Origin of the sequence: Corallococcus sp. AB011P (genome assembly GCF_003611605.1) — a bacterium.
In the GTDB taxonomy this organism is placed as follows: domain Bacteria; phylum Myxococcota; class Myxococcia; order Myxococcales; family Myxococcaceae; genus Corallococcus; species Corallococcus coralloides.
In genome coordinates, this window is record NZ_RAVX01000011.1 from 56577 (window position 1) to 113491 (window position 56915).

Consider the following 56915-nt stretch of genomic DNA (forward strand, 5'->3'; position numbering starts at 1 on the left):
TGATGGCCTCCGGACGGGCCTGGGCGATGGCGGCGGCCACGTCCTGCTCGCGCGTGAGGTCCACCTCCACGTAGCCGTGCGTGCCGCCCGTGCGCCGGGGACCGCGCCCCAGGCCCACGACTTCATGTCCGCGCTCGGTCAGCTGCGCGCAGACGCGGCTGCCCACCAGACCGTTGGCCCCCGTGACGAGAAAGCGCATGGTGCTAACCCCGCCCCTGCAGACGGGCCTTGTACTGGGTGTCGAAGTACTGGCGGTAGGCGCCGCTGGTCACCCGCTCCCACCAGGCGCGGTTCTCCACGTACCAGGTCACCGTGTCCGCCAGCCCCTGCTCGAAGGTGTGCTTCGCCTTCCAGCCCAGCTCCGTGCGGATCTTCGTGGGGTCGATGGCGTAGCGGCGGTCATGGCCGGGGCGGTCCGCCACGTACTGGATGAGCGACTCGGGCTTCTTCAGCAGGCCCAGGATGCCCTTGACGATCTCGATGTTGCGCCGCTCGGAGCCGCCGCCGATGTTGTAGACCTCGCCCGCGCGGCCCTTCTCCAGCGCCACCAGCAGGCCCTGGCAGTGGTCCTCCACGTGGAGCCAGTCGCGCACGTTGGCGCCGTCGCCGTAGACGGGCAGCGGCTTGTCGTGCAGCGCGTTCACCACCATCAGCGGGATGAGCTTCTCCGGGAACTGGTAGCGGCCGTAGTTGTTCGAGCAGCGCGTCACCACCACGTCCATCTTGAACGTGTGGTGGTAGGCCAGCGCGACCAGGTCCGAGGACGTCTTGGAGGCGGAGTACGGGCTGGAGGGCTGGAGCGGAGAGGTCTCCGTGAAGGCGCCCGTGGGGCCCAACGAGCCGTAGACCTCATCGGTGGAGACCATCAGGAAGCGCTTCACGCCCCGGGCGCGGCAGGCCTCCAGGAGCTGCTGGGTGCCCAGCACGTTGGTGTTGATGAACACCTCCGGGCCCAGGATGGAGCGGTCCACGTGGCTTTCGGCCGCCAGGTGCATCACCGCGTCGATGCCGTGCTGGACGATGAGGTGCTCCACCAGCTCCCGGTTGCCGATGTCGCCGCGCACGAAGACGTGCCGCGGGTCGCCTTCCAAATCGGCGAGCGTCTCGAGGTTGCCCGCGTACGTGAGCTTGTCGAGGTTGACGATCTTCCAGTCGGGCCGCTCGCGGCGGAGGTACTTCACCAGGTTGGAGCCGATGAAGCCGCAGCCCCCTGTCACCAGGACGTTCATTGACACGCCACCACTCGTACGTCGGGAGAAAGCGCCCTCCGTAGCGGAGGGACGGATCCCCGTCAAGGCAAGCGCGCGCCCACTTGTGGCCGGTGCGGGCCAGGGGTAAATGCCATGACCAACGTGAGCCTCTGGAACAGCAAGCGAGGGACCGCGTCCTCGAGTCCCGGAGCGGTCCACCAGCTCGTGCCGCGGCTGGCCTGGGGCGACGCCGTGGGCAACCAGGTGCGCTACCTGCGCGACCTCCTGCGCGGATGGGGGTACGCGTCGGAGATCTACGCGGAGCAGTGGGACGAGGCGTGCCGCGACGAGGTGCGCCCCGCGCTCGACTACGCGCGCGACGCGGGCCGGGACACGGCGCTGCTCGTCCACCACAGCTTCGAGTCGCGGCTGGTGCCGCTGGTGGCCAAGGCGAAGGGGCGCAAGGCGCTGCTGTACCACAACGTCACCCCCGAGCGGTTCTTCGAGGGCACGGACCGCCACGTCGCCCGCGGCTGCATGCTGGCGCGCGATGAGCTGCTCCAGCTGCGCGAGCACGTGACGCACGCCTGGGCGTACTCGCACTTCAGCGTGGAGGAACTGTCCGCCGCGGGGTACCCGGACGCGAGCGTCCTGCCCTTCGCGGTGGACTGGAACGCCTTCAACGTGCCGCCGGACGCGGCCCTGCGCGAGCAGGTGGAGGATGGGTGCGCCAACGTGCTCTTCGTGGGCCGCACCGTGCCCAGCAAGCGGCTGGAGGACGTGCTGCGCGTCTTCACCGCCTACCAGCGCCTGTACCAGCCCAAGAGCCGGCTGCTGGTGGCGGGGACGCTCTACAGCAGCGCGCCCTATGACGCGTCCGTGCTGGCGCTGCGCGAGCAGCTGGGGCCGGACCGCGTGGTGTTCCTGGGGCGGGTGGACGCCGCCCAGCTGTCCGCGTGCTTCGCCTCCGCCACCGCGTACCTCTCCATGAGCCGCCACGAGGGCTTCGGCGTGCCGCTGCTGGAGGCCATGTACCGGGGCGTGCCGGTGGTGGCCTACGGCGCCGCGGCGGTGCCGGAGACCATGGGCGGCGCGGGCCTCACCACCCTGTCGGACGACCCGTCGCAGGTGGCGGGGCTCCTGGCGGTGCTGGAGCGCGACCCCGCCCTGCGCTCGCGGGTGGTGGAGGCGCAGCGCCAGCGCCTGGCGTCCCTGGACCAGCAGTCCGTGGCCCAGCGCGTGCGCGAAGCGCTCATGCCCTTCCTCCAGGGGGACGCGCCCCCTCCCCGTCCGCCCGTCGGGCCCGCCGTCACCGTCGTGTGCCCGGGCTTCGACGCCGCGCCGGATGCGCCCATGTCCCGGTTGGCGCGCGCGGTGGTGGACCGGCTGCCGGACGCGAGCCTGTGGACGGTGCGCCGGCAGGTGCTGCCCCTGCGGCTGGCCCCGCGCGATGAGCGCGAGGGTGTGACGCGGGTGCGGCGCTTCACGCCGGACGAGCCCTCCTTCGGGTTGGACGGGGTCAGCCCGCCGTCCTCTTCGCTGGAGACGGGCGTGCGGTGCGCCCCGGGGCCGTTGCTGTTCGCGGGCGCCGGTGAGGAGGTGGCCCGGCGCACGGTGTCGCGGCTGCCGGCGGACACGCGCGTCGCGGGCGTCTGGGAGCCCCGCCGCGCGCCGGACGCCGGCGTCCGACAGGCCCTGGGGAAGAGGCTGTGGGAGCTCTCCCCGGGGCGCGACCTGACGTCGCTGGCGGCGGAGCTGGCAAGGGAGCTGGACGTGGGAGGACATCCGCATGCGCGCTGAGGACCTCATCACCCACGACCCCACCGTGGAGGCGGTGCTGGAGTCCCTGGAGCGGCTGCCCACGCCCGAGCCCGAGAAGGTGGAGGCGCTGCGCCGACGCCTCGCCGCCACCCAGGCACAGGCCACCAGCACCGCGTGGCCCACCTTCCTGGAGGGCGCGCGGCTGAAGCGCGACGCGCGCTACGCGGATCCGCCTTCGTCCCACCGGCCCCTGGTGGGGCCCGCGCTGGTGATGGCCAAGCGCGCCTTCCGGCTGGCGTTCCAGCCCTTCATCAACGAGGCGCTCCGGCGGCAGGTGGAGTTCAACGAGGCCATCCTGGACGCGCTCGCGCTCATCCACGAGCACCAGCGCGTCCAGGCGCGCACGCAGTCCCTGTGGCGCCAGGAGGTGGAGCGCCAGTTGGAGCAGCTGACATCGCGCCCGCCTCCAGCCCCTCCGGAGCCCTCGCCGGAGCCCGAGAGGGAGCCGCCGCGCCGTGCGCCCTCGCGGCGACGGGGCCGCTAGCCTAACTGGGAGACTGGCGGACACGTGACGGGGGACGCGCGGAAGCAGTAGGGTGCCGCCCCCATATGTCCACCCCCTCGTGTCCCGCCTGTGATTCACCCTCGCTCCGTCCGTCCTTCCAGGGGCCCCGGCTGGACGTGGAGACCTGCGCTCACTGTGGCCACCGCGTGGCGAGCCACCGCGCGCCGCGCAACACCGCCGACTACCACGCGCAATATGACAGCGGCGGCTTCATGGACTCGCTGCGCGTCACGCGCCAGCGCCAGGCCCGGCGCATCGTCGAGCGCCTGCGCCACCACGTCCCCCAGCCCTCACGGCTCCTGGACTTCGGTGCGGGCCGGGCCTGGTTCCTGGAGGGCTGCCGCGAGGCGGGCGTCCAGGAGCTGTCCGGCGCGGACATCTCCGAGCTGTCCGTCAACCTGATGCGCGACGCGGGCATCCCCGCCATGCGCCTGCCCCTCCCGGAGGGCGGACAGTGGCACCTGCCCCTCCAGGACCTGCCCTTCCGTCCGCGCATCCTCACGCTGCTGGACGTGGTGGAGCACTTCCCGGGTGCGCACCTGACGGACATGGTGCGCCACCTCGTCACCCAGCTGGCGCCCGAGCTGGAGTGGGTGGTGCTGAAGGTGCCGGTGGCCAGCGGCCTGCTCTACCGCGTCTCGCGCGCCATGGCCGGCGTGGCCTCGTCGGGGCTGCTGGAGCAGCTCTACCAGGCGGGCACCTTTCCTCCGCACGAGAGCTACTTCACCCACGACTCCATGAAGGCCTTTCTCCCGCGCGTGGGCCTGGAGCTCGTGGACGCCTTCGGGGACCTGGACTTCGAGGCCGACAGCCTGGCGGACCGGGCACACGCCCTGAAGAGGCTCCCCCGGCCGCTCGTCTCCCTGGCGGGCCAGGGGCTGGGCGCGGTGGCCCGGGGCCTGAATCTGGAGGACGCGGGTATCTTCATCGCTCGGGTGAGTGGGAACCGGGCGTAGCGGGTTGTTCGCGCGTGCCGGGAAACGGTAGAAGGCCCGGAAGACGCAGGAGGGGGCTGAATGAACACCCGACAGGGCCTCATCGTGTTGCTGGCCTTCAACGAAGAGGAGTGCATCGGCTCGACGGTGGCGGAGCTGCGCGAGGCGCTGCCGGAGTTCGACGTGCTCGTCGTGGACGACGGTTCCCGCGACACCACTGCGCAGCGCGCGCGGGACAGCGGGGCGCGGGTGCTCAGCCATCCCTTCAACCTGGGCGTCGCCGCGGGCGAGGCCAGCGGCCTGTTGTTCGCGTCCCGCAACGGGTACGACCACGTCATCCGCATGGACGGCGACGGCCAGCATGATCCGGCGTCCGTGCCCGCGCTGCGCGAGGCGCTCCAGTCGGGCGTGGAGCTGGTCATCGGCAGCCGCTTCGCGGGCGTCACCAGCTTCCGCTCCACGTGGCTGCGCCGCTTCGGCAACCGGTTCCTGGCGAGCCTCCTGTCCTCGCTGAGCCGCCACCGCATCACCGACCCCACCTCCGGCTTCCGGGGCTTCGGTCCGCAGGCGATCCGCTTCTTCGCGCGTGTCCACCCGCACGACTACCCGGAGCCGGAGAGCGTGCTGATGGCGGCGCGGCAGGGCTTCGCCATCTCGGAGGTGCCGGTGCGCATGCGGCCGCGCCTCACCGGCACCAGCTCGCTGACGCCGTGGAAGTCGGCCTTCTACATGGCGAAGGTGTCCTTCGCCCTGCTCATGGAGCGGGTCCGTCCCGTCTGATGCCCATGCTTCGCTCCAGCCTCATTGGCGTGGCCTTCGCGGCCGCCTTCGCCTGCAGCGTCCTGTGGTCAGCCCGGGGCCGGCGCACCAGCGAGCGGCACACCTTCGCGTGGCTGCTGGTGGCGGCGGCCATCGCGGGCCTGTCGCTGTGGCGCCACGGCATCGACGCGCTGGCGACGGCCATGGGCATCTACTACGCCCCGTCCGCCCTCTTCTTCATCGCCCTGACGTGCCTCATGTGGCTGGTGTACCGGCTGAGCCTCCAGGTGGCCGACCAGCGCCAGCAGCTCAAGCGGCTGGCCCAGGAGGTCGCCCTGCTCACGTCCGCGGAGGCCGAGCGCGCCGCGCTTGCGCAGCCCCGTCCTGAAACCGTCTCCCCCACCGTCGCAGCCCGGCGCGACTCGCACGCCGTCTGAGGGCCCACCGGGCCCATCCGTCCTCCATGCCTCCGTCTTCACCGCCCCCGTCCCCGCTGCGTCCGTTCTTCATCGCGCCCGTCGTGGCCTTCCTCGTCGTGGCCGCCGTGCTGGGCGCGGTGCTGAGCTTCCTCACGCCCCCGTTCCAGGTGGCGGACGAGCCGGCGCACTTCTACCGCGCGTACCAGGTCTCCCAGGGGCAGCTGACGGCCACGCGGATTCCTGGAGGTGACGCGGGCGGGCAGCTCCCGCGCAGCATCGTCCGGGTGGCGCAGGACGTGTCCGCGGGCGTGGGCGGCAACCCCGCGGCGCGCCAGGACCGGCAGCGCCTGAGCGAAGCGATGCACGCGGCGCTGGCGCCCCAGGACACCCAGGAGTGGGGCTTCGCCGCGTCCGCCATCTACTTCCCGCTGGTCTACTTCCCGCAGTCGCTGGGCATGGCGCCCGCACGGCTGTTGGAGGCGCCCCCGGTGGTGGTGCTGTGGGCGGGCCGGCTGGGCAACATGCTGGTGGCGCTGGTGCTCACCGCGGTGGCGCTGCGCCTGATGCCCTTCCAGCGGTGGGCCTTCGCGCTGCTGGCGCTCACGCCCATGGTGCTCTTCCAGCGCGCGTCCGTGTCCGCGGACCCCATCACGATGTCGGCGTGCCTGCTGCTGGTGGCGCTGTCGCTGCACTTCACTTTCGCGCACCCGGAGCCGCTGGGCGCGAAGCAGCTGGGCCTGCTGCTGGCGAGCGCGGTGTTCGTGGCGCTGTGCAAGCAGGCCTACCTGCCGCTGACGTTGGTGTTCCTGCTGCTGCCGCTCACCCGGCTGGGGACGCGCGGCCGCTACGCCCTGGCCCTGGCCGCCATCGTCGCCGTGCCCGCGCTGCTCCAGTTCGCGTGGTCCTCCACGGTGCGGGACATCTTCCGCCCCAGCGAGGTGGTGGCGCAGGTGGCCCACGTGCGCGCGCACCCCTTCCAGGTGCTGGGCGTGCTGGTGAGTGACTTCTGGCAGAAGCTGCCGGACTTCCTGCACCAGGGCGGCGGCGTGCTGGGCTGGCTGGACACGCCGGTGCCCCGCTCCGCCCTCCTCGCCCTGGCCGCGCTGCTCTTCGGGGTGATGGCGCTGGACGCCGACAGGGCCGCGCCGAAGGTGGGCTGGCGCGAGCGCGCGGTGGCGTTGGGGGTGGCGGTGGCGGGCGTGCTGGCCATCCAGGCCATGCTGTACCTGGCGTGGACGGCGCCGGGCGCGAACCACGTGGACGGGGTGCAGGGCCGCTACCTGCTGCCCTACGCGCCGCTGCTGGTGGTGGCGCTGGCCCCGCCCGCCTGGGCGCCGCGCGCGCTGACGCGCTTCAAGCCGGTGCTCATCGCCGGCTTCATCCTGCTCACCGCGGCGGTGACGCTCACCACGGTGTACCAGCGCTACTACGGCCCGGCGTAAAGGCCCGGGCCCGGGGCTTCGTCACTTCCAGCAACCACACCACCCCCGCGGTTCAGCGGTGGGTGGCCGCGGCGCTGGCGGTTCCCTGGGACGTGCTTCGCGCGGCGGGTGGGGTCACGAGGCCGGCCAGGAGCGAGTGGAGCTCGCGGGCCTGGGTCACGTAGTCGCGCACGGCGGCGCGATGGGGGTTCTGGTACCGCGCCAGACGCTCCGGGTGGGCCATCAGGTCGCGCAGCACGCGGCGGTAGCCGTCGGCGTCCCCAATGGCCAGGACGTTGCCGTTGACGCCATCCACGATGTCCTCGCTGACGCCGCCCGACGCCGTGGTGACCACCCACACGTTCCGGGCCAGGGCCTCGCGCACCGCCAACCCGAAGCTCTCCTTCCACTGCGAGGGCATCAGCAGCACGTCCACGCCGTCGAAGAAGGCGTCCAGCCCGTCCTGATCGTACGGAGGCACCACCTCCACCTGACCCTTCACCTTCCATTCCTTCGCGTCGATGGCGGCAGGCCCAAGGCGCAGCTGGATGTCGGTCATCTTCAGGACCCAGCTGGACTCCGGCACCGACTCCAGGATGTCCTTGAGCCAGAAGTACCCCTTGTGCACCGCGCGGCCGCCCAGGTAGGCGAAGCGCACGGGGGCATTCGCGGGGCGCGGGGCGCGCTCCCGGCCGGGCATCAGCACGCCGTTCTTGTTCACGACGATGCGCTCCGGCGCGATGCCGTTGGCGAGGTAGAGCTGGCGCTGGAACTCGCTGGGCGTCATCAGCAGGGCCGCGCCGTCCAGCACCTTGCGCAGGGCGAACGTGCGCTTGAAGGTGTAGCGCGAGTCCGGCATGCACTTGGAGCACACGCGCAGGTCGATGGCCTTCTGGTCGCAGTACGAGTTGTCCTCGCGGACCATGAACTGCCGCTCGCACAGCCACCACGCGTCATGGAGGGTGATGGTGTACGGGATGCCCTCCGCGGCGCACGCCGTTGCGAGCGTGGCGCTCAAGAGCTGGATGGAGTGGAAGTGCACCACGTCCGGGCGCACCGTCTTGAGCACCTGGGTGAAGGTCTCCCCCATGCGCGGGTTCTGGTACTCCTGGGCGCGGTCGGTGAGGGACGGCACCTTGGTGGCGATGACGGGCAGGCCCATCGCCTCGTAGCGCACCACCGAATAGTCGGGCAGCGTCGAGCCCACGATGCCGGTGAACACGGTGACGTCGCAGCCCTCCGCCTTCAGCCGGTCCGACACCTGCTCCGCGACGATGGTGGCCCCACCGAAGCTCAAGGGCGCGAAGAGGACGTTGACCGCCAGCACCTTGAGGCGCGGCGGCTGCGCGGGCGGCAGGTGCTGGAGGATGGGCTGGAGCCGCTCCGTGGCCACCACCGCGGGGTGGTAGCGCGCCATCACGCTGCGGTGGGCCTCCTCGCCCATGCGCTTGCGCAGCGACGCGTCCTGCACCAGCGCGGACAGCGCGGACTCCCACTCCTCACGGGTGGTGGCGAGGAAGCCGTTGCGGCCGTGCTCGAGGATCTCCCGGAACGGCCCGGTGCTGGAGCACACCGCGGGCACGCGGAAGACGGACGCCTCGATGAACTTGATGTTGCTCTTGGCTTCGTTGAAGACCGTCGGCTCCAGCGGCGCGATGGAGATCTGCCAGGACGCGAGCGCGCGCAGGTAGTCTTCCGCGTCCAGGAAGGGGATGCGGAAGATGCGGTCGGAGAAGCGCTTGAAGCCCTCCGGCAGCTCCAGGTAGCCGTGGATGGCCAGGCGCACGTTCGCATGGCGCTCCATCACCGCGAGGATGGCGTCGGCGGCGATGGTGAAGTCGGCGTCGTGCGTGCGCGTTCCGCTGCCGTAGCCGATGGTGACCCAGTCCGGCTCCACCGCGGGCGGGCGCGCCTCCATCTCCTTCGCGACCTCCAGGATGACGTCGTCCAGGCAGTTCTCGACGATGTAGACCTTGCCGGAGTTGGCCTTGGCCATCTCCTTCGCGAGGGTGGGCGTGCTGGCGATGGCGTTCGCACTCAGGCTGAGCGCCCTGCGGTATTGCCTCACGCCGTTGATCAGCAGCTCGCGCTCGGCGGCGGGCAGCCGCAGCACGTTGGAGTTCCGCTCGTACTCCTCCACGTCGAAGATGAGGTCGTCGACATCGAAGAAGTGCGGGAGTCCCAGGCGCCGGGTCTCCGCCAGCAACTCCTCCACTGCCGGGTAGGCGGGCACGCGGTAGTAGATGACCAGGCCGTGGAACTGGAGCGCGGCCTTGCACTCCGCGTGGTCGTGCCAGTTCACGACGGTGACGTCGTACCCGAGCCGGTGGAACATGGCGACCTTCTGATCCACGCGGTAGCGCTTGCACTGGGGCAGCGACAGCTCCGCGATGATCAGGATGCGTTGGCCCATGCTGGCCTGGGAGACCTGCGTCAGCGGCACGGTCCACGGAGCCGGGGGCGCGGGCGGCGCGCTCGGGGCCGGGGCGATGACCGCCGTGGAGGGGGCGACGGGGTTGGCCGGCGTGAGGGCCGCCTTGGCGGCGCGCAGCGCCTGGAGCGCGCGCTGCTTCGCGGGCAGCCGGATCAGCTTCGCGCCCACCTTGTGCAGCGTGCCCTTGCTCTGCTGGTAGAAGTGGCCGCGCTTCGTGCCGGGGGGCAGCACGCGCTCGCGCATGGCCCAGTAGCGGTTGATGGCCTTCCAGGCGAGGCTGCCGTTGATGTGCGCCAGCTCCGAGCCCTGGCGTGACACGTGCGCATCCAGTTCGTGGATGCGGGCGTTCTTGCGGCCCAGCTCGTCCTGGAGCATCCGCTGGGCCAGGCCCAGCCGCGCGAGCCGGCCTTCGGTCTCGCGCAGGGTGCTCGCGGTGTCGCGTGCCGCTTCACGGGCGGCGTCCAGCTCCGTCTGGAGCTGCTGCGCCTGGCGCGCGTGGTCCGCGGCCTGCTGTTCCTTCTGTCCGTAGGCGTCGCGCAGGTGCTGCTGGTGCAGCAGGAGCGTCAGGCGCCCGCCCAGCGTGGCGAAGGCCTGCCGCAGGTGTTCGCGCTCCGCGTCGCGGGTGCTCGTCAGGGCCACCATCCCTTCCGGCTGCTCCGGGCCCACGGCGAGCACGCCCAGACCGAAGCCGTGCTCGAACTCGAAGGAGGGATGCAGGCCCCGGATTTCCTCCCACAGCCGCCAGACGCCGAAGTTGCGCTCGCGCACCTGGGTGTCGTGGAAGAGGATGACGCCGCGCGCGCTCATCTTGGGGCGCCAGCGCTCGAAGTCCGCCTTCACTTGCTCGTATTCGTGGCAACCATCGATGTGGAGCAGGTCGACGGAGCCATCCGCGAACTGGCTCAGGGCCTCATCGAAGGTCATCGGGTGCAGCTGGGAGAACCGGCTGTAGAGCGGGTCATGGTGCGCGCGCAGGTCCGCGAGCACCTCCGTCCCGTAGAAGCCCGCGTGCGCGTCACCCTTCCAGGTGTCCACCGCGTGGCAGCGCGTCTCCAGCTTCAGCGCGTCCACCGCCTGGCAGAACGCGGAGTAGGACACGCCGGTGTGCGTGCCCAGCTCCACCAGTGTCGAGGGACGCAGCAGGTCCACCAGGAACATCGCGAACGGGACGTGCTCCACCCAGGCGGAGGAGGCCAGCAGCCGCAGGGGCTGCGTAAGGCAGAGGGGGTGTTCCAGGGGATTGAGCTGTGGATGCATGTTCGTGGCGTCCGGAAGGCCGACCCTCGCCGCAGGCAAGGCACGCCCCCCTCTCCTTGACGGATGTCTTCCATGTCATCCCCCTCCGGGGAGCGTCAAGGCTGGCAGGCCGCCCGGTCCTCATGGAAGGAGGCGCGTTCGCTGTTCTTTTCTACGGTGTCTGGACGAAGTCGAGGCGCGGATGGCCGGAGGCATCGGTCCGTCCCGCGCGGACCCACGCATCACGCAGCCGGTCGGCGTCGTGGAAAGCCGAGGGTGCGCCAACCCGCGAGCGGGTGCGCACGAGTCGCGCGTGGGGTGCGTAGAGGACGCGCAGCCCGGCTTCGCCCGCGCGCAGACACAGGTCCACGCCCCGCGCCTCGTCGGACGTGAAGGCCGCGTCCCAACCTCCGAGCGACTCCAGGACCTCGCGGCGGATCATCGCGCAGGCGCTGGAGACGGCGAGTACGTCGCGCGGCCAATGCGAGCCTCCGAACGCGCCGAGCGTGGGATCGAACAGCCCCGCGAAGGGGCGCAGCACCCGACCCTCGGGGTCGAAGCGCAAGCCGGCCTCCAGCACCTGCCCCGCGGTAGAAACGATGCGCGCGCCCACCACGCCGACACCGGGACGCGAGGCCTGCGACGCGAGCTCCATCAGCCAGCCCGGTCCGGTCGGGAGCGTACCGGCCTCCAGGACGAGGATGAGCTCGCCCCGGGCCTCGCGCAGCAGCCGGTTCGCCACGGCGCCCGGGGTCGCGGCCGCGTCCACCTGGACGTGGATGGTGTCGCCGGTGAAGGAAGCGTCTGGGGACGAAACAGGGACGCGGACCTCCACGTCCAAGCCGTCCGTGAAGGCGAGGAGCGCCGCGAGTTCGGCCTCGGTGGGCGCTTCCGGCAGCAGCACGGACACCCGGGGGCGGCCCACGAGCGGGTGGCGGATCCGGTACAGCCCTGGCGCGACCGTCTCCGCCGAGCCGCCCTCCCCCATGCGCGCCAGGTGCTCCGCCACGGCCCTGCGGCCCGCTTCGGAGGCCGCGGGCTTCGCGCTGGCGTCCGTGGCCGTGGAGCCGGGCAGCGTCCGCCAGTGGTACAGCACGCGGGGGATGTGCTCGAAGCGCCGCGTGCGCTCCATCAGGCGCAGGAGCAGGTCGTGGTCCTGCGCGCCCTCGAAGCCCGGGCGGATGCCGCCCACCTCACGCAGCAGCGATGCACGCACCACGAGGAAGTGGCACACGTAGTTCACCGCGCGCAGCAGCTCCGGGGACAGCGCGGGCTTCAGGTAGGGCGCGAAGCGCAGCCCCCGCGCGTCCACCTTGTCCTCGTCCGAGTAGACGACGTCCGCGTCCGGCGCTTCACCCAGCCGCAGCGCGACCTCGGCCAACGCGTGCGGCGCCAGCAGGTCGTCGTGGTCGAGGAAGCCCACGTACTCCCCGGTGGCCAGGGCCAGCGCGGCGTTGGTCGCGAGGGCGATGCCCTGGTTCGACTCCAGCCGCGCGAAGCGGATCCGCGCGTCGCCGGCCGCGGCCTCTCGCAGCGCGTCCGCCACCGCCGCCGAGCGCGAGCCGTCGTCCACGATGCACAGCTCCCAGTGCGGGTACACCTGCGCGCGCACGGACGCGACGCATGCGCGGAGGACGTCCACCGGCGTCTCCCAGGCGGGCGTGACCAGGCTGAACCGCGGCTGGCGCTCCAGCCGGGCCAGCGCGGCGGTCGCGTCGCGGACCTCGCGGGCCTCCTGCGCCAGGGCTTCGCGCGTGTACGTCTCCGGAGCGGGCAAGAGCACGGCGGGACGGGCCGCGCCCAGGAGGTGCCGCAACAGGCGGACGGTCGCGTGATTGAAGGCGACCTGCCGCCGCCACAGCTCGCGCCACAGGGGCAGGCCCACCGCTCCGGCCTCTTGCGACAGCACGTCGCAGCGGGCCTCCAGCGCATCCAGCGCCTCGGCGGCGCCCTCGGTCCGCAAGGGCCATCCGGATCCAGAGAGCAGGTCCACGACCGCGAGGTTCCAGGCCCGCTGCGCCTCCAGCCCTGGCACGGAAGGAAGCCACCGGCCCACCGCGCCCAGGGGCCGCGGATCCGCGAGGCGTGAGAGGTCCTCGCGCGCCAGCTCCGGCAGCGTCCGCTCCGGCCGCCGGATCAACGCCCTCAGCCGCAGGTCGAAGCGCAGCTGGCGGTCCAGCACCCACCGCTGCAAGGGCGAAAGCCCCCGCGTTCCCCAGCGTTTGGCGGCGGTGATAACCGGGCCCCAGCGCGCGCGGTGCGACCGCGGTACGTCGAAGCCCAGCACCTCGACGAAGACATCGTGCGGCGGATGCGCTCGACCGTCGGGAGATCCTGACGCGGACGCCGCAGCGGACGATGGCTTCCGGTCGGTCGACGCCAACGTCGCGACCTCGGCAGCTGAGGATGGTTTCCGGTCGGCTGGGGTCAACGTCGCGACCTCCGCAGCAGAGGAGGGCTTCCGGTCAGCAGGGCCCGACGTCACACCCTCGACGCGTGGTGTCTCTCGCGGGCCACGAGGGCCGTCACTGCCGGCGGCGCCCATCGTCTCAGCGTCCGTTGCCGGATTTGATCCGGTTCGCCAGGGCCTTGAGCGTGCCGTGGACCCAGGGGATGCCATGCACGCGGGCGTTCAGTGCATCCACCACCCGGTGGCGGAACTCCCGGGCCTGGAGCGTCTCGTCGCGGATCCGCGCCACTGCGTCCACCCAGGCCTCCAGGGGGCGCACCAGCCAGGTCCCCGGAGCCACGGCGACGGCCGGCGGCTCGCGCGGCCCCCGCACCTCGCACGAGGCAATGCCACCCACGAACACCGGAGGAAACAGCGCCCCCATCCGCGCGGGCAGGTCCTCGAGTCCCGACTCCATCGCCACCGGGAAGGGCCCGATGCGACTACGGTCGATGACCATCGCGTGGACGAGCTCCGGGTGGAGCACCAACTGCTCCACCTCCAGCCGCTCGCCCAGAGGGAACGGCACCTTCGCGCGCACATAGGGCGGGGTCCCCTCCCCGGACGCCCACTCGGTGCGGAACGCCCGCGCCAAAGCCCAGGCCTCACGGCCCGTCTGGAGCGCGCGCACCAACTCCACGAAGTGACGCGGGTACACCACGCACCGAGCATCCACGAACGCCAGGTACTGTCCCCGGACCTCGCGCATGGCCTCCGCGTACAGGGCCCCCGAGGGCGCGCGTACGGTGCGCGCCTGGAACGACCCCAGCCTGCCGTAGCGCTCCAGCGCCGCCTCCGCGGCGGACAGGTCCACACCTTCGGGCGCCGCGAGCAACAGCTCCAGCGGCTGCTGCTCCTGACAAGCCAGCGCGAAGAGGGTCTCGTCGAGCGCCGCGTCCCGCGTCCCCGGCTCCACCGTGACGACGACGCTCAGCAGCCCCGCCACCGGTGCGCGCACGGGCCCGTCCGGCACCGCGACGTAGAGCCCCTCTTCCACCTGCGTGGACGGCGACAGTTGGGCCAGCAGCGCCCGCAGCGCCTGCGCGGTGTCCTCCGCCAGCGCCGTGCCCCCGGGCGCGCACGGCACCACCTCGCGGTGCGCCACGCGGTAGCCCGCCTCGGCCAGCCGCCGCAGCATCCGCTGTTCGGAGAGCCCCGCGCGCACCGGCGCTTCCCCCGTCAGCGCGCCCATCAGCGCCCGCGCCGAGCCTGCGTTGCGCAGGCTGAACACCAGCTCCGCCCCCGGCGCCTCGCGCCGCAGCGCCTCCAGCCCCGCCTCCAGCACCCGCTCGACCGCGTCGCCCTCCAGCACCACCAGCGCCGGCGCGGGGCCCTTGCCCCGCTTCCACTCCGGCCCCGGCAGCTCCCGCACGGAGCCGCCCCGCGCCCGCAGGGCCTCCGCCAGCGCTGGCGACGCGCCCACCAGGCACACCGCCGCGCCCGCGCGCGCACGCGACAGCACCAGCGCCACCCACCGCTCGGACGCGGCGGACGGGGGCACCTCTTCGGACAGAGCGTTCACCAGCGCCTCCGAGCGAACTCCAGGTGGTGCCGGAAGTCCGCGATGCCCGAGAACCGCCGCCCGGGCTTGAGGATGTCGGGCGTCTGGAACGGCTCGCCGCCCAGCAGCGCGTACTCCCGCAGGCGGGCGTTCATGAAGGCCGCGTCCCCGTACTTCGCCCCGAGCAGGGCCGCGCTGCGGCGGACCATCCGCTCGCGCACGGGGCTCTCCTCCCGGGTGACGGTGTAGTGGTGCACCAGCGCGGCGGGCGCCACCCGGATGGACAGCCCGGACGCCCTCGCTCGCCACGACAGGTCCACGTCCTCGCAGTACATGAAGAAGCGCTCGTCGAAGCCACCCACCCGCGCGTGCAGCTTCTTCGTCATCAGCAGCACGCAGCCGCTGCACCAGGGCGTCTCACCCGTCGACGGATGGTACGGCTTGGGGTGCTCGTCCGGGAACAGCCGGGCCTCCACCAGCCCCGTGTCCGCCCGCTGATCCGCCTCCCGCGCCAGCTCCCGCACGCAGTCCGGATGCAGCAGCCCGTCCGGGTTCACGCAGACGTAGTACCGCGCCCCGCCCGAGCCGAAGGCCTCCGCCATCATCCGGTTGTGCGCGGCCCCGAAGCCCAGGTTCCTCCCGGCGTGCCGGTAGTCCGCGTCCGCGTCCAGCCGCGCCACCCGCGCGCGCAGCGTGTCGTCCGGCGAGTTGTCCAGCCAGACGACCCGGAACGCGGGCGCACCCGGGGCCTCGCGGTTCCACCGGAGCGACTCCCACAGCCGCTCCAGCTCCCGCTCCGGGTTCCGGTAAAGCACGATGCCCAGCCAGATGCCCGGCCCCCCCCCGTTCGCCGAAGCAGGGCCGCTCACGATCCGACGTCTCGCACTGGCGCCACGCGAGCCGCGGCGCCCTCCACGATCCACCGGTGAGGAGGCCGCGTCACGCCTCCGTCCTGCACGCTGGAGCGCACCTCGAAGGTGCACGCCTCCTCACGCTTCTCCCGCACCTGCCCCGCCCGGTCGCGCACCACCACCGTGAACGCGTAGCGCCCCGCGGTGAGGCCCAGCCGGTCCACCACGAAGCGCACCGTCCCGCTGCCGGCCGCCGCCGCGCAGAAGGGCACGTCCTCCGCGAACGTGTCCGTGGCGTGAACCAGCACCCCGTCCGCCCGGGTGAGCTCCAGCCCCAGGCCCAGCTCCGGCGCGGGCGTGCGCGCGGTGTACGCCACGCTCAGCTCCAGGCCGTCCTCCGTGTCCACGCACTCCACCGCCCCGCCGTCCCGGCCCCGCAGCCGCACCGCGTCCACGGTGAGCGGGGACGGTTCGCCCTGGGACGCCGCCAGCGACGGCAGCGCACCGCCGTCCGACGCCAGCGCGGGCGACTCCATGGACATGCCGCGCTCCTCCGCCAGCGCCACCGCGCGGCGGTAGCTGCGGATGACGTCCGCGGGCGGGCCGAACTCGCGGATGCGCCCGGCGTCGATCCACGCGCCCAGGTCGCACCAGCGCTCCAGCGTCCCCAGGTCGTGGGTGACGATGACGATGGTCTTCCCGGCCCGCTTGAACTCCGTCATCTTCGCCAGGCTCTTCTTGCCGAAGTGCTCGTCACCGACGGCGAGGATCTCGTCGATGATGAGGATGTCCGGGTCCACGTGCGTGGCCACGGAGAACGCCAGGCGCATGTACATGCCGCTGGAGTAGGTGCGCACCGGCTCGTCGATGAAGTCGCCCAGCTCGCTGAAGGCGATGATCTCATCCATGCGCGCCTTCACCTCCGCGCGCGACATCCCCAGGATGATGCCGTTGATGAGGATGTTCTCCCGGCCGGAGAAGTCCGGGTGGAAGCCCGCGCCCAGGTCCAACAGCGCGCTGATGCGCCCGTTGATGTCGATGGTGCCCGTGGTGGGCGTGTAGATGCCGGTGATGAGCTTGAGCAGCGTGCTCTTGCCGGAGCCGTTGCGCCCGATGATGCCCACCGTCTTGCCGCGGGGCACCACCAGGTCAATGCCCCGGAGCGCTTCGATCATGGACCTGCCGTCCGTGTCGCGCTGGCCGCGAAGGAGGCGGATGAGCTCCGACTTGATGGTGGTGTACTCGCGCCGGATGGTGCTCTTCCGGAAGCGCTTCACCACGTTGCGGAGCACGATGGCGTCCGGAGACGCGATGGCACTGGTCATATGAACTCCGCGAAGTCCTCGCGGCGGCGCTCGAAGATGCCCGCCGCGATCCACAGCAGCGCCAGGGAAATGCCCAACCACATCAGGAGCGGGCCGGGCTGCGGCAGCTGGTGTTCGTAGAAGATGGCCTGGTAGGACGTCACCATCACCCCCATGGGGTTGAGCAGCACGACCGGCGCCCGGACCGCCTCTGGCAGCGAGTCCACCCGGTAGAACACCGGCGTGACGAAGAACCACATCGTCAGCAGGTTGGCGATGATCTGCTGCAGGTCCCGGAACGTCACGTTGAGCGCGGACACGATGTAGACGAGCGCCACCGTCATGCACAGCTGGGTGAGCATCACCACCGGGAAGGCCACCACGTGCCAGGTGGGCACGTAGCCCAGGAGCAGCCCCAGCGCCACCATCAGCGGCAGGGACAGCACGTAGTTGCACAGGTTGGTCACCACCACCGTGGCCGGCAGCACCTGCGCGGGGAAGCGCACCTTGGTGAGCAGGTCGCGCCGGTCACTGATGGCGCTGGCGCCGGTCCCCAGGGACGTGGCGAACCAGATCCATGGGAGCAACCCCACGAAGACGAAGAACGTGTACCCGGGGATGTTCTGCCGCATGTAGACGGTGAACAGCAGCGAGTAGACGCCCATCTGGAGCATCGGGTTGAGGAACGTCCAGAAGAAGCCGAGCACCGAGTTCCGGTACCGCGCCTTCAGCTCGCGCTGGGTCAGGCTGAGCAGGAGGCCCCGGTACAGGTAGAGCTCACGGAGGTTGCGAAGCATGCGGCGCCATCCATACCTCAAGCCCCCGGAAGGTGTCAGGCACGGGACTCCAGCCATCCACGCGAAAGCCCGTCTGGCTGGCAGCCCTCGCGACCCTCCGTGAGGACGTCTGGGAAAAGAAAAAGGCCCCCTGGTTTCCCAGAGGGCCTTTGATTGGAGCGGGAAAAGGGATTTGAACCCTCGACCCTCGCCTTGGCAAGGCGATGCTCTACCGCTGAGCTATTCCCGCATCAGGTACTGCGGTGCTGCGTGCTTCGTTTGGAGCGGGAAAAGGGATTTGAACCCTCGACCCTCGCCTTGGCAAGGCGATGCTCTACCGCTGAGCTATTCCCGCATCAGGTACCGCTGTGTTGCTTGCCACCCGGTTGGTGCCGCGCCGGAGGTGGGGTGCGATATACAGAGGCCCTTCGGACACGTCAAACACTTTTCGCATCCGGATCCGTGCTGCCCCGGCGGGCAAGCATGTTGAGGAACGCGCGAAAGTAGACGACGGCGCTCCACACGGAGAACGCACCCGACAGGTACACCAGCACCTTGCCCACCTGGTTGTAGTCCACGGTGACGACGCGGAAGCCCACGTCCAGCGGGTGCACGTAGTGGACGCACAGGGAGATGATCCCCACCAGCTGGAGGGACGTCTTCCACTTCCCCTCCTGCCCCGCGGCGATGACCATGCCTTCACTGGCGGCGATGGTGCGCAGGCCGGTGACGATGAACTCGCGGGCCAGGAGCACGATGACGACCCAGGCGGCGATGCGGCCCAGGCGCACCATCATCACCAGGGCGGCCATGGCGATGAGCTTGTCCGCCAGCGGATCCATGAACTTGCCCACCACGGTGATGAGGTTCCAGCGGCGGGCCAGGTAGCCGTCAATCACGTCGGTGATGGCGGCCAGCGCGAACACCAGGGCGGCCACCAGCGAGTGCAGGGGATCCGCGTCGTAGGTGAGCCAGACGAACACGGGGATGAGGAGGATGCGCCCCAGCGTCAGCATGTTGGGCAGGTTCCAGAACTCCTGCACCAGGATGCTGGGACGGCGGGACGCGCGGCGGCGGGCCCGCTCCTCGCGCTTGCGCTGCTTCCTGAGGGCTCGCTCGGTGGCCATGGGCGCGCGTTCTACCGGACCCCGAGTGCGATGAGGGCAAATCCTTCACCGCCCAGCTCCACCGCCGCCTTCAGTGTCTCCCCGCCAGCGGAGGTCACGAGCGGCACCACGCGGGGCGTGAGGTTGCCCACCCAGCCCACCAGGTGCGTGAGGGGCACCATCACCGGCTGGTCCATGGCCACCGGCACCGAGCGCAGCGGACCCGTCAGGCTGAGCAGCACCCGCCCCTGCCCGCGCAGGTGCACCAGGTCCAGGTCCTGGGCCAGGTCCGACGGCACGCGGCCGTTCTCGAAGACGACGGGCTCCTCGAAGGCGAAGACGCACGCGTCGCGCAGGTAGACGGACTCGTCGTCCAGGGAGACAGCGACCCACTGCCGCCCGGACACGGGCTCCAGGTGCAGCGTCCCCTGCCCCCGGGCGCGCACCATGGACTGGTCGCCCTCGCCAAAGGGCTTGTCCGTGGCCCGGCCCCGGAAGCGCTTCATCTCCGGCTGGAAGGTGACCTGGCCGCGCACGGCGATCAGCCCCTCCAGGCGCGTGAGCAGCTCGCCCTCCACCGCGAGCGCCATGGCGGACGCGCCCTGGGTGAAGGGCTGGCCCGGCGCCGCGCCCGGCAGCGCCACCGAGGGCACCCACGCGGTGAGCACGGGCGGATTCGCGCCCGCTCCGGCGTCAGTCGAGGAAGGCGGCTCGGCGGAGCGGGTCAGCTGAACCGGCGCGGCGGGCCGGGTCGCTTCCGGCGGCTCGCTCGTGGCCAGCGCGGCGAAGGTCTCCGCGAAGGCGTCGCCGGGCTCCGACTCCAGGTCGGACGCGAGGACGGGCGGCTCCTCGGAGACCTCGATCTCCTCCGACACCGGCGTGGGGGGCAGCTCGTCGGCGACCTCGACGTCGGCCCCGGAGGTGTCCGCGTCCGTGGTGGCGGCGAGCTCCGCGTCTTCCTCGAAGGTGCTCGCGCCAGCGGCGAGGCTGGGGTCCTCATCCTCCTGGACCTGGGTCGCGGCGCGCGAGGTGAAGGCGTGGTCGTCCGTGGGAGCGGGCGGGCCCTCTTCCTCCGCGAAGAGCAGGTCATCGTCCGGTGCCTTCGCGGCGGCCTGGGGCGGCGGCGCGGCGGGGGTGCGAGGAGCGCGGGGCGCCTCATCCAGACCGAACTGGGCTCCCCAGTCGCTCTCGCCAGAAGCAGACGTGGTCGCGGGCGGCGCGGCGGTGGCGGGCTCCTCCTCCTCGCGCGGACGGGCCGGCGCGGGGGCCGCGGGCGGACGGCTGTAGACCTCGCCAGCGATGGCGCGCGACATCTTCTCCGCCATGGCGTCGCTGCCGGACAGCAGGAAGTGCTCGCGCGCGCGGCCGTACTCGCCCATCTGGGCGAAGGTCAGGCCCAGGTAGTTGTGGGCCTTCTTGTGGTCCGGGGCCAGGTCGGTGGCGGTCTCGAACTCGCGCGCCGCGCGCTGGAGCGCGTTCGTCTTCAGGTAGACGAGCCCCAGGTTCACCCGCAGCGTGGGGTCCACCGGGTTGTCCCGCACGAGCATCTCGTACAGGTCGGCGGCGCGGTCGAAGAGGCCCAGCTTGAAATACGTCAGGCCCAGGAGGTTCTGGGCCTTCTCGTGGCGCGGCTGGAGCTGGTGCGCACGCTCCAGGAAGTCCTTCGCTTCGGTGACCTTGCCGGCGCCCAGCAGCTCGCTCCCGCGATGGAGCTGCTGCAGGAACTCCTCGTCAGCGGGGCCCGGTGGCTTCGTCCCCTTCGTGCGCGTCGTCATTCTCGGGTGTGGGCTCACGGCTGCTGGCCTCGGCCTGGGCGAGCCGCTCGCGCTCCTTGTAGTGTTGGTAGAGCTGGAGGACCTTGCGCACGTATTCCTGCGTCTCGGCGTACGGCGGCACCTGGCCTCCGTACTTCTTCACCGCGTCAGGCCCGGCGTTGTACGCGGCGACCATCTTCACCATGTCGCCGTCGAACATGTTGGCCAGCACGCGCAGGTACCGCACGCCGCCCTCGATGTTTTCCTTCGAGTCGAAGATGTCCTTCACGTACATGTCCGACGCGGTGCCCGGCATGAGCTGCATCAACCCGCTGGCGCCCTTGTGGCTGAGCGCGTTCGGGTTGAAGTTGCTCTCCGTGTGCATGATGGCGCGCACCAGCGCCGGCGGGATGCGATAGCGCAGCGCCGCGGTGGTGATGTGCGGATCCAGCTCCGCGGGCGTCCGCGAGCGGCCCCGCACGGGCGCGGACTTGGCCGGCGCGGGCGTGAAGGTCCCGGACAGCTTGCGGGCCTTGCGCGCGCCTCCGGGCGGCACGTTCGTGTAGACGATGGTGCCGTCCTTCTCCACGTAGCTGTAGATACCGTCCGAGGCGGCGGCCGGGAGGGCGGCGGTCAGCAGGACGACGAGGGCGGTCAGGACACGCATGGCGGCGGTGCGAAACCTTAGACAACGCCCGGAAAGTCCTCAAGAAAACGCCTTGTTTCCAGCACTTACCGCCATTAAGGCTGTTGGCCATGCCCCATCGGTTCGATTTCCTGGTCATGGGCGGCGGCGTGGCCGGACTGTCGTTCGCCCTGCAGGCGGCCCGGCACGGCACGGTCGCCGTGCTCACCAAGCGTGAGCGCGGCGAAGGCAACACCGCCTACGCCCAGGGGGGCATCGCCGGAGTGTTGTCCCCCACGGACACCTTCGACTCGCACATCGATGACACGCTCGTCGCGGGTGCGGGCCTGTGCCACCGCGACGCGGTGGAGGTGACGGTGCGGGAGGGCCCCGCGCGCCTCAAGGAGCTGGTGGCGCTGGGCGCGGCGTTCGACCAGCGGAGCGGCGAGTTCGACCTCACGCGCGAGGGTGGCCATTCCGCCCGCCGGATCATCCACGCGGGCGACATCACCGGCCGCGAGGTGCAGCGGGCGCTGCTGGCCGCGTGCGACGAGCAGCCCAACATCACCTTCTTCCAGAACACGGCCGCCATCGACCTCATCCTGGACCGGCGTCCGCATACCCCGGCCGGCAGCCGGTGCCTGGGCACGTACGCGCTGATGGAGGACGGCTCCATCGAGCGTTTCCTCTCCAAGGTGACGGTGCTGGCCACCGGCGGCGCGGGCAAGGTGTACCTCTACACGTCCAACCCGGACGTCGCGACGGGTGACGGCGTGGCCATGGCGTACCGCGCGGGCGCGCGCGTGGCGAACATGGAGTTCTACCAGTTCCACCCCACGTGCCTCTTCCACCCGGAGGCCAAGAGCTTCCTGATCAGCGAAGCGCTGCGCGGCGAGGGCGGCAAGCTGCGGCTCAAGGGCGGCCAGACGTTCATGGACCGCTACCACCCCATGAGGGATCTGGCCCCGCGCGACGTGGTGGCGCGCGCCATCGACGCGGAGCTCAAGCGCACGGGCAACGACTGCGTCTACCTGGACATGACGCACCTGGGCCGCGCGTTCCTCACCGAGCGCTTCCCCAACATCTACGCCACCTGCAAGGCCTTCAACATCGACATGGCGGTGCAGCCCATCCCAGTGGTGCCCGCGGCCCACTACCAGTGCGGCGGCGTGGTGACGGACCTGCACGGGCGCACCAACATCCCGGGCCTCTACGCCATCGGCGAGGTGTCCTGCACGGGCCTGCATGGCGCGAACCGGCTCGCGTCCAACTCGCTGCTGGAGGGCCTGGTGTTCGGCCACCGCGCGGTGCAGGTGGCGTCGGAGGAGCTGGCGTCGCTGACGCTGCCGAAGGAGGACCCGCCAGCCTGGGACTCCGGCAGCGCGGTGGACTCCGACGAGAGCGTGGTCGTCACCCACAACTGGGATGAGATCCGCCGGCTGATGTGGAACTACGTGGGCATCGTCCGCACGGACAAGCGGCTGATGCGCGCGCGGCGGCGGCTGGAGCTGCTGCGCGAGGAGATCCGCGACTACTACTGGCGCTTCAAGGTCACCCGCGACGTCATCGAGCTGCGCAACATCGCGGAGGTGGCGCACCTCATCGTGGACTGCGCGAGCCGCCGCAAGGAGAGCCGGGGCCTGCACTACACCCTGGACTATCCCCACACGGACGAGCACCAGGGCACGCGCGACACCGTCCTCTCCCGGGAGCTGTGAGCACCCATGTCCCGTCCGCGCCGCATGCTGGATGACCTCCCCGGCCCCTCCGGGCTGGGAGACACGCAGGACAACGCGCCACGTGGACAGGGCGGGGACGGACCGCCCCCTGGCCCGCAGCAGCCCCGGCCCGCGCTGCCCACGCCCTACGTCAGCTTCGCCATCATCGCGGGCGCGGTGGTGATGTTCTTCCTCAGCCAGTCACTGGGCCGGCCGCTCATCGTCGACAGGACGAACTACGGCATCGTGGGGCCGCTGGCGCTCTACGGGCCGTGGGTTCGCGACGGCGAGTACTGGCGCCTGCTGGGCATGGTGTTCGAGCACGGCGGCGCGATGCACCTGTTCTTCAACATGGCCGCCGTCTATTCGCTGGGCGCGTCGCTGGAGCGCGGCATTGGAAGCCTGAGGTTCCTGGGGCTGTCGCTCGTCACCGCGCTGGGCGGCTCCGCGTTCGCGCTCTTCTTCAACTTCGACATCGTGACGGTGGGCGCGTCCGGAATGATTCTCGGCTGGGGCGGCGCGATGCTGCCCATCCTCAACCAGCAGGGCCGCCGGGAGCATCTCTTCTGGCTCCTGCAGGTGGCGGTCATCAGCGTGCTGCCCGGGGTGAGCTGGGCGGGGCACCTGGGCGGCTTCGTCTTCGGCCTGCCCTGCGGCATGGCGCTGCGCATGGGCCCGAAGTTCTACTCGCGCGCCATCCCCGTCCTGCTGTTCATCGCCGCGGCGCTGGCCGTGGTCGCCGCCCATCCCGGGCGCCTTGGAGGCCTTTGACGATGGCTGAAACCCCCGTGCGCAGCGTCTGCGTCTTCTGTGGCTCGCGCTCCGGCGTGCGCGCCGAGTACCGCGAGGCCGCGTCCAGGATGGGGGCCGCGCTGGCGAAGCGGGGCCTGACGCTCGTCTACGGCGGCGCCAGCGTGGGGTTGATGGGCGCGGTGGCGGACGCGGTCATCGCCAACGGCGGCAAGACCGTGGGCGTGCTGCCCCACTTCATGGACGCGAAGGAGCTGGCCCACCCGCGGCTGACGGAGCTGCACCGGGTGGACTCCATGCACTCGCGCAAGGCGATGATGGCCGAGCGCGCGGACGCCTTCGTCGCCCTGCCCGGCGGCTTCGGCACGCTGGACGAGCTCTTCGAAATCGTCACCTGGGCGCAGCTGGGCCTGCACCGCAAGCCCATGGGCCTGTTGGACGTGGACGGCTTCTTCCAGCCGCTGCTCGCGATGGCGAAACAGATGGTGGAGGCGGGCTTCGTCCCGGAGACGCAGGGCGTGCCCTTCGCGGTGAATGCCTCGCCGGACGCGCTCCTGGACCGCCTGCTCGCGGGACCCACGATGCCGCTCACGTCGAAGTGGCTGAAGGACGGCCAGCAGACCTGAGGGCCGTCCCCGCCGCGTTCAGCGCGCGTGGACCTTCAGCTCCGCGTTCCCCAGCGACGAGGCGACGCGGAGCATCACCTTCTCGGTGCCATCCGGGATGACGGGCTGGCCGTCCGCGAACGTCTTGGGGAAGCGCACGCGGTAGCCCACCCAGAAGAGGCTGGCGTACGGGTAGTAGGCGCGCACGTTGAGGTCCGCCCGGCCCAGGCGGCGGATCTCCATGGGCGTGATTTCGCCCGCGGGCGTCACCAGCGCGATCCGCCAGATGCTGTTGCGGTGGGCGAAGTCGTCGTAGCGGTAGTCGTTGACGTGCACCGCCAGGTAGAACTCGTGGAACTTCGCCGCGTCCGCCTGTTCCTCCGACAGGAGCTGCTCCACCTTCGCGGCGGGCAGCGTCTGGAAGATGGCGCGGCGGTGGACACGGGCCTCGCGGAAGGCGGGCGTCTGGAACGTGGCCCCCGCGAAGACGCGCGTGTCGAAGCCGTCGTAGATCTCCTTGCGGTCCGAGTACCGGTCCAACACCGCGAGGTAGGCGGCCTCCTGCTTGGGGTCATCCAGCGTGGGCGCGGGCTCACCGACGACGGGGGGCGCGGTGGAGCAGCCGCCCAGCGCGCCCAGCAGCACCGCGGCCACCAGCAGCCTTCTCACGGGATGAAGTCCTTGCGCGTGAACAGCGTGGTGAGGCGGTGGCCGGTGGCTTCCACGGCCTCGCGTCCGCCCTCCAGCCGGTCCACCAGCGCGAAGGCGCCCAGCACCGTCAGGCCCTCCAGCTTCGCGCGCTCAATCGCCTTGAGCGTGGACGCACCGGTGGTCACCACGTCCTCCACGATGGCCACCGGGGCGCCGGGGCCCAGCGCGGACAGGCCTTCAATCCACTGGCCGGTGCCGTGGCCCTTGGGCTCCTTGCGCACGATGAACGCGTGCAGGGACTTCTGGCCGCCGCCCTCCAGGAAGCTGGTGAGGCTCACCGCCGACGCGAGCGGATCCGCGCCCAGCGTCAGCCCGCCCGCGGCCACCGCGGACGGAGCGTCGCGCCGGATGGCCTCCAGCAGCAGCCGGCCGATGAGGTAGTGGCCCTCGGCGAGCAGCGCCGTGCGCTTGCAGTCGATGTAGAAATCCGACTCCTTGCCGGAGGAGAGCACCACGCGCCTGCGCTCGAAGGAGCGCTGCGTGAGCACCTCCAGGAGCCGGGCGCGGTCGCGTTCGAGCGTTTCCGCCATGGCCTACAGACCCTCCAGGTACGCCACCAGCTGCGCCGAGTAGCGCAGCTGCATCAGCAGCTCCGCCTTGCGCGATTCGTCCAGCGCGGCGAACACGTCCGCGAGCAGCGAGAGGTCCTGGTTGAGGGCGCCCATGCGCTGCGCGACGTCCACCGCCAGCTCGTCCGCGTCGATCTCCTCCTCGACGCCCTCCGGAGCCAGCGTCTCCTCGGTGGCGAGCGCCTTCTCCAGCATGTCGCGCACCGGCGCCGTCAGCCGGCCTTCGGCCTCCAGCGACTCGCGCTTGGCCTCCAGCACGTCGTGCTCCACCGGCGAGGCGTGGATGGCCTCCGCCAGGGACAACAGGAGCGCGTCCTCGTCGGACAGCTCCTCGTGCACGCGCACCTGGACCTGGTCGCGCTTGAGGAAGCGCAGCGCCGCCACGCGCCGGAAGCCGCAGATGAGCTGATAGCGCTCCTCGCCGCGCGGGCGCACGTCCACCGGGAACAGCTGGCCCAGGCGCGCCAGGTCCGTCGCCAGCTCGGACACGTCGCCCTCGTCCCGCAGGCGGAAGGTGGTGTCCTCCTCCAATCGCTCCAGCGGCAACACCATCGACGTCACCTGTCCCATCACGCGCGGCTCGATGGCCTGCGCGTGGGGCTCCCCTTCCGAAGTCGCCGCGCCATCGTTGGCGCCCTGTTCCGAACTTTCGCCGGAGCCCGCGTCCTCCTGGCTCGCACGGCTCGCCACGTCCCAGATGCCGGCGCTCAGCAGCGCGTCGTCCGCGCCCGATACCGGACCGGAGGGCGGCTCCGCCACCACGTCCTTCGCCTCGCCGCCACCGTCGCTGCCCGTGCCAGAGGCGTCCTGGACGCTCTCACCCGAGGACAGCTCCACGTAGCGGCCGGGGCCGGCAGAGGCCTCCGCGTCCGCCGGGGGACTGGTGCCCTCGCCCTGCCCGGTCGCACCTGCTCCTTCCGGTTCGCCACCGTGAGCGGAAGCTCCGCCCGGCGTCGCGGCGTCCCCGGTGGGAGCCTCCTCTCCGGTGCGGCTCGGCGACTCGCCGCCCTCGGTACGTGCCTCCGGTTCACCGGACGCTCCGGCGGCCGTGCTGGCCTCGGTCGCGCTCGCGGTGGCCTGCCCACCCTCTCCGGGCAGGTCGGTCTGCGCCCCACCCGCTTCAGCCTGGGGGGCACCTTCCGGCGGCACGTCTCCACTCGCGCCCTCGCCGTGCTTCGGCGCGGACGCGTCAGCCGCTCCCTCCTGCTGGGACGGCATTGCGTTCTCCCCAGGCGTGCCCGGCATCCCTTCCTGTCCCTCGGCCCTGTGCTCGGCGTCCATGGTGGCACCCCCGGTTGTTCCACCCCCGCGCCGCCGGAAACGACGGCGCGGCGGGCGGGCTCTAACGGGACTTCTTCACCACGACCTTCTTCTTCGCGCCAGCACCCATCACGCGGGTAAGGGGCGCGCCGGCACTGCTCGCCTGCTCAGTGACTACCGGACGCGGAGGCTCCGGAGCCCGGGTCGTGGTCGCGGCGGGCGGCGGGGGCGGCGGCAGCGGCTTGGCCGACGGACGGGCCACGACGGTGGCCGGCGCCGACGCGGGCTGCGTGCGCGCGGGAGGCGGGGGCGGCGTCGGGGCGGCGCGCGGCGGGGCGGCCGGCGGCGTCGGAGGACGCGGCGGGGTGGCGCCCGGACGCACCGTGGGGCGCGTCACCGCCTGGGGGCGGGCCACGGCGGGGCGTTCGGACGGCAGCCGGCCCGGTTCCACGTCTCCCATGTCCACGCGGCCGCGGAAGCTGGCCCCGTCCACGATGATGACGCGGGGGGCGCGGATGTCGCCCACCATGCGGCCCTCGCGGGTGAGTTCCACGCTCTCCGTGGCGTTGATGTTGCCCACCACCACGCCGCTGACGATGGCGTTTCGCACCGCCACGTTGGCCTTCACCACGCCGGACGGCTCCACGATGAGGGTGCGGCTGAGGGTGAGCTCACCCTCGACGCGCCCGCGGACCGTGAGGTCCTCGTCACCCGTGAGCCGACCGCTGATGAGGATGGAAGGCCCCACCACGGTGTTGTCGACGGAGTTGCCTGCAAGATCCTTCGCGGTCGCCACGGATCAGCGCTCCTTCATGTCCATGTCGACGTTGCCCTTGAAGGAGGCACCGTCGGCGATGAGGATGCGCGGGGCCTTGATGTCGCCCACCACGCGGCAGTCCGTCTTCAGCTCGACCTTGTCGCTGGCGGCGATGTTGCCCGTCACGCGGCCGGCGATCTCCACGTTCTGCGTCTCGATGTCCGCCTCGACGACGCCCGAGCCCTCCACGTAGAGGCTCTCCTTGAGGGAGATCTTCCCCTTCACGGTGCCCTGGATGACCAGGTCCTCGTCCCCGGAGATCTCCCCGTCGATGACGATGCTCGAGCCAATGATCGTATTCGCCATGAGTGTGTCCGCCTTCTCGAAGCTGTGCGCATGGGGGGCCGTGGGTCGGTCCCCGGTGGATGCTAGATGTCGTCCGGCAACTTCACGTCCATCTCGATGGAGCCGTTGAACACGGCGCCATCCTCGATGACGACCCGCGGGGCCTTGATGTCGCCCGCGACCTTCGCCGAGGCGTTGATGGCCACGCGCGTGGAGGCGTCGATGTTGCCGCTCGCCTCGCCGTTGATGGTCAGTTCCTCGGCGCGGATGTCCGCCTGCACCTTGCCGGTGCCTTCGATGGTGAGGTGGTTCTTCAGGGCGATCTGCCCCTCCACGCGTCCTTCGATGACCAGGTCCCCTCCGCCCGTGAGGTTGCCCCTGATGACGATGCCCTTGCCAATGATGCCCGTTTCACCCTGTGCCATGAGGTGATCCTCGCCAGCGCCTGCTCCGTCGGGAGCGGGGCGACCTGATTATGTCAGAGATGCGCGGAGATCCAGCCGGAGATGTCCTGGAACACCGTCGCGCGGTCCCGCTCGTTGAGCGGCTCGTGCCGCATGCCGGGGTACTCCTTGAACTTCTTGTCCGCCGTCCCCGCCGCTTCGAAGAAGGCCCGCGCCGCCGCCGGCAGCGCCACCCCGTCCTCCTGGCCGCACAGCACGAACAGCGGCACTTGAATCTTCGGCGCCAGCCCGAGCGTCTGGGCCTGGGCGGCCGTGGACTCCACGAACCAGCGAGGCGTGGCGAAGGGCACGTAGAGCGGGTCCGCCCCGACCGCCTTCTGGATGTCCGGGTCGGTGCTGAGCATGTCCGGGGCCAGGCCCGAGGGGACCTTCATCCACGGCACCAGGGTGCCCACCATGCGCGCGGCGAGCACCTTCGCGGCCGGCGGGGTGATGGCCAGCTTGAGGTAGGGCGCGGAGAGGATGGCGCCGGAGAGGCCCTCCAGCCTCCCGGCCAGGGCGTGCGCCGCCATCAGGCCGCCGTGGCTGTGGGCGAGCAGGAAGATCTTCTCGTTGCCCGCGGCCTTGCGCACGCGCTGCCAGAAGCCGTCCAGGTCGTCGAGGAACTCGGTCCACTTCGCGGCGTAGGCGCGCCGGCCGTCCGCGCGGCCGTGGCCCCGGTAGTCGAAGCCGTGCACGGCGAAGCCGTCCTGCACCAGCGCGTCGATGACGGGCCGGTAGCGGCCGATGTGGTCGCCGTAGCCGTGGACGATGGCGACGTGCGCGCGGGGAGCCGTGTCCGGCAGGTCCAGCGTCCAGAACAGCCGGGTGTTGTCCTTCCCGGTGAAGAAGCCTTCGTCGTGGCGGGCCATGAGCCCGGGACCTTAGCGGCCCGGCGCGGTCGAGGGTAGCGCCTTCAACTTGCGCTCCAGGGTGGTGCGCTGGTCCGCGGGCTCGGCGGCCTCCGGCTCCAGCGTCAGCACCTCCAGCGCGCGCTGCCAGGTCCGGACGGCCTCCGGGGCGCGGCCCGCCTTGAGGTACGCGTCCCCCAGGTGCTCCAGGATGGCGGGGTCGTCCGGGGACAGCTCCACCGCGCGCTCCAGGACCTCCACGGCCTTCTTCGCGTCGCCGCGCTGGAAGAGCACCCACCCCAGCGAGTCCACGTAGGCCCCGTTGTCCGGCCGGAGCGCCAGCGCGCGGCGCACCAGCCGCTCCGCCTCGTCCAGGCCCCGGCCCCGCTGCGCCATCACGTAGCCCATGAAGTTCAGCGCGGCGGAATGGTCCGGCTTCAGCGCGAGCACCGCCCGCATGCGCGACAGCGCCCCCGGTACGTCGCCCTGGCGCTCCAGCAGGGTGCCCAGGGCGAACTGCAGGTCCTGGTTCCTCGGCGCCTTCGCGACGGCGTCCCTCAAGAGCGCGAGCGCGTCCGGAGCCCGGCCCTGGCGCTCCAGCAGGATGGCCAGCGCGTCGTACGCCAGCGCCCCGCCCTCCCCCGCCAGCACCTCGCGCAGCACGCCTTCCGCTCGCGCCGCGTCCCCGCCGCGCTCCAGCGCCCGGGCGTAGCCGACGCGCACCTCCACGTCGTCAGGCGCTTCCGACATGGCCGCGCGGTAGAGCGCCAGCGCGCGCGGATGGTCTCCCGCCAGCGACAAGCAGCGGGCCTGGCGCACTCGGGCGTCGGGGAACACCTCCGAGTCCGGGGGCACGCCCGCGAAGTCCGCGGCCGCGATGGAGAAGCGGCGCGTGCGCTCCGCGACGAGCCCCGCGTAGTACGCCAGCCGGGGCTCGTCCGGCGCGTCCTTGCGCGCGGCGTCCAGCACCTCCTTCGCGGCGGCGGACTCTCCGGAGGCCAGGTAGTTGAAGGCCACGCGCACGGCGAGCTCCGGCGACGCGGAGAGCGACAGCAGCCGGTCGAAGTACGCCCGCGCCCGGGTCACCGACCCGCCCTTCAGCGCGGCACGGCCCGCGGACAGCAGCACCTCACGGCTGTCCGGATCCGCCTCCAGCGCGCGGGCCAGCGCGTCCTCCGCATCCCTCGGCTTGCCGGAGTCCTCGTAGAGCCGGGCCAGCGTGGACCACACCTCCACGTCGCCCGGGTCGCGCTCGGAGGCCTTCGCGAGCAGGCGCTCCGCGCGGGCCGCGTCGCCGCGCTCGGCCAGGACGAGCCCCAGCCGCCGGTAGCCGGAGGCCTCTCCGGGCAGCGCGTGGGCCAGCGACTCCACGACCTTCACCGCCTCGTCGGGGTCCTTCGCGTCCAGGTACAGCTGCGACAGGACGAGGTACGCCTCCGGTTCGCGAGGGCGCAGGGCCACCGCGCGGCGCAGGTGCTGCTTCGCGCGCGCCGTGCGGCCGGACTCCAGCAACACCCGGCCCAGGAGCACGTGGGCGGCGTAGTGCGTGGGGGCCTTCTCCACGGCCCGGCGCAGCTCGCGCTCGGCGCGCTCCAGGTCGCCCAGGCGAGCGTACTCCTCGCCCAACTGGGTGAGGAGGGTCGGGTTGCCGTCGTCGGTGGCGAGCGCCAGCCGCAGCTCGTCCACCGAGGCCCGGTGGTTGCCCTCCAGGTGCATCAGCCGCGCCTGGAGGTAGTGCGCGTAGCTGGCGGACGACGCGGACGGCTCGTCGTCGCGGCTGCTCGCATCCATGGCCTCGCGCATCGCCTCGCGGTCGACGTGCGGGGCCGGAGCCTTCCTCGCGGGCGCGGCCCCCGAACCCCCGGCGGCCAGCGCGAGGCACATCACGGCGGCACGGCTGAGGAGCGGGAGCGGGCGCACGCGGGCTAGTGGACCTCGGGCGGGGGCGCCCCCAGCTTCTCCAGCAGCTTCTCCACCGGATCGCTGTCCTGGCTGACGTCCGCCATGGCGGCCCGGTACTCGATGGAGGTCACCTGCTCCACGTCCGGCATCAGGCGGTTGATGACCGTGCGCGCCGCGTCCGCGTTGCACTCGGGCAGCACCACCGCGAAGACGCCCAGCCCCAGATGGGAGATGGAGTCCGGGTGGCGCACGCGCTTGCGCATCACCTCCGCCATGTTGGGCGGCATGACGTCCAGCTCGCGGTCCGGACGCAGCACCGCCAGCGTGAGGGCGCGGTGGTAGCGCCGGCTGCGGGCCACCTCCTGCTCCAAGCGCAGGAGCAGGCCGCGGCGGTCGAGCAGGCCCGTCGCCGGATCGCTGCCGGTGCGCCGCTGCAGCGAGTTCGTCTTGTCCTGCTGTTCCTTGTCGCCCTGGCGCAGCTTGAGCGCGCGCTCGGTGCGGTTGAGCAGCTCCACCGCGTTGAAGGGCTTGGCCATGTAGTCCACCGCGCCCAGGTTGAGCGCGCGGACCTTGTCGGCCACGCCCTGGTGGGCGGACAGGAGGATGACCGGGATGTGCGCCGTGTCCGACGAGGACTTGAGCGCCATGGCCGCGTCCAGACCGTCCAGCTTGGGCAGGAACACGTCCATCACCACCAGGTCCGGCCGTGAAGCGCGCGCCTTCGCCAGGCCCTCCGCGCCGTCGCGCGCCACCTCCACGCGGTACTTCGAGCGCAGCACCTCCGACAGCACCGCCGCGATTTCGGGCTCGTCCTCCACCACCAGCACGCGCGGCTGCTCGGGCGCGGCGCCGGGCGCGGGCTGCGGCCGGGGGTTGCGCGCGGCCTCCTGCGCCAGGGGCAGCGTGAAGACGAAGGTGCAGCCGCCGTCGGCCGGGCTCTCCGCCCAGATTTCACCGCCGTGCAGCTCCACGAACTCCTTGCAGATGGCCAGCCCCAGCCCCGTGCCCTTGGGCCCGTGACGGTACCGGTCGAAGACGAGGTGCAGCTCGTCCGGGGGAATGCCCACCCCGTTGTCGCTCACCATCACCCGCACCGCGTCGCCGTCCGGCCGCGACAGCCGCTGCGTGCGCACCACCACCACGCCCGGGTCGCTGGCGTGCTGGATGGCATTGCTGATGAGGTTCTGCAGCACCTCGTGCAGCTTCACCTCGTCGCCAATCAGCATCAGGCTGTCGGGGCACTCGGAGCGCAGCGACACGGCCTTCTCCGCCGCGAGGATCTCCAGCTCCGCCACGGCGTCGCGGCACAGCTGCGCCACGTCCAGCACGCGGGGCTCGATGGAGAGACGCGCCGCCTCGCCCTTGCCCTTCTCCAGCAGGGACTCGACCAGGGTGAGGATCTTCCGGCCCTGGCGGATCATCGCCTCCGCGGACTGCTTCTGCTGCGTCTCCAGCGGCCCTTCCAACAGCAGCCGGCCGTGCCCCAGGAGCACCTGGAGCGGCGCGCGCAGGTCGTGGCTGCACACCGCGATGATCTCATCCTTGAGGCGGTTGAGCTCCTTCAGGCGGCGGTTCGCGTCGTTGAGCTCGCGGTAGCGCTCCACGTACGCCAGCTCCAGGTCCTCGCGCTTCTTCTTCACCGCCGTGTGCAGGCGCGCGTTGCGGATGGAGTTGGCGAGCACACCCGCCACCGCCTCCGCGAACTCCTGCTCGTCGCGCCCGATGGACGCCTCGCCCTTGGACACGCGCAGGAAGAGCGCGCCCAGCAGGTCGTCCTGGCAGATGAGCGGCTGCACCAGGATGGACTTCACGCCTTGCGGCAACAGCGACGTGCGCACCTCCGCCATCAGCGGGTCGCGCTGCGCCTCTTCAATCAGGACGGGCTGCCGCGTCTCCAGCGCGCGGCGCAGCTCCGGGTAGCGCGCCACCTCGATGTCCAGCTGGACGAGGCTGGGGTCCTCCTGCGTCGCGACGACCGTGGCCGTGCGCGCGTGGCTGCCCTCCACCAGCACCACGGAGCAGCGGTCCGTGCCCGTCACCTGGCCGACCTTCTCCACCGCGATGCGGAGGATCTCCTCCAGCTCCAGCGAGCTGGTGGCCGCCTGGGTGATTTCGAGCAGCATCCCCATGCGCATCCGGATGCGCTCCTCGCGCTCCTTGAGCCTCCAGGCGCGCAGGGCGGACTCCAGCCGGGGCACCAGCTCATCCGCGCCACGCACGAAGTCGTCCACCGCCAGCCGCTTGAAGGCCTCCGCCGAGCGCGCGCGGCCCTGATCCACCAGCACCGGCAGGCGCTGGAGCTTGTCCGTCTTGCGCACCGTCTCCAGCAGCTCCGCCGCCCGCTTGGCCGTCACCGCCAGGAGCACCACCTCCGGCTGGAGCTGATCCACCATCTCCGCCAGCCCGGTCTCCCGTTCCGTGGAGGCGCACTGGTAGCCACTCGCCGTGAGCCGCTCCACCAGCGCGTCACCCGCGGCCTTCGCCGCGAGCACCAGCACCCGCCCCCGCTGCTCAGACGACAACATCTCGATCCTCACGGCGCGCCTCCGCCCCGCCCAGACAGGGAACGACGTCGCGGAAACCCGTTGGGTGCGAAAGAGGTCATGGTCGATTCCGGATCATGCCGTCTAACCCGTCCGCGGGCCAGCAGATGAACAGGGCTCTCCTCAAGCGAGAGGGGTGGGAAAAGGCGCGCGACGTATACCCCGGACCGGTGTTCTTCCTCCGGAATCCCGCACGCGCGTGATGGTCCGATGACCGGAAACCGCCCGCCCACCCCCTTGTAGGGGTGGAATCCCACGAAAACAGTCAGGCTGTCACTTTCTTCCAACACCACCCTTCCCGTCCGGTTGGCGGCTGGGCGGGCGGGCAGGCGCCGGGCGGGGATTTTCAGGGGTTCTCTCGATCAGGACTCCGGGGGAAGGGCCCTGGGACGTGGCCCCGCCCGCTTCCCGAGGGAGCGCGGTAGAGTGCGAAACCATGCACTCCGTCCCTTCGCGCCCGTTCGCGCCGCGGGCCTTCCTGGCCTTGCTGACCCTCTGTGCTTCCGTGTTCGCCGCCTGTGGTGGTGAGAAGCCGGCTCCCATTCCGGACCCGCCGACGGTGACACTCACCGTGCCGCAGCCGAACACGGCGGCCCCGTCGCTGACGGTGCGGGTCATCGTGTCCGGGTGTGACTCCGTGTCGCGGGTGGACATCTACGACCGGGACACGTTCCTGAAGACCGTGCCCTACACCAGCGGGTCCATGGACTTCGAGCTGGCCCAGAATGAGATCAAGTACACCCGCGGGCTCGCCGTCAGCCTGTCGCTCAACGCGCGGGCGACGTGCGCGGACGGCCGGACGAACTCGTCCCAGCCTCAGCCGGCCACGTTCCTGCCGGTGACGAAGGTCATCAAGGATCCGGATCCCAACGGCCAGGTGGTGACGGACTTCTTCACCGCCGAGGGCAGCGGCACGAACGTCGCCTTCATCGGGTGCGGCATCACCACGACCGGCACCGGCACGCTCTACCGCGTGGACTCGGCGGGCGTGGTGAGAAACTCCCTGGAGATGCAGATCCCCTGCAGCGCGGCCACGGTCGTCACCGAACTGAATCCGACCAGCAACAAGCGCTGGGTGTGGACCCCGGGCTTCGGCGCGATCGCCGTGGACTCGAACTTCGTCGTCTCGGGCAAGACGGCGCCGTCCTACAAACTGAAGAACCTGTCCGTCATGAGCAACGGCGACGCGCTCGTGAGTGACGGTCCTACCGTGTCGCGGCTCCAGCACACTGCGACGGGCGGCACCTTCCAGTGGACCTACCAGCAGCCGTGGGCGCCCGTGGGGCCGGCGAAGCAGGTGGCCGAGAAGGTCCTCATCCCCATCGTGCGCGTGCCCCAGGTGTCGACCGGGCTCCTGGTGGAGCTGGTGGTGGTCACGGTCGACGCGACCAAGACGGGGGGGGGAGCCCCCTCCACGGTGGATGAGCGCACCATTCTGCAGTTCACGGGCGCGGTGGAGCATCCCCCGCTCACTGCGTTCAACACCGACGGCTCGGTCATCTACATCTCCTTCCCCTTCAACAACAACCAGGCGCGCGTGCAGGCGTGCCTGACCGCACAGGACGGCTGCGAGGGCTCGGCGCACAAGTGGGATTCGCAATTCTTCCCCGTGGAGATCCAGGGCGTGTTCCCCTATGCGGCGGGCTCGCGGCTGGCCATCGTGGGCCTGCAGCGCGTCTGGTTCCTGGACAGCGAAAACGGCCTCGTCGCCAACAAGGGCGGCACCTCCGTGGACGCGTCCGGCCAGTTGCTGATCCTCCAGGTCCAGATGGGCCGCGCCACCAGCTCCGAGTTCTACATCCTGGCCGGCCCGGCCCCGGGTTCCTCCGGCCTGCCCACCATGCCCCAGGAGATCATCGCGGTGGACACCGCCGAAAAGGGCGAGCTGTTCCGCTACGAGGTCTCCAGCAGCCTGTCCTGCTCCGTGGATGACAGCGGGCGGCTGTGGATGCGCCTGGGCAACAACCTGGTCCAGGCACTCACGCTGCCCGAATACCGCGCCGTCAAGCCGTGACGGCGGCCCTCAGGGCCTGTCGGCGACGAGGAGCGCTTCCACGTTGCCGGCGGGCCCGGGCACGGGTGAGTCCATCACCCCACGAACGCTGAGCCCGTGCTCGCGCACGAACGCCGTCACGGTGTCGATGGCGTCCTGCCGCGCTTCCGGGTCGCGCACCACGCCGCCCTTGCCCACCCGCTCCGGCCCCACCTCGAACTGGGGCTTCACCAGGGCGATGAGCAGGCCGCCCGGTGAGAGGAACGGCAGCACCGACGGCAGCACCTGGGTGAGCGAGATGAAGCTCACGTCGATGACGACCACGCCCACCTTCTCCGGCAGGTCCTCGTCCGTGAGGTAGCGCGCGTTGACCCGCTCGCGGGAGCGCACGCGCGGGTCCACGCGCAGCTTCTCGTGCAGTTGGCCGTAGCCCACGTCGATGGCGTGCACCCGCACCGCGCCGTGCTGGAGAAGGCAGTCGGTGAAGCCGCCGGTGCTGGCGCCGATGTCCGCGCCCACGCGGCCCGTCACGTCCAGGCCGAAGCGGTCCATGGCCGCCTTCAGCTTGAGGCCGCCGCGCGACACGTACGGCAGCACCTCGCCCTTGAGGCGCAGCTCGGCCTCCACGGGGACCAGGGAGCCGGGCTTGTCCACGCGCTGGTCCGCCACCACCACCTGGCCGGCGAGGATGAGCGCCTGCGCCTTGGTGCGCGACTCGGCGAGCCCGCGCTCCACGACCAGCACGTCCAGGCGTTCCTTCTTCGGCTTCACCGGCTCTCCTCTCCCAGCAGCGCACGGCCCGCGCGCCGCAGGCCCGCCGCGTCCAGTCCCAGCTGCGTGCGCTGCACCCGCGCGTCCCCGTGCGGCAGGAAGACATCCGGCATGCCCAGGAGCGTCACCCGGGGGGACACGCCCGACGCGGCGTACAGCTCCAGCACCGCGCTGCCCAGGCCGCCCCGCACGGTGCCCTCCTCCGCCACCACCACGTGCCCGCCCGCCGCGGCCTCCAGGAGCGCGGCCTCATCCAGGGGCCACGCCCGGCGCGCGTCCAGCACGCTCCAGTCCGGCTCGCTCCGCACGGCCTCCAGCGCGGACAGGCCCAGCGGGCCCAGCGTCACCAGCGTCAGCCGCGAGCCGGCCACGCGCTTCAGCCAGCGGGCGCCCGACACAGACACCTCGGACTCCGTTCGCGCCAGCTCCGGCGGGAGGTCCGGCAACGTGCCGCGCGGGAAGCGCAGCACGGAGGGCCCGGGGGCCTGGAGCGCGGTGGCGAGCATGGGCCCCAGGTCCTCCCCCACCACCGGGGCCCACTGCGTGAGGCCCGGCAGCGGCCGGAGGAAGGACACGTCGTAGGCGCCCTGGTGCGTGGCGCCGTCCGCGCCCACGAGCCCCGCCCGGTCCACCGCGAAGACGACGGGCAACCCCGGCAGGCACACGTCGTGGACGATCTGGTCGTACGCGCGCTGGAGGAAGGTGGAGTAGATGACGCACACCGGCTTCGCGCCCGCCGCGGCCAGCCCCGCGCAGAACGTCACCGCGTGCTGCTCCGCGATGCCCACGTCGTGCACGCGGTCCGGGAAGCGCGCCTTCAGGCCGGTGAGCGCGCTGCCCTCCAGCATCGCGGGCGTCACGGCCACCACGCGCGGATCCCGCTCCAGCGCATCACCCAGCACCTGGGCGAAGGCCTCGCTGTACGTGGGCCGTCCCCCGCGCGAGCGCACCAGCTTGCCGTCGCGCCACTCGTACGGCCCCATCGCGTGGCCGCGCGTCTGCTCGTCGGCCTCCGCGGGCGGAAAGCCCCGCCCCTTCTTCGTCAGCGCGTGCACCACCACCGGGCGCGATGACGCCTTCGCCTCGCGCAGCGCCCGCGTGAGCGCGCCCAGGTCGTGCCCGTCCACCGGGCCCAGGTAGGTGAAGCCCAGCGACTCGAAGAAGGCGCGGGCGTTGCGCGTGCGCAGGAGCGCGGGGATGGCGCCCACGTTCGCGCTGATGGACATCTGGTTGTCGTTGAGCACCACCACGAGCGGCAGCGGGCTGCCCCCCGCGTTGTTGAGCCCCTCGAAGCTCAGGCCCCCGGTGAGCGCGCCGTCGCCCACCACCGCCACCACGTGGCCCGAGTGGCCCAGCTGCCGCCGGCCGGAGAGCAGGCCCAGCGCAGCGGAGATGGCCGTGCACGCATGCCCGGCCGCCAGCGCGTCATGGTGGCTCTCCCGCGGATCCAGGAACGGCGCGATGCCGTCCGCCTGCCGCAGCGTGTGCATGCGGTCGCGCCGGCCGGTGAGCAGCTTGTGCGCGTACGCTTGGTGCCCCACGTCGAAGAGGAGCGCGTCCTGCGGCGTGTGGAAGACGCGGTGCAGGGCCACCACCAATTCCACCGCGCCCAGCGACGCGCCCAGGTGGCCGCCCACGCGGCCACACGTGGTGATGATGGCCTCGCGCAGCTCCTCGCACAGGCCGGGCAGCGCGTCCTCGGGGAGCGCGCGCACATCCGCGGGAGACGCGACACCAGACAGCACGTCCGCCATCAGGACTTCCGCTCCACCGTGTAGCGCGCCAGCGCCGCCAGCGGACCGTCCACGCCCTCCAGTGGGCGCACCGCCGCCTCCGCCCGGGCCACCAGCTCATCGGCCATGCGGCGCGACTCGTCCAGCCCCACCACCGCCGGGAAGGTGAAGCGCCCGGCCTCCGCGTCCGCGCCCACCGGCTTGCCCATGGCCTCCGCGCTGGAGGTCACGTCCAGCACGTCGTCGGCGATCTGGAAGGCCAGGCCCACCGCTTCACCGTACGTCACCGCGCTCACGAGCGCCGCCGCGTCGCCCCCGGCAGCCAGGACGCCCATCCGGCACGCCGCGAGGATGAGCGCGCCCGTCTTCATCCGGTGCAGCCGCAGGAGGTAGTCCAGCGTCGCGGTCCGGTCCGCCGCGATGTCCAGCACCTGCCCGCCCACCATCCCGCTCGCGCCCGCCGCGCGCGCCAGCTCCACGCACAGGATGCCGCGCACCGGCTCCGGCCCTCCGGCGAGCACGTGGAAGGCCTCCGTCAACAGGCCGTCTCCGGCCAGCAGCGCCAGCGGTTCGCCGTAGACCTTGTGGCTCGTGGGCAGGCCCCGGCGCAGGTCGTCGTTGTCCAGGCAGGGCAGGTCGTCGTGCACCAGCGAATAGGTGTGCACGTACTCCAGCGCGCACGCCGCGTCCGCCACCACGGCGTTGTCGGTGCTCGCCTTCGCCACCGCGTCCGCGAAGGCCAGGCACAGCACCGGGCGCAGGCGCTTGCCGCCCGCGAGCAGCGAGTAGCGCATGGCCTCCGCCAGCCGCGGCGGTGTGCCCTCGGGACCCAGGCGGTCCGCGCGTTCGAGCAGGAGCGCCTCCACTCGCGACTGATGCGTGCGCATGAAGGGTTCCAGGTTGAAAGCGGCCATCGGCGTCAGGGCTCCTTCGCCACGTCAGCGGGGATGAGTTCGCGGATGCGCTTGACGAGCGCGTCCAGCTCCAGCGGCTTCACGAAGTAGTCGGCCGCGCCGACCTCCATGCCGCGCCGCTTGTCCTCCGGGTCTCCCCGCCCGCTGATGAAGATGATGGGGATGTCCCGGAACTGCTTGTTCTGCTTCACGGCCTGACACAGCTCGAAGCCGTTGATCCAGGACATGTTCACGTCCAGGAGGATGGCGTGCGGCCGGTGCAGCTCGAGCGACGCGACGAGCCGCAGGCCATTGGCCGCGGACGTGACCTCGAACCCCTCGGCCCCCAGGGCCTCGGCGAGCAGCTCACGCGTGTCGCGGTCGTCATCGACAATCGTAATCTTCGGCTTCGACATGCCCGGCCTCCGCCCTTCCCCTGATGCCTAGAACGGGACATCGTCCTCCGGTGGCGGACGCGCCTGCGCGGTCGTCCGGGGGGCAGCCTGGGGAGCGGGACGGGCCGCCACCGCCAGCGGCGCCACCACGTCCTGGCCGTCCTCGTCCACCAGCAGCTGCTCGATTCGCTGCTCGGCCTCCGTGAGCAGCTTCTCGCCCCGGCGGACGAGGCGGATGCCCTCCTCGAACGCCTTGAGCGACTCTTCCAGTGACAGGTCGCCGCCTTCCAGCCGCGCCACTGTCTCTTCCAGGCGCGACACCACGTCCCCGTACTGCTCCGGGGCAGGCTCCACCTTGGGGTTCTTGTCCGACTTCGCCACGGCCATCCACCTCTCCCCGAGCGGGGCGCGGAATGTAGAGGGTGGCCCGCTAGCAGTCCACCGGGCCTTTCAGGCTGGTAACGGTCGCTTCGATTTCTTCACACCCTCCCAGGGTTTTCGCCCCGTGGGCCGCCAGCTTGATGCCCAGCACGTCCCCCACCACCACGTCCGCCATGGAGCGCACCACGACGCCGTCCCGCTGGCGGAACGTCACCGCGTAGCCGCGAGACATCACCTTCAGGGGGCTCAGGGCGTCCAGGCGGCCCCCCAACCGTCCGAAGTGCGTCTGCGCGGAGGCCAACATGCCCCGCTGCAGCTCCAGGAGCCGCGAGCGCGCCTGGGCCACCTTCGCCCGCTCGGCCGCCACCCGCGCCGTGGGGGATTGCCGCTCCAGCCCCAGCCGCGCGTCCGCCAGCGCGCCCCGCCGCCGGGTGACTCCCGCGCGCGCCGCCTCCGACAGGCGCATGGCCAGCTTGAGCAGGTGCGCCCGCTGCTCCGACAACCGCGTCTGGGGCCGCGCCCGCTGCAGCCGCTCCTGAAGGGCGCGCAGCGTCTCCCGGTGCTCGCGCGTGCGGGGGCGCAGCACGCGCATCATCGCCTCCACCTGTTCGGACAGGTGCAGGCGCTGGTGGTTCACCTCGCGGCGAGGGTCCGGCAGCCGCGCGCGAAGCTGGCCCTGGCGCCCGCGCAGCTCCAGCACCCGCCGCTCCATGGCCCGGCGCAGCCGGCCAGACTGCGTGGCCAGCGTCAGCTCCAGGTCGGCGAGAACCGGGGCCAGCCGCTCCGCCGCCGCGCTGGGCGTGGGCGCGCGCAGGTCCGCGACGAAGTCCGAGATGGTGAAGTCGATTTCGTGGCCGATGGCGGACACCACCGGCACCGGCGAGGCGAAGATGGCGCGCGCCACCCGCTCCTCGTTGAACGTCCAGAGGTCCTCCACGGAGCCTCCGCCGCGCGTCACGACGATGACGTCCACGTCGGTGCGCGAAAGCCGCTCGATGGCCCGCGCCACGTCCTCCGCGGCGCCCTCGCCCTGCACGCGCGCGTCCGCCAGCAGCACGCCCAGCCGGGGGTTGCGCGAGTGCAGCACGCGCAGGAAGTCCTGGAGCGCCGCGCCGGTGCGGCTGGTGACGACGCCGATGCGCCGGGGCAGGAACGGCACGGGCCGGGGCGGCCGCACGCGCCGGTCGCCAATGAGCCCCTCCGCCGCCAGCCGCTGCTTGAGCTGCTCGAACGCGAGCGCCAGCGCACCCTCGCCCACCGGCTCCAGCCGGGACACGATGAGGCTGTAGCGGCCCTGCGGCTCGTACAGGTCCACGCTGCCCTCGGCCACCACCTCCATGCCGTCGCGCAGCGCGAAGCGGATCCGCCCCGCCATGGACGCCCACACCTTCGCGTCGATGGAGGCGTCCGCGTCCTTGAGCGTGAAGTACCAGTGGCCGCGCGCGTTGGCGCCGCGGAAGCTGGACACCTCGCCGCGCACCAGCACGCGCGGGAAGCGCGACTCCACCGTCTGCTTGATCTGCCGGGTGAGCTCGCCCACCGACAACACCGTGCGCTCCGGGCGCGGCGGCGGGGTGACGGCGGCCGGGGGCGGCGGAGCGACTTCGGCCGCCGGCGCGGTGGGCGGGGCCGCGGGCGGCTTGCCTCCACTGGCGGCCTTCGCCGGCGCGGGACGCAAGGGGGGGAGCAGCGACGTGCCGAACAGGTCGCCCTGCCCCGGCGTCTCGGCCGGGGGCGGCTCCAGCCCCTTGCGCTTCTTCATCGCGACAGCTTCTCGACCCAGCCCTGGGCCTTGCCGTGCAGCTCGTCGTCGGGCGGCGTCATCGCGACGACGTCGCGGAACTTGGGCAGCGCGTCCTCCGGGCTGGAGTCCTTGATGGAGTAGGCCTGCATGTACAGGTCCTTCGCCTTGGCCTTGAGGTCGTTGACGATGTTGGCGGCGCCCGTGTGGCTGGGGTCCGCCTGGAGCGCGCGGCGGGCGAACTCCATGGCGCGCGACCACTGGCCGGCGGCCTTCGCGCCCGCGGCGCTCTTGTAATAGATGTTCCCCGCGCGGGTGCCCGCGTTGCGCGCCATCTTGCTCGTGCGCCCGTCGGTGATGTCCTTGTCCAGCGCGAGCAGGCGGGTGAGGCCCTTGGCGTCCAGGTCCTCCAGCTTCTTGTAGAGGTTGCCGAACTCCGTCATCTGCCCCATCAGCTGCTTGCACTGGGGCGTCTTGGCCGAGCACGCGTTGAGGATGGCCACCGCGCCGGTGATGTCAGCGTCGCGGAAGCGGTCCACCGCGGGCTCCCACGGCTTGGGCACCGCGGCCACACGCACGGGGTCCGGACGCGTCAGGTCCGCGATGACGCGCACGGCGTCGTCGTTGACGAGCTTGCCGTCGCGGTGCTCGGGGAAGGTCGCGAGCACGTCGTCGGTGATGGCCTTGGCCTTCTGCACGTTCTCCAGCTGGCGGGAGTCCAGCAGCCCCTTGGCCTCCTTCGTGCGCTTGTCGGCGGCGTCCGTCAGGTTCCTGCGCGCCGTCTTCAGCTGCTCGTAGAGCTGGGTGTCGCTGGTCACCTTCTCGATGGACGCCTTCGCGCTGGCCAGCTCGCCCTTGTCCAGCGCCGCCTGGGCCGTGCCCAGGTGGTTCTGGTTGGGGATCTCCCGCTCCGCGGCCTTCAGGTAGTCCGCCACGCCGGGGTAGTCCGGCGCCTGGGCGTGGAGCTCCTCCAGCTTCGCCTTGGCCTGCTGCCACTGGCCCTCGCGCACCAGGTTCTTGGCATCCTGGAAGAGGCCGCCCAGCTGCTCGCGGTAGTTGCGCTGCTCCGCCTCGATGCGGCCCTGCTCCTCCGCCTGTTGCCGCATGCGCGAGCGCACGACGCCCAGGCCCGCGAAGAGCACCACCAGCACGGCGACGCCCGCGAGCTTCATCCGCATGCGCTTGCGCTGCGCCTCCGGAGTGAGCTCCGCGGCGGCAGCGGCGCGCGACGTCTGCGGGCGCGCGCGGCCCTCCCGGGCGGGACGCGGGGGCACGGCCGTGGGACCGCGGCCCGCCGCCGTGGACGGACGGGGCCGGGGGCCGGTGGGGGCCTGCACCTTCGCGGTGCTGTTGGCGGTGTCCTCGTAGCGCAGCTCCGAGTCACCCAGCGTGATGACGTCGCCGTTGGCGAGGAGCGTCTCCTCGGAGATGGGCTCGCCGTTGACGATGGTTCCGTTGCCGGAGCCCATGTCACTGACCATCCAGCCGGCGGACTCCTTGCGCAGCGTCACGTGCTTGCGCGAGACGGACGTGTCCTGGATGCAGATGGGGTTGTCGGTGGCGCGGCCGACCGTGTACTCGAGCTCGGAGAGCGCGAACTCCTCGCCCTCCATGGGGCCGGCGACGACGACGAGCTTCGCGGGGCGGGCCGCGGCGGCACCGGCGGTCGACCGGCGGACCGGCGCGCGCGAACCAGTCCCCGAGGAGGGCGTACCGGATGTAGGCCGTCGGCGGGCGGGGGGAGGTGCGTTCGACATGGAGGTCACCGCGTCCTGCTGAGGGGGGCACGGGCCCTAAAGCTCGTGCTCATAGGCTTTTTCCTGCGCGAGATTGTGGCAGCGATGCTCGGCCGTAGGGAAGCGTCTCCGTACGTCTTCCAGGGTCGCGACCGCATCCCGTCGGCTGCGGAACTGAACCGCCCGCTGGAACTGCATCATCAGCTGGCTGCAGCGGTGGTCCAGCTCCGTTGAAATCTGGGCGATCCGCTCCCGGACGTCCTCGTAAAGCTCCGGCTTTTCGTCCAGCGCTTCCAGGGTGATCCACGCGGCGCGGTACTCCCGCCACGCCTTGAACAGGTTCTCCGCGCCCACGTCCTTGAGCTCGTAGAAGCGGGCCCCCGCCTTCGCGGCCTCCCGGGCGGAGGAGACCAGCTGATCCGGCGGCAGCTCCGGCACCGGGATGACCTCCAGCCGCAGGTTCCAGATGCGCCACGGGTCGCGGCCGGGCGGGTTGAGGGCGTTGTCGAAGAGGAGCTGGTTGTTGGCGTTGCGCCGCAGGAGGCTGGGCGGGAGGACCTGCTCCAGCTCGCGCTCGGCCGTCTGCGCAGTGTCCGGGGGCACCCAGCCCAGGGATACGCCGTTGAGGGACAGGTTGACCTCGTCCCGGGCGATGCCGCTGGCCTGGTAGTGCAGCACCGCCACCGCGCGCGTGGGGGACACGAAGCGGAAGTCGAAGAGCTTGTCGTCGGCGTGGACCCAGCGCACACCGTCGCCCAGGCCGAAGGAGTCCGTCACCGGCTCCATGCCCAGCTTGAAGGGTTCGCGGCCCGGGAGCCGGATGGCCGTGGGGGCCGCGAGCGCTACGAGCAGCGTCACCACGCCCAGCATGGCCACGACCGCCAGCGACGCGAAGCCGATGCGCTTGGGCAGCGACTGGCGCTGCCAGAAGAGGAGGAACCGGCCCTGGAGCGACTTGCCCAGCTGACGCCGCTTGCGGGCCTTGTCGGCGGCGGACGAGGGCTCGACCTTCGCGACGACCGTCACCGGGCCGTTGGGCACGGGCTGGGCGACGGAGTCCTCCAGGTCGGCGGGCACGGGCAGGGTGGCGTCACCCTCCACGTCCGGAGCGGGTACGCGGGCCAGTGGGGATTCGCCCGGCGGCGGGCCGGGGGGGATCCAGGCCGGAGGAGGCGCCACGGCCGGTGCGGCGGGCCCGGGCGCGACCTGGCCCGTGAAGGTCCCCGAGGCCCGAGTCTCCTCGGGGGCCGCGGAGAAATCATCGTCCTGGCCGACGAAGGTCGAGGGCTCGCTGGAGTCGATCGCGGCGGCGGGCGCGCTCACGACGCGGACCGGCGGGGCCACGAGCGGACTGACCGGGGTGATGGGCCGGAGTTCGAGGAGCGTCCGCTCCTCGGGCTCCTCCATCGCCGGCGGAGGCAGCGCGGGCGAGGCCTCCTGCTGCGGCGGCGCCACTTCCAGGGGCGGCGCTTCCGGGGCCGCCGGAATCGCCATCAGCGTGCGCTCCTCGGGCTCGTCCAGCTCCGGGAAGGGCAGCACGGGAGGCGGCACGGCGGCGGGATTGGGCGAGCCCACCGTGGAGATCGCCATCAGCGTGCGCTCCTCGGGCTCGTCCAGCTCCGGGAAGGGCAGCACGGGAGGCGGCGCGGCGGCGGGATTGGGCGAGCCCACCGTGGAGATCGCCATCAGCGTGCGCTCCTCGGGCTCGTCCAGCTCCGGGAAGGGCAGCACGGGAGGCGGCGCGGCGGCGGGCTCGGGTGCGGCCGCCGTGGGAATCGCCATCAGCGTGCGCTCCTCGGGTTCGTCCGGCACCATGGGGGCCAAGCCCACGGGAGGCGGTGCGACGGAAGGCCGTGCTGGAGGCGGCGGAGCCATCAGCCCCGGCGGCGACATCAACGGCAGGCCGGGCGCGGAAGCCGCGGCCCCCCGGGCCGCCGGAGCAGTGGACGCGCGCGCGGCGCCAAGCCCCAGCGAGGGACGGTTCAGCGCGGGCGCACCGACACCGGGCAGGTTCGCGACGGCGTGCCGCTTCGCGGGAGCCGCTGGTTCAACGGGAACTGCCGCGACCTTCTCCGGAGCGGAGGCCGCCGTCGGGGCAGGAGTTCCGGCCGCGGGAAGCTCGATCGCCGTGGGGTGCGAGGGCGCCGGGGCAGCCTCCGGCGCGGACGACCGGCCCGGTCCCGAGGCACCGACCGCTGACAGTCCCGGCCCGGAGGCCCGGACGGAGGCGGAAGCGCCCGAAGCCTTGTTCGCCGCCGAGGCGCTCAGCACCGGGGGGCCAGCAGGAGCCTTGGCCGGAGCACCCGGCGCCGAAGGCCCCGACACGGGAGGTGCGGCGGGAACCTTGCCCGAAGCAGCGGACGCGGAGGCTCCCAGCACAGGAGGCCCGGCGGGAACCTTGCCCGAAGCAGCGGACGCGGAGGCCCCCAGCACAGGAGGCCCGGCGGGAACCTTGCCCGAAGCAGCGGACGCGGAGGCCCCCAGCACTGGAGGTCCGGCGGGAACCTTGCCCGAAGCAGCGGACGCGGAGGCACCCAGCACTGGAGGCCCGGCGGGAGGCTTGAGCGAAGTCGCCGCACCCGGCGCGGAGGCCCCCAGCACAGGAGGCCCCGGAGGAGTCCGGACCGGTGCAGCCGCGCCTGGCACCGAGGCACTGACCGCAGGAAGATCCGGAGCGGAGGGCCGCTTCGGTGTAGCGGCCGCGGGCAGCGGCATCGCCGGGGTCGCCCCACCCTTCGCGGCGGGCACGGCCATTCCCGGGCGCGGTAGGGATGCAGGCCGGGCCATGGCCGGCATCGACTGCTGGTAGCTCGTGGGCGCCGCTTCGATCTCCGCGAGCGAGGCCTGCTCCACGCCCTGCGGCGACACCCTCGCGTGGGGCGGCGCGAGCACCCGCCGGATGGGCCGGGTGACGTCGTTGTCATCCTCCGGCGGCACCCACACGAAGGTGAACTCCACCGGCCCCACGGTGATGCGGTCGCCGTCGCGCAGCTGCTTCTCGCCGCCCAGCGGCTGGCCGTTCAGCTGCGTGCCGTTCGCGCTGCCAACGTCCTCCGCGAAGTAGCGCCCATCCCTGGCCGTGATGCGGGCATGACGCCGGGAGACACCGTGGTCATGCAGCACCAGGTCGTTCTCCGAGGTCCGGCCGATCTTCACTTCGGCCTGCTCGAAGGCGAGCTCCCGTCCAACCTGGAGCCCCTGGGTGATGGTGAGCAGGATGGGCAGAGGACTAGCCCCCGACGTTGCCGAACATGAACTGGAACACGATGGGCCCGAAGAGCACCATGAACACCGTCGGGAAGATGCAGGCGATGAGCGGGAAGAGCATCTTCACCGGTGCCTCGCCCGCCAGCTTCTCCGCGCGCTGCGTGCGGTCGATGCGCATCTGCGTGGACTGGATGCGCAGCACCTTGCCCAGGCTCGTGCCCATCTTGTCCGCCTGGATCAGCGCCGTGACGAACGTCGTCAGGGACGGCAGGTCCACACGCACGATCATGCTCTTGAGCCCCTCTTCACGCGTCTTGCCCATCTTGAGCTGCTTGAGCACCAGCTGCAGCTCTTCACGCAGCGGACCCTGGCGGCCCTTCTCCACCACCTTCGCCAGAGCACCCGTGAAGTCCATGCCCGCTTCCACCGACAGCGTCAGCAGGTCCAGGTTGTACGGAAGCGCGCGGCTGATGGCCAGGTGCCGGCGCTTCACCTGATCGTTCAACCAGATGAGCGGATAGAACAGGCCCAGCAGCATCACCAGCAGCGACCAGGCCAGGTTCGACCCGAGGCCGTTGACGACGAACAGGCCGACCAGCAGGCCGAAGAAGGCGCTGATCTCCTGCAGCGCCATGATGTCCTCGGGCTTGTACTGGGACGGCTCGCCCGCCTTGATCAGCTTGCGGCGCGTCTTGGACTCGTAGCCCGGCCACATGAAGCGCCGGTTCATCGCGCCCAGCTTGCGGATGGCGACGGAGCCCGCGCCCTTCATGCCGCCCGCGGACTCGTCGCGGACTTCCGTGAGGAAGCGCTCCAGGAGGTTGGAGTACAGGCCGATGCCCAGGAACGCCACCGCGCCCGCGGTCAGCAGTGCCGAGCCGCCCATCAGCAGAAATGTCAGGACTTCCTGCACGGTGCGCCTCGTTTCAGATGTCGATGTTGACGATGCGCCGGATGATGAGGATGCCCATGATCTCCATGATGGCGATGATGGTCACCAGGATGTAGCCGAAGATGTGGTTCATCATCGGCTCCATCAGGTCCGGACGCATGTAGTTGAGCACCAGGCCGAGCACCGCCGGCATGGCCGCGACGATCCACCCTTGAAGCTTGCCCTGGGACGTCAGCGCGTCGATCTTGCCTTCCAGACGGAAGCGCTCGCGGATCACCGTGGAGATGGTCTCGAACATCTCCGCCATGTTGCCGCCCAGCTGGCGCGCGATGTTGGTGGACACCACCACCAGCTCCAGGTCGTCGCTGCCCACGCGGCGGCCCATGTTGATGAGCGCCTCCTCCAGCGGCACGCCCAGCTTCACTTCCTTCACGAAGAGGCCGAACTCCTGGGACAGGGGCGGCATCGCTTCGCGCGCCACGTGCTCGATGGCCTGGGGGAACGTGAGGCCCGCCTTGAACGCGTTGGCCATGGCCTGCAGCGCGTCCACCAACTGCACGTTGAACTTCTTGATGCGGCGCTTGCGGTAGTGCTTCACGAGCAGCATCGGCAGGAAGAAGCCGAAGATGGTCGCGAGCACCGCCAGGATGGGGTTGAAGATGATGTAGCTGAGGATGCCCAGGAGGCACATGCAGGCGATGTTGAGGATCAACATCTGCCGCGGGTCGATGAAGAGGAACATGTCGCTCAAGTCGTTCATCGACTTGGCGACGTACCGCTCCTGGTACTGCTCATACGCCTTCGACAGGACGCTGAAGATCACCAGGCTGAAGAAGAACACCGAGCCGGTGACGAGAAGGAGGACGATACCTGCGAGCATGGGCGCGAATCCCCGGGGGATGAGGGAGGGGTCGGCAGGGCCGCTTCAGCCTTGAACGAAGCGGCCCCGCGCGCGGAACTACGGAGAGCCGGCCGAGGCCTTCTCGCCGCCGCCGCTGCCCTTGATGATCTGGATGATCTCCCGGCGCTTCTGCTCCAGCACGCGGGTGCGCTCACCGGAGAGCAGCGTGCTGATGGTGGCGCGGCCGCGTTCCTCGATGAGGTCCACGTCGTCCTCGTTGCGCAGGGACAGGGTCAGCTGCCCCAGCTCCGCCGCCAGCACCAGGATCTCCGCCTCTTCCGGCAGCACCATCAGCGAGACGTTGGAGTACTCGCGCTGGTTCTCCGGGATGAGGTTGATGTTCGTGGTGCCGGTGATCTTGCCCGTGGCGACCACGATGATGTTCTGCAGCAGCGTCACCGCGACGCTCTCGTCCGTCTGCGGATCGCGGAACGTGCCGATGATGTCCACGTGGTCGTTCGGGCGGATCCACCCGCCCACGGACGTGGTCTGCTTCGCCTCGATGGTGATGGCGCGCGCCTTCTTCTGCACCTTCGTGGACAGGCGCTCGGCGGCCTTCGTCGTCTCGAACTGGCTCCAGAGGATGGGGTCGCCGGCCTGCAGCGCCACCAGCACCTTCTGGTTCACGATGTAGTTGGCGGAGTCCGGCTTCACCACCGACGAGGTGACGAACTGCTCCGGCACGGAGCGCTGGGAGATCATCTCGTACGTGATGACCGAACCCTCGGGCATGTCCTGGCCCGCCACCACCACGGGCACCAGGTTCCACCCGCGGCGCACATCCGATTCCTTCTTCTTGATGGCCGAGTAGGCCACGATGCCCGCGAGCAAACCGAGCACCAGTGCGACGACGAGTGGGGTCTTACCCTTCAACATGGTTCAAAGTCCTCCAGAACGGTGGGGCGCCGTCGTGGCGGCAGGACTGCTTTGGACGAGGGGGCAATGCCAGGGCGCGAACGAGGCAAGATGTTAGCCATGCCCCAGAGCAGGTGTCAAAACCACCTCTCGCGACAAAGCGGAATCCCGGGACCTCCGGAGCTCACGGAGCCTGCCCGCCCAAGGGGGAGGACGGCTCGACGCAGCGAGTTGATCCGCGGCCTTTGCGTCCCTCAGGGGAACGGCAGGTTCAGCACGAAGTAAAACGAGTCGTAATAGATCTGGTACGCCTCGAGGAACAGGTCGATGACGTTGGTCTGCCGGTCGTCCGTCCAGCGGATCTTCACCGTGGCGCCGATGACGAGCCCGACGATCAACACCCAGTTGATCATCGAGTACTCCACCATGGCCTGGCCACGGCGGGCCCGGCGCGGGGAGCGCGGCGGTGACTTCCGGGGGCTGTTCACGGGGGGAGCGTGCACGTCCGACGTCATGTCCCCATTATCCAGGACCCGGGCCCCGGACGCATCGGTCATGTGGACTGCCGCCCTCCCCTACTGGGCGGGCTGGGAAGGGGCGGCCTTGGCCGGAGCAGACGCCGGAGCCGTGGGGGGCGCGGCCTGACGCAGGCGGCGCTGGGCCAGCTGCGCCGCGCTGGAGCCGGGGGCCTCCGTGAGGATCTGCCCGCAGACGGCGGCGGCCTCCTGGGTCCGGCCCTGGACGGACTCCGACTCGCAGAGCCGTGAGAGCAGGGCCACCCGCTCGCTGCCGCTGGCTCCGGCCGCGAGCGCGGCGCGCAGCAGCTGGGCCTCCCGGGCGCGGTCACCCTGGTTCGCGGCGGCCTGGGCCTGGGCGGACAGGTCGCGCGCCGTCATCGCCTCCTTGGAGGCGGACTTCTCCATGGGCGCCGGCTTCGAGGCCTCCGCGCGGGCGGACTCCCGCTTGGGCATGGCGGTCGAAGGCGCCGGGGGCGTGGACGGAGGCGTCGCACCTCCGAGGGAGCCCACGGCGGAGGGGGCCATGGGCGCGGCCTGGACCACGGGCGCGGAGGCCACGGAAGGAGGCGGCGGAGGCGCACCCGCGGCGACGCTCTCGTCGTCGTCCGAGGCGAGCCCACGGCCATAGGCCGCCTCACCCAGCCGCAGGGAGGCGCCCGCCGAGCCCATGGCCTTGTCGCTGAGCTTGCCCGAGGAGCGCCGTCGCGCGGGTTCATCCTTCGCGACGTAGCCGTCGTTGGCCGCCTCTTCCTTCGGAGGCGCCTCCGGCATGACCGCCCCGGCCGTCGCCTGCTCGAGCGCGGCGAACTCGCCGTCCGCGTCCCGGACGGCCTTGGACATCTTCTTCTTGGGAGCCTCGGCGTCCGCGCGGCGCTCCAGCAGCGCGCCACCGCTGCCCGCGTTCATCCAGTCCGACGGACGGGCCGCGGCGGTGCCCTTGCGCTGCACCTTGGCCTCCACCTGGTTCTTCTGGAGCTCCATCTCGCTCGGCGCGGCCGCCAGTGCGTCCGAGGCACCTTCGGGCACGTCCACTTCGAGGGTCGCGCTCGAAGGCGCGGGGGCCATCGCGGCCGGGGCGCGCTTGTCCCGCGTCTGCGATTCCTGCTTCGCCGCCAACATCGGGCTGGGGGCCTCCCGCTGCGACAGGTTTGGCGCCAGATCGATGTTCTCGCTCACCGTCAACGTCAGGAGGCCGAAGGTACCCACCGTAGCCAGGCCCACCGCGGGCAGCAGGAAGCGGCGCCAGCGCGAGGGCTTCGGCTCGGGGCCGGCGGCGGCGCGGCGCGCGGACTGCTGCGCGTACGCGAGCAGCGACTCCAGGCCCGCGTCCGGCGCGGGCTCCGACGACAGCTGCGCCATGGTGGTGCGCACGCCGCGGATGTCCGCCAGCGCCTTCGTGCAGCGCGCACAGCCCTGGACGTGCTGCTCCAGTGCGTGGGCCTCCGACGCGGGCAGCTCGCCGTAGGCGAAGTCGAGGAGCCGGTCCTCGTGCGCGTGGGCATTCTGGGCATTCATCCCGCCACCGTCCTTCCATCCTCCGACAGGTCGCCGTCCACGCCCAGCTCACCCAGGCGGCGGCGCAGGCCCTCCAACGCGTAGCGCATGCGGCTCTTCACCGTGTTCTCGGACACGCCCGTCACCTCGGCGATCTCCTTGAACGGGATGCCGCTGTACTCGCGCAGCACGAACACCTCGCGCTGCTCCTCCGGCAGGGCCGACAGGGCCCGCTCCAACAGGGGCCGGAGGCGGGCGTTGTGCGCGCCCCGCTCCGGGCTGGCCCCGGCATCCGGCAGCCCCTCGCCCAGCGGACGTCCCTCGTCGCCGTCGGCACCCGCCGAGGGGGCTTCCAGGGACGTCGTCTGGCGGTAGCTCTCTTTGCGCGTGCTGTCCACGCAGAGGTTCCTCGCGATGGTGTACAGCCAGGTCGTGAACCGGGCCTTGGGCTCGTATTCCCGGGCGCTGCGGACCACCTTGAGCCAGGTCTCCTGCAGCACGTCCTCCGCCCGCGCCCTGTGGCCCACGAAGCGCAGGATGAAGTTGAACACCGGCGCGCGGTGCTTGCGCACCAACGCATCGAACGCACGCGCGTTTCCCGCCTGGAAGGCGAGCATCAGCTGCTCGTCTGAGGTTTCGGGTGCCAAACTTCCCCCAGTGCCCATGAAGCCACGGGTGCCATCCCCTTCACCGCCCAAGGCCTGTAACGGACAGCCGTGCGCGAAAGGTCTATTCCGGCCGTGGCCGCCGGTAAGTGGCGAGAATGACAGGGACCGCCACCCCTGTCACCAGAAGTGCCTGCGCCAGCAGCACCGCCGGTAACGGGCGCTGCACATGCACGTACAGCGAGCGGCCGAGCCCCACTCCCAACAGGATGCCCGTCAGCGTACGAACCGCGTTGGAACCCGAAGCGGGCCGGAAGCGTCCCACCGCCCAGTCCACGAGCGCGGGCAGCGTGAGCGCCAGCACCACCGGCACGTCCCACTCCCACCTGAGCGGCGCCTTCAGCGCGAACAGTCCGAGGAACACGGCGGCGAGCACCGGATACGTGCCCAGGCACCGCGCGCACACGCGCACGCCCGCGAGCACGTACGTGCGGTTGTACTCATCCGGGTGATGATGGCTGAGCCAGAACACCGGCACCTCCTCCGGACGCGGAAACAGCGGGCCCGTCCTGCACGTTGCGCGAATCCCCTTCGGCCAGGAAGCACGCCGCGGCGTGGCCTCCACCCAGGGGATACAGCGGGGGTGACTCGCGGCGGCAGCGCTCCATCGCATGCGGGCAGCGCGGATGGAACGCGCAGCCGGTCGGCGGCGACAGGGGCGAAGGCGGCTCTCCCGGCAGCAGCAGCCGCGCGCTGGGACGCTCCGGATCCGGCACCGGCACCGCGGACAGCAGCGCCTGCGTGTACGGATGGCGAGGCCCTGCGTACAGCGACCGGGACGGCGCCACCTCCACGATGCGGCCCAGGTACATCACCGCCACGCGCGTGGACACGTACTCAACAATCTTCAGGTCGTGCGCGATGAAGACGTACGTGAGCCCGCGCTCGCGCTGCAGGTCCACCAGCAGGTTGACGATCTGCGCCTGGATGGAGACGTCCAGCGCGCTGATGGGCTCGTCCGCCACCACCAGGTCCGGACGCAACGCGATGGCACGTGCAATGCCGATGCGTTGACGCTGGCCGCCGGAGAACTCGTGCGGGTAGCGGTGCCGCGCCTCGCGAGGCAGCCCCATGGCGTCGAGCAGCGCCAGCACCTCGTCCTCGCGCGCCTTGCCCTTCGCGAGGCCGTGGATGGCGAAGGGCTCCGCGAGGATGTCCCCCACCGTCATGCGCGGGTTGAGCGACGCGTAGGGGTCCTGGAAGACGAGCTGCATCTGTCGTCGTAGCGGCCGCAGCTCGCGCTGCGACAGGCCGGTCAGCTCGCGCCCGGCCACGCGGATGGAGCCGGATGTCGGGTCGATGAGCCGCAGCACCGCGCGGCCCAACGTGCTCTTGCCGCAGCCGCTCTCCCCCACCAGGCCCAGCGTCTCGCCGCGGGCGACGTCGAAGGACACGCCGTCCACCGCGCGCACCGTGCCGCGCGTGCGGCCCAACAAGCCGCCCTTCACCGGGAAGTGCACCTTGAGGTCGCGCACCTGGACCAGCGGTTCGCTCATGGCGCGGGCACCGGATGATGGCAGGCGGCGGACTGAACTCCGCGCTTCGGCTCCAGCACGGGCGTGACGCGGGCGCACAGCTCCGTGGTGCGGTCGCAGCGGTCGCGGAACGCGCACCCGGACGGCAGCGCGGTGAGCGACGGCACCATGCCGGGAATGGCCTTCAGGCGCTGGCGCCCGCCCTCCACCGCCGCGCCCGCGTCGTGCAGCGACGGGATGGAGCGCAACAGGCCCGCCGTGTACGGGTGCGCGGGCCGCGCGAACAGCTCGCGCACCGGGGCCTGCTCCACGATGCGGCCCGCGTACATCACCACCACCGCGTCGCAGCTGCCCGCCACCACGCCCAGGTCATGGGTGATGAGCATCACCGCCATGTTCCGTTCGGCCTGCAGGCGCTTGAGCAGCTCCAGGATCTGCGCCTGGATGGTGACGTCCAGCGCCGTGGTGGGCTCGTCCGCGATGAGCAGCGCCGGGTCGCACGCGAGCGCCATGGCGATCATCACGCGCTGGCGCATGCCGCCGGAGAGCTGGTGCGGGTACGCGTCCGCGCGCTCGCCAGGCGCCGGGATGCCCACCTGCCGGAGCATCTCCACCGCGCGCTCACGCGCCTGCGCACGGGTGGCGCCCAGGTGCAGCCGGACGCCTTCGCCAATCTGCTCGCCCACGGTGAACACCGGGTTGAGCGACGTCATGGGCTCCTGGAAGACCATGGCCACGTGCCGGCCGCGCACGCGCCGCATCTCCTTCTCCGGCAGGGCCAGCAGGTCCTCGCCCCGGAAGCGCACCTCGCCGCCCACCACGCGGCCCGGAGGCTGAGGAACGAGCCGCATCACCGACAGCGCCGTCAGGCTCTTGCCGCAGCCGCTCTCCCCCACCACCCCCAGCGTGCCGCCGGGAGGAACGGCGAAGGACACGCCGTCCACCGCGCGCACCGTGCCTCGCGGGAGCGACAGCTGGGTGACGAGCCCCCGCACGTCCAGGAGCGGGGCCGGCGCGACGCCGGTCACTTCTGGGCCAGCTCCTCCAGGAACTCCGCCTCCTGGATGAGCCCCTTGCGGATGAGCAGGCGGATGAGGCTCGCGACCATGCGCGCGGGCTTCACCTTCTCCGTGTCCAGGCTGGCCTCTTCACCGCGCGAGATGCGGTCGATGTCGTCCAGCACCGCCAGGTCCTCCTCGGAGAAGTCCGGCTTGGGCGTGAGCGCCACGGACGGCTTCACGCCCTGCGCGGCGCCGCCGAAGAGCACCACCGGCACGCGCGGCTTGCTCGGGTCCTCCGGCTCCGCGGGGGGCGGAGGCGGGGCCGGCGGACGGGCCGCGGCGGGCGGAGGCGGCGGACGCGGGGCCTTGGGGACCTTGGGACGGGGCGTGGAGCCCAGGATGTCCTCCAGCACCTCCGCGCCGTCGGCGGACGCGTCGCCCTCGTGCGGCGGCGGCGGCGGCAGGTCCCAGTCCAGCGTCGGCGGCGCGGGCGGACGCGGCGGCGTGGGCGCACGCGCGGCGGCCGGGGGGGGCGGCGGCGACGGCAGGATGTCCGGCGAATCGTCTTCGTCCATGTCCATCGGTTCAGCCTCCACGATGTCCAGGGGCTCGCCCCGGCCTCTCGCCAGTGCCTGCTCCAGGTCGTCCGACGAGGCGACGAACACCTTGAGCGGCTTGCGCAGCTGGAAGCGCAGCTCATCCACCAGCATCAGGTTGCCCGGGTCTTCCACCGCGACGTGGATCTTCTCACTGCGGCCGTCCTGCTCCGAAGCGAAGAGGAGCACCCGGTGCTCGCTCTGGAAGTCCATGGACACCAGCGAGGACACCGCATGCGGGATGTACTCGGGGAGCTCCACGAACGGCAGCTCGTGCTGCGCCGCCAGCGCCTTCGCGATGTCCCGGCCCGTGCACAGGCCCATGGACACCAGCACCTCACCCAGCTTGCGGCCCTGGCCGCGCCGTCCGGACGCGAGGGCCTGCTTCACCTGCTCGTCCGTCACCACTCCGGCCTGGACGAGGAGTTCACCAATCTTCTTGCGCATGGCCGGGGGCTACCGCTTGACCTTGGCGAGGTATTCCTCGCGGGAGAAAACGCCCTTCTCGATGAGCAGCTCCACCATGGCCTTCAGCGCCGCGACCTCCTTGCGCTGGACCTCCTCCACGCTCTTGAGCAGCTCCGCGGGGCTGCCAGAGGCCGCGCGAGGCGGCTCCGGCGGGGGGGCCTGGCGGGGAGGCGGAGCGGCGGCGGGCTTGGGGGACATGGCGACGGCGGCGGCCGGGTCCAGGTCCTTGAGGTTCTTCACGACGGTGCGGCCCTGCGCGTCCACCACCTTGAAGTTGGTGTCCGCGTCCTCCAGCTCCGCCGTCTCCTCGTAGAGGCGCGCGAACGCCCGCGCCACGGAGGTGCGCCCCGCCACGTTGGCCACGATGCGGCACTTGGACAGGGCCCGCAGCTCGTCCAGCACACGCACGTTGAGCGGGTCCGACATGGCGACGACCAGCGTCTTGCCGTCGTCGCGCAGTTGCAGCGGCACCACGGAGAAGTCGCGCGCCGTCTGCGCCGGAATCTTGGCCTTCACGTGCGGCGGCACCATCTGCACGGAGTCCAGGTTCACCGCCGGCATGCCCAGCTGCTTCGACAAGGCGCGCACGAGGATGTCCTCGGAGACGAGGTTCATCCGGACGAGGATCTCGCCCAGCTTCCCGCCCCACTTGGCCTGCTCGGCGAGCGCCGCCTTGAGCTGGCTCTCCTGCAGGACGTTCGCCTTGATCAGCAGTTCTCCAAGCTTGATCTGTGCCATGTCGTGCGCGCCATAGTACCCGGTTTGCGCCGGGACGCTGCCTTTCGACGCCTGGAAGCTCAGGAACCCGGCGCGGGGGGCGGCTGAGACACCGCCCCCTCCGAGCGGACCTCCTGGCCCCGCGCGTCGACGTCCACCACCTTCGCCCCCTCGGGCGCGCCCAGCTCGTAGAGGGTCAGGTCCGGGCGGCCGTTGAGGCGGATGTCCGTGTACTTCAGGTCCAGCCGGGTGTCCGCCGTGGCGGCGATGAGGTGCACCTTGTCCGGGAAGAACTGGTCGCCCCGCTGCTGGAAGTCCTCGAACGCCAGGTCGTAGCCCGGCACGCCCCGGACCTCGCTCTTCACCACGCGCAGGTGCTTGGGATCCACGCGCAGTGTCTGCGTCGCCGGTCCCCGCTGGAGCTTGAGCACGTACACCCGCTCCTTCTCGTCCAGCTCCAGGGTCATGGACTCCGGCGGCAGGAGGGGGACCTGCCCCAGCATCACCGCCACCAGCTCCTCGCTCGGCAGGACGACAGGCAGGAAGCGGGACACGTTCTCCGCGCTCGCGGGGCCCTGGAGGTACGTGTTCTCCCGCGCCTGGTAGATGCCGAAGCGCTCGCCATCGGACACGAGCGAGGCCACCGGGCGGTTGAAGAAGTCGTACGTCTCCAGGTGGATGAGGGCCGGGCGGGTGATGGAGAGATAGGTGGAGAGCGTTCCACTGCCCTGGGGCGAGTCGACGTGCAGCTTGGCGTCACCCTCCAGGGTCACCACCTTCGCCTGCCGCTCGCGCACGTGCTGGTAGAGCGTCTGGGCATCCTCGATGCGGCCCTCCGGACCGAACTCGAGACGTTTGGGGCAGGCCGAACAGAGGAGGACCAGGAAGATTGCGGCGGCTGCGCGGTTCATATGTCCTAGTGTGAGCCAGGGCCGCCTGCCCG

At 71.4% G+C, this 56915-nt stretch carries 50 protein-coding genes and 2 tRNA genes (1 of these 52 only partly in view); 10 read left to right on the forward strand and 42 right to left on the reverse strand.

What is annotated here, in order from left to right; translation table 11 throughout:
• A protein-coding gene (locus D7X30_RS25460) for an SDR family oxidoreductase (protein WP_120565563.1) crosses the window boundary here: on the reverse strand, positions 1-199 show its 5' end (the start). 701 nt of this gene lie to the left of the window's left edge; only the first 199 of its 900 coding nucleotides appear in the window; the start codon lies at positions 197-199; the stop codon falls past the left edge of the window.
• A 4-nt stretch (positions 200-203) separates the two neighbouring features.
• Positions 204-1229: a dTDP-glucose 4,6-dehydratase gene (gene rfbB / locus D7X30_RS25465; RefSeq protein ID WP_120565564.1), complete on the reverse strand. Its 1026-nt coding sequence runs from the start codon at positions 1227-1229 to the stop codon at positions 204-206.
• 114 nt (positions 1230-1343) lie between these two features.
• On the opposite strand from rfbB, the gene D7X30_RS25470 reads away from it, so the two are divergent.
• The 6 genes from D7X30_RS25470 to D7X30_RS25495 all read left to right on the forward strand — a co-directional run bounded on the left by D7X30_RS25470 (position 1344) and on the right by D7X30_RS25495 (position 7071).
• Positions 1344-2990, forward strand: coding sequence for a glycosyltransferase (locus tag D7X30_RS25470; RefSeq protein WP_120565565.1), 1647 nt, complete (start codon positions 1344-1346; stop codon positions 2988-2990).
• Complete coding sequence (locus D7X30_RS25475) at positions 2980-3495, forward strand: hypothetical protein (RefSeq protein WP_120565566.1); 516 nt, start codon at positions 2980-2982, stop codon at positions 3493-3495. The genes D7X30_RS25470 and D7X30_RS25475 overlap by 11 nt, the downstream gene beginning before the upstream one ends.
• Positions 3496-3560: 65 nt before the next feature.
• Positions 3561-4472: a bifunctional 2-polyprenyl-6-hydroxyphenol methylase/3-demethylubiquinol 3-O-methyltransferase UbiG gene (locus D7X30_RS25480; protein WP_120565567.1), complete on the forward strand. Its 912-nt coding sequence runs from the start codon at positions 3561-3563 to the stop codon at positions 4470-4472.
• A 60-nt stretch (positions 4473-4532) separates the two neighbouring features.
• Positions 4533-5231 (forward strand): glycosyltransferase family 2 protein, encoded by a 699-nt coding sequence (locus D7X30_RS25485; RefSeq protein WP_120565568.1) that lies wholly within the window; start codon positions 4533-4535, stop codon positions 5229-5231.
• Positions 5231-5647 (forward strand): DUF2304 domain-containing protein, encoded by a 417-nt coding sequence (locus D7X30_RS25490; protein WP_233591783.1) that lies wholly within the window; start codon positions 5231-5233, stop codon positions 5645-5647. Before D7X30_RS25485 ends, D7X30_RS25490 begins: the two co-directional genes overlap by 1 nt.
• 26 nt (positions 5648-5673) lie before the next feature.
• Complete coding sequence (locus D7X30_RS25495) at positions 5674-7071, forward strand: DUF2142 domain-containing protein (protein WP_120565569.1); 1398 nt, start codon at positions 5674-5676, stop codon at positions 7069-7071.
• Positions 7072-7123: 52 nt separating this feature from the next.
• Here D7X30_RS25495 and D7X30_RS25500 read toward each other — a convergent pair whose 3' ends face one another.
• From D7X30_RS25500 to D7X30_RS25550, 11 genes are all read right to left on the reverse strand, one after another.
• Entirely contained in the window at positions 7124-10741 is a 3618-nt protein-coding gene (locus D7X30_RS25500; RefSeq protein WP_147443300.1) for a class I SAM-dependent methyltransferase, read from the reverse strand.
• 151 nt (positions 10742-10892) lie between these two features.
• The gene (locus tag D7X30_RS25505) at positions 10893-12914 is read right to left on the reverse strand and encodes a glycosyltransferase (RefSeq protein ID WP_147443301.1); all 2022 of its coding nucleotides are present in this window, start codon (positions 12912-12914) and stop codon (positions 10893-10895) included.
• Positions 12915-13269: 355 nt separating this feature from the next.
• Complete coding sequence (locus D7X30_RS25510; RefSeq protein ID WP_120565572.1) at positions 13270-14691, reverse strand: hypothetical protein; 1422 nt, start codon at positions 14689-14691, stop codon at positions 13270-13272.
• On the reverse strand, positions 14688-15539 hold the full coding sequence (locus D7X30_RS25515; RefSeq protein WP_120565573.1) for a glycosyltransferase family 2 protein: 852 nt from the start codon (positions 15537-15539) through the stop codon (positions 14688-14690). Before D7X30_RS25515 ends, D7X30_RS25510 begins: the two co-directional genes overlap by 4 nt.
• Positions 15536-16846: an ABC transporter ATP-binding protein gene (locus D7X30_RS25520; RefSeq protein ID WP_120565574.1), complete on the reverse strand. Its 1311-nt coding sequence runs from the start codon at positions 16844-16846 to the stop codon at positions 15536-15538. Before D7X30_RS25520 ends, D7X30_RS25515 begins: the two co-directional genes overlap by 4 nt.
• Entirely contained in the window at positions 16843-17622 is a 780-nt protein-coding gene (locus D7X30_RS25525; protein ID WP_158619371.1) for an ABC transporter permease, read from the reverse strand. Before D7X30_RS25525 ends, D7X30_RS25520 begins: the two co-directional genes overlap by 4 nt.
• 154 nt (positions 17623-17776) lie before the next feature.
• Positions 17777-17851: transfer RNA gene (locus D7X30_RS25530), tRNA-Gly, on the reverse strand.
• A 30-nt stretch (positions 17852-17881) separates the two neighbouring features.
• A tRNA-Gly gene (locus tag D7X30_RS25535) sits at positions 17882-17956 on the reverse strand.
• An 82-nt stretch (positions 17957-18038) separates the two neighbouring features.
• A complete protein-coding gene (pgsA, locus tag D7X30_RS25540) occupies positions 18039-18728 on the reverse strand; it encodes a CDP-diacylglycerol--glycerol-3-phosphate 3-phosphatidyltransferase (protein ID WP_120565576.1) in 690 nt (229 codons plus the stop codon).
• 11 nt (positions 18729-18739) lie between these two features.
• On the reverse strand, positions 18740-20482 hold the full coding sequence (locus D7X30_RS25545) for a tetratricopeptide repeat protein (RefSeq protein ID WP_120565577.1): 1743 nt from the start codon (positions 20480-20482) through the stop codon (positions 18740-18742).
• Positions 20439-21128 carry a transglycosylase SLT domain-containing protein gene (locus tag D7X30_RS25550; RefSeq protein WP_120565578.1) on the reverse strand — a complete coding sequence of 230 codons (690 nt, stop codon included), beginning with the start codon at positions 21126-21128 and terminating at the stop codon, positions 20439-20441. Before D7X30_RS25550 ends, D7X30_RS25545 begins: the two co-directional genes overlap by 44 nt.
• A gap of 89 nt (positions 21129-21217) precedes the next feature.
• Here D7X30_RS25550 and nadB point away from each other — a divergent pair, with 89 nt between their 5' ends.
• From nadB to D7X30_RS25565, 3 genes are read left to right on the forward strand one after another with little or no spacing between them, the layout of a single operon-like run.
• Positions 21218-22804, forward strand: a complete 1587-nt coding sequence (gene nadB / locus D7X30_RS25555) for an L-aspartate oxidase (protein ID WP_120565579.1) — start codon at positions 21218-21220, stop codon at positions 22802-22804.
• Positions 22805-22810: 6 nt separating this feature from the next.
• On the forward strand, positions 22811-23575 hold the full coding sequence (locus tag D7X30_RS25560; RefSeq protein ID WP_120565580.1) for a rhomboid family intramembrane serine protease: 765 nt from the start codon (positions 22811-22813) through the stop codon (positions 23573-23575).
• Positions 23576-23577: 2 nt separating this feature from the next.
• Positions 23578-24180: a TIGR00730 family Rossman fold protein gene (locus D7X30_RS25565; protein ID WP_120565581.1), complete on the forward strand. Its 603-nt coding sequence runs from the start codon at positions 23578-23580 to the stop codon at positions 24178-24180.
• A gap of 18 nt (positions 24181-24198) precedes the next feature.
• On the opposite strand, the gene D7X30_RS25570 is transcribed toward D7X30_RS25565, so the two are convergent.
• The 9 genes from D7X30_RS25570 to D7X30_RS25610 all read right to left on the reverse strand — a co-directional run bounded on the left by D7X30_RS25570 (position 24199) and on the right by D7X30_RS25610 (position 33519).
• Complete coding sequence (locus tag D7X30_RS25570; RefSeq protein WP_120565582.1) at positions 24199-24828, reverse strand: hypothetical protein; 630 nt, start codon at positions 24826-24828, stop codon at positions 24199-24201.
• Complete coding sequence (gene pyrE / locus D7X30_RS25575; protein WP_120565583.1) at positions 24825-25400, reverse strand: orotate phosphoribosyltransferase; 576 nt, start codon at positions 25398-25400, stop codon at positions 24825-24827. Before pyrE ends, D7X30_RS25570 begins: the two co-directional genes overlap by 4 nt.
• A gap of 3 nt (positions 25401-25403) precedes the next feature.
• Positions 25404-26657 carry a ParB/RepB/Spo0J family partition protein gene (locus D7X30_RS25580; protein ID WP_120565584.1) on the reverse strand — a complete coding sequence of 418 codons (1254 nt, stop codon included), beginning with the start codon at positions 26655-26657 and terminating at the stop codon, positions 25404-25406.
• Positions 26658-26781: 124 nt separating this feature from the next.
• Positions 26782-27495, reverse strand: coding sequence for a polymer-forming cytoskeletal protein (locus D7X30_RS25585; RefSeq protein ID WP_120565585.1), 714 nt, complete (start codon positions 27493-27495; stop codon positions 26782-26784).
• Between the two features lie 3 nt (positions 27496-27498).
• Positions 27499-27822, reverse strand: a complete 324-nt coding sequence (locus D7X30_RS25590) for a polymer-forming cytoskeletal protein (protein ID WP_120565586.1) — start codon at positions 27820-27822, stop codon at positions 27499-27501.
• Between the two features lie 62 nt (positions 27823-27884).
• Complete coding sequence (bacN, locus tag D7X30_RS25595) at positions 27885-28226, reverse strand: bactofilin BacN (RefSeq protein ID WP_120537550.1); 342 nt, start codon at positions 28224-28226, stop codon at positions 27885-27887.
• A 53-nt stretch (positions 28227-28279) separates the two neighbouring features.
• The gene (locus D7X30_RS25600; protein ID WP_120565587.1) at positions 28280-29116 is read right to left on the reverse strand and encodes an alpha/beta hydrolase; all 837 of its coding nucleotides are present in this window, start codon (positions 29114-29116) and stop codon (positions 28280-28282) included.
• Between the two features lie 12 nt (positions 29117-29128).
• The gene (locus D7X30_RS25605) at positions 29129-31015 is read right to left on the reverse strand and encodes a tetratricopeptide repeat protein (RefSeq protein WP_370051634.1); all 1887 of its coding nucleotides are present in this window, start codon (positions 31013-31015) and stop codon (positions 29129-29131) included.
• A 5-nt stretch (positions 31016-31020) separates the two neighbouring features.
• On the reverse strand, positions 31021-33519 hold the full coding sequence (locus D7X30_RS25610) for an ATP-binding protein (RefSeq protein ID WP_120565706.1): 2499 nt from the start codon (positions 33517-33519) through the stop codon (positions 31021-31023).
• Positions 33520-33976: 457 nt separating this feature from the next.
• On the opposite strand from D7X30_RS25610, the gene D7X30_RS25615 reads away from it, so the two are divergent.
• Entirely contained in the window at positions 33977-35554 is a 1578-nt protein-coding gene (locus D7X30_RS25615) for a hypothetical protein (protein ID WP_120565588.1), read from the forward strand.
• 9 nt (positions 35555-35563) lie between these two features.
• Here D7X30_RS25615 and D7X30_RS25620 read toward each other — a convergent pair whose 3' ends face one another.
• From D7X30_RS25620 to D7X30_RS25715, 20 genes are all read right to left on the reverse strand, one after another.
• A complete protein-coding gene (locus D7X30_RS25620) occupies positions 35564-36304 on the reverse strand; it encodes a TlyA family RNA methyltransferase (RefSeq protein WP_120565589.1) in 741 nt (246 codons plus the stop codon).
• Positions 36301-38058: a 1-deoxy-D-xylulose-5-phosphate synthase gene (locus D7X30_RS25625; RefSeq protein WP_120565590.1), complete on the reverse strand. Its 1758-nt coding sequence runs from the start codon at positions 38056-38058 to the stop codon at positions 36301-36303. The genes D7X30_RS25620 and D7X30_RS25625 overlap by 4 nt, the downstream gene beginning before the upstream one ends.
• Positions 38058-38951 carry a polyprenyl synthetase family protein gene (locus tag D7X30_RS25630; RefSeq protein ID WP_120565591.1) on the reverse strand — a complete coding sequence of 298 codons (894 nt, stop codon included), beginning with the start codon at positions 38949-38951 and terminating at the stop codon, positions 38058-38060. The genes D7X30_RS25625 and D7X30_RS25630 overlap by 1 nt, the downstream gene beginning before the upstream one ends.
• A gap of 5 nt (positions 38952-38956) precedes the next feature.
• Positions 38957-39346: a PleD family two-component system response regulator gene (locus tag D7X30_RS25635; protein ID WP_120565592.1), complete on the reverse strand. Its 390-nt coding sequence runs from the start codon at positions 39344-39346 to the stop codon at positions 38957-38959.
• A 27-nt stretch (positions 39347-39373) separates the two neighbouring features.
• The gene (xseB, locus tag D7X30_RS25640; protein WP_120565593.1) at positions 39374-39712 is read right to left on the reverse strand and encodes an exodeoxyribonuclease VII small subunit; all 339 of its coding nucleotides are present in this window, start codon (positions 39710-39712) and stop codon (positions 39374-39376) included.
• Between the two features lie 43 nt (positions 39713-39755).
• Complete coding sequence (gene xseA / locus D7X30_RS25645) at positions 39756-41468, reverse strand: exodeoxyribonuclease VII large subunit (RefSeq protein WP_120565594.1); 1713 nt, start codon at positions 41466-41468, stop codon at positions 39756-39758.
• The gene (locus D7X30_RS25650) at positions 41465-43204 is read right to left on the reverse strand and encodes an FHA domain-containing protein (RefSeq protein ID WP_233591784.1); all 1740 of its coding nucleotides are present in this window, start codon (positions 43202-43204) and stop codon (positions 41465-41467) included. The genes xseA and D7X30_RS25650 overlap by 4 nt, the downstream gene beginning before the upstream one ends.
• A 36-nt stretch (positions 43205-43240) precedes the next feature.
• A complete protein-coding gene (locus D7X30_RS43050) occupies positions 43241-46339 on the reverse strand; it encodes an FHA domain-containing protein (protein ID WP_233591785.1) in 3099 nt (1032 codons plus the stop codon).
• 73 nt (positions 46340-46412) lie between these two features.
• The gene (locus tag D7X30_RS25660; protein WP_120565596.1) at positions 46413-47303 is read right to left on the reverse strand and encodes a type II secretion system F family protein; all 891 of its coding nucleotides are present in this window, start codon (positions 47301-47303) and stop codon (positions 46413-46415) included.
• 13 nt (positions 47304-47316) lie between these two features.
• On the reverse strand, positions 47317-48162 hold the full coding sequence (locus tag D7X30_RS25665; protein WP_120565597.1) for a type II secretion system F family protein: 846 nt from the start codon (positions 48160-48162) through the stop codon (positions 47317-47319).
• Positions 48163-48240: 78 nt separating this feature from the next.
• Entirely contained in the window at positions 48241-49059 is an 819-nt protein-coding gene (cpaB, locus tag D7X30_RS25670) for a Flp pilus assembly protein CpaB (protein ID WP_120565598.1), read from the reverse strand.
• 233 nt (positions 49060-49292) lie between these two features.
• Entirely contained in the window at positions 49293-49553 is a 261-nt protein-coding gene (locus D7X30_RS25675) for a hypothetical protein (RefSeq protein ID WP_120565599.1), read from the reverse strand.
• A gap of 60 nt (positions 49554-49613) precedes the next feature.
• A complete protein-coding gene (locus D7X30_RS25680; protein ID WP_120565600.1) occupies positions 49614-51071 on the reverse strand; it encodes an anti-sigma factor in 1458 nt (485 codons plus the stop codon).
• Positions 51068-51715: an RNA polymerase sigma factor gene (locus D7X30_RS25685; RefSeq protein ID WP_120565707.1), complete on the reverse strand. Its 648-nt coding sequence runs from the start codon at positions 51713-51715 to the stop codon at positions 51068-51070. The genes D7X30_RS25680 and D7X30_RS25685 overlap by 4 nt, the downstream gene beginning before the upstream one ends.
• A gap of 64 nt (positions 51716-51779) precedes the next feature.
• Complete coding sequence (locus D7X30_RS25690; protein WP_120565601.1) at positions 51780-52187, reverse strand: DUF2085 domain-containing protein; 408 nt, start codon at positions 52185-52187, stop codon at positions 51780-51782.
• Positions 52156-53211: an ABC transporter ATP-binding protein gene (locus D7X30_RS25695; protein WP_120565602.1), complete on the reverse strand. Its 1056-nt coding sequence runs from the start codon at positions 53209-53211 to the stop codon at positions 52156-52158. Before D7X30_RS25695 ends, D7X30_RS25690 begins: the two co-directional genes overlap by 32 nt.
• Entirely contained in the window at positions 53208-54218 is a 1011-nt protein-coding gene (locus D7X30_RS25700) for an ABC transporter ATP-binding protein (RefSeq protein WP_120565603.1), read from the reverse strand. Before D7X30_RS25700 ends, D7X30_RS25695 begins: the two co-directional genes overlap by 4 nt.
• Entirely contained in the window at positions 54215-55234 is a 1020-nt protein-coding gene (locus D7X30_RS25705; protein ID WP_120565604.1) for a general secretion pathway protein GspE, read from the reverse strand. The genes D7X30_RS25700 and D7X30_RS25705 overlap by 4 nt, the downstream gene beginning before the upstream one ends.
• A 9-nt stretch (positions 55235-55243) precedes the next feature.
• Positions 55244-55993, reverse strand: a complete 750-nt coding sequence (locus tag D7X30_RS25710; protein WP_120565605.1) for a general secretion pathway protein GspE — start codon at positions 55991-55993, stop codon at positions 55244-55246.
• Between the two features lie 59 nt (positions 55994-56052).
• Positions 56053-56883, reverse strand: coding sequence for a DUF4292 domain-containing protein (locus D7X30_RS25715; RefSeq protein ID WP_120565606.1), 831 nt, complete (start codon positions 56881-56883; stop codon positions 56053-56055).
• Positions 56884-56915: the final 32 nt, after the last annotated feature.

What these genes read in the sequence shown, in the direction of transcription:
- D7X30_RS25490 (WP_233591783.1), top strand. Translation starts at nt 5,231, where the DNA reads ATGCCCATGCTTCGCTCCAGCCTCATTGGCGTGGCCTTCGCGGCCGCC.
- D7X30_RS25685 (WP_120565707.1), bottom strand. Translation starts at nt 51,715, where the DNA reads ATGGGCACTGGGGGAAGTTTGGCACCCGAAACCTCAGACGAGCAGCTG.
- D7X30_RS25470 (WP_120565565.1), top strand. Translation starts at nt 1,344, where the DNA reads ATGACCAACGTGAGCCTCTGGAACAGCAAGCGAGGGACCGCGTCCTCG.
- D7X30_RS25625 (WP_120565590.1), bottom strand. Translation starts at nt 38,058, where the DNA reads ATGGCGGACGTGCTGTCTGGTGTCGCGTCTCCCGCGGATGTGCGCGCG.
- D7X30_RS25495 (WP_120565569.1), top strand. Translation starts at nt 5,674, where the DNA reads ATGCCTCCGTCTTCACCGCCCCCGTCCCCGCTGCGTCCGTTCTTCATC.
- D7X30_RS25500 (WP_147443300.1), bottom strand. Translation starts at nt 10,741, where the DNA reads ATGCATCCACAGCTCAATCCCCTGGAACACCCCCTCTGCCTTACGCAG.
- D7X30_RS25665 (WP_120565597.1), bottom strand. Translation starts at nt 48,162, where the DNA reads ATGCTCGCAGGTATCGTCCTCCTTCTCGTCACCGGCTCGGTGTTCTTC.
- D7X30_RS25695 (WP_120565602.1), bottom strand. Translation starts at nt 53,211, where the DNA reads ATGAGCGAACCGCTGGTCCAGGTGCGCGACCTCAAGGTGCACTTCCCG.
- D7X30_RS25705 (WP_120565604.1), bottom strand. Translation starts at nt 55,234, where the DNA reads ATGCGCAAGAAGATTGGTGAACTCCTCGTCCAGGCCGGAGTGGTGACG.
- D7X30_RS25485 (WP_120565568.1), top strand. Translation starts at nt 4,533, where the DNA reads ATGAACACCCGACAGGGCCTCATCGTGTTGCTGGCCTTCAACGAAGAG.
- D7X30_RS25520 (WP_120565574.1), bottom strand. Translation starts at nt 16,846, where the DNA reads ATGACCAGTGCCATCGCGTCTCCGGACGCCATCGTGCTCCGCAACGTG.
- D7X30_RS25680 (WP_120565600.1), bottom strand. Translation starts at nt 51,071, where the DNA reads ATGAATGCCCAGAATGCCCACGCGCACGAGGACCGGCTCCTCGACTTC.
- D7X30_RS25635 (WP_120565592.1), bottom strand. Translation starts at nt 39,346, where the DNA reads ATGTCGAAGCCGAAGATTACGATTGTCGATGACGACCGCGACACGCGT.
- nadB (WP_120565579.1), top strand. Translation starts at nt 21,218, where the DNA reads ATGCCCCATCGGTTCGATTTCCTGGTCATGGGCGGCGGCGTGGCCGGA.
- D7X30_RS25600 (WP_120565587.1), bottom strand. Translation starts at nt 29,116, where the DNA reads ATGGCCCGCCACGACGAAGGCTTCTTCACCGGGAAGGACAACACCCGG.
- D7X30_RS25550 (WP_120565578.1), bottom strand. Translation starts at nt 21,128, where the DNA reads ATGCGTGTCCTGACCGCCCTCGTCGTCCTGCTGACCGCCGCCCTCCCG.
- xseA (WP_120565594.1), bottom strand. Translation starts at nt 41,468, where the DNA reads ATGAAGAAGCGCAAGGGGCTGGAGCCGCCCCCGGCCGAGACGCCGGGG.
- D7X30_RS25480 (WP_120565567.1), top strand. Translation starts at nt 3,561, where the DNA reads ATGTCCACCCCCTCGTGTCCCGCCTGTGATTCACCCTCGCTCCGTCCG.
- D7X30_RS25590 (WP_120565586.1), bottom strand. Translation starts at nt 27,822, where the DNA reads ATGGCGAATACGATCATTGGCTCGAGCATCGTCATCGACGGGGAGATC.
- D7X30_RS25545 (WP_120565577.1), bottom strand. Translation starts at nt 20,482, where the DNA reads ATGACGACGCGCACGAAGGGGACGAAGCCACCGGGCCCCGCTGACGAG.
- D7X30_RS25525 (WP_158619371.1), bottom strand. Translation starts at nt 17,622, where the DNA reads ATGCTTCGCAACCTCCGTGAGCTCTACCTGTACCGGGGCCTCCTGCTC.
- pgsA (WP_120565576.1), bottom strand. Translation starts at nt 18,728, where the DNA reads ATGGCCACCGAGCGAGCCCTCAGGAAGCAGCGCAAGCGCGAGGAGCGG.
- D7X30_RS25615 (WP_120565588.1), top strand. Translation starts at nt 33,977, where the DNA reads ATGCACTCCGTCCCTTCGCGCCCGTTCGCGCCGCGGGCCTTCCTGGCC.
- pyrE (WP_120565583.1), bottom strand. Translation starts at nt 25,400, where the DNA reads ATGGCGGAAACGCTCGAACGCGACCGCGCCCGGCTCCTGGAGGTGCTC.
- D7X30_RS25650 (WP_233591784.1), bottom strand. Translation starts at nt 43,204, where the DNA reads ATGTCGAACGCACCTCCCCCCGCCCGCCGACGGCCTACATCCGGTACG.
- cpaB (WP_120565598.1), bottom strand. Translation starts at nt 49,059, where the DNA reads ATGTTGAAGGGTAAGACCCCACTCGTCGTCGCACTGGTGCTCGGTTTG.
- D7X30_RS25475 (WP_120565566.1), top strand. Translation starts at nt 2,980, where the DNA reads ATGCGCGCTGAGGACCTCATCACCCACGACCCCACCGTGGAGGCGGTG.
- D7X30_RS25715 (WP_120565606.1), bottom strand. Translation starts at nt 56,883, where the DNA reads ATGAACCGCGCAGCCGCCGCAATCTTCCTGGTCCTCCTCTGTTCGGCC.
- D7X30_RS25565 (WP_120565581.1), top strand. Translation starts at nt 23,578, where the DNA reads ATGGCTGAAACCCCCGTGCGCAGCGTCTGCGTCTTCTGTGGCTCGCGC.
- D7X30_RS25580 (WP_120565584.1), bottom strand. Translation starts at nt 26,657, where the DNA reads ATGCCGTCCCAGCAGGAGGGAGCGGCTGACGCGTCCGCGCCGAAGCAC.
- D7X30_RS25710 (WP_120565605.1), bottom strand. Translation starts at nt 55,993, where the DNA reads ATGGCACAGATCAAGCTTGGAGAACTGCTGATCAAGGCGAACGTCCTG.
- bacN (WP_120537550.1), bottom strand. Translation starts at nt 28,226, where the DNA reads ATGGCACAGGGTGAAACGGGCATCATTGGCAAGGGCATCGTCATCAGG.
- xseB (WP_120565593.1), bottom strand. Translation starts at nt 39,712, where the DNA reads ATGGCCGTGGCGAAGTCGGACAAGAACCCCAAGGTGGAGCCTGCCCCG.
- D7X30_RS25560 (WP_120565580.1), top strand. Translation starts at nt 22,811, where the DNA reads ATGTCCCGTCCGCGCCGCATGCTGGATGACCTCCCCGGCCCCTCCGGG.
- rfbB (WP_120565564.1), bottom strand. Translation starts at nt 1,229, where the DNA reads ATGAACGTCCTGGTGACAGGGGGCTGCGGCTTCATCGGCTCCAACCTG.
- D7X30_RS25630 (WP_120565591.1), bottom strand. Translation starts at nt 38,951, where the DNA reads ATGGCCGCTTTCAACCTGGAACCCTTCATGCGCACGCATCAGTCGCGA.
- D7X30_RS25675 (WP_120565599.1), bottom strand. Translation starts at nt 49,553, where the DNA reads ATGACGTCGGACGTGCACGCTCCCCCCGTGAACAGCCCCCGGAAGTCA.